The sequence below is a fragment of the Tissierella sp. P1 genome (genome assembly GCF_002266425.1).
GTDB classification, from domain to species: domain Bacteria; phylum Bacillota; class Clostridia; order Tissierellales; family Tissierellaceae; genus Tissierella; species Tissierella carlieri.
In genome coordinates, this window is sequence record NZ_NPMN01000012.1 from 1 (window position 1) to 57671 (window position 57671).

Annotated in this window: 48 protein-coding genes, 1 pseudogene and 2 riboswitches (1 of these 51 running past the window's edge); of the genes and pseudogenes, 41 read left to right on the plus strand and 8 right to left on the minus strand. The window is 30.6% G+C overall.

Annotated elements, in window-relative coordinates; translation table 11 throughout:
- The 15 genes and pseudogenes from CIW83_RS10120 to CIW83_RS10180 all read left to right on the plus strand — a co-directional run.
- Nucleotides 1-936 (plus strand): alanine--glyoxylate aminotransferase family protein (locus CIW83_RS10120; RefSeq protein ID WP_143598546.1); only part of this gene is annotated, 936 nt, incomplete at its 5' end.
- 185 nt (nucleotides 937-1121) lie between these two features.
- Nucleotides 1122-1907 carry an IclR family transcriptional regulator gene (locus CIW83_RS10125; protein WP_158220086.1) on the plus strand — a complete coding sequence of 262 codons (786 nt, stop codon included), beginning with the start codon at nucleotides 1122-1124 and terminating at the stop codon, nucleotides 1905-1907.
- 152 nt (nucleotides 1908-2059) lie between these two features.
- Complete coding sequence (locus tag CIW83_RS10130) at nucleotides 2060-2941, plus strand: YitT family protein (RefSeq protein WP_094900822.1); 882 nt, start codon at nucleotides 2060-2062, stop codon at nucleotides 2939-2941.
- Between the two features lie 88 nt (nucleotides 2942-3029).
- Complete coding sequence (tpx, locus tag CIW83_RS10135; protein ID WP_094900824.1) at nucleotides 3030-3542, plus strand: thiol peroxidase; 513 nt, start codon at nucleotides 3030-3032, stop codon at nucleotides 3540-3542.
- A gap of 156 nt (nucleotides 3543-3698) precedes the next feature.
- Complete coding sequence (locus CIW83_RS22245) at nucleotides 3699-3836, plus strand: hypothetical protein (protein WP_158220087.1); 138 nt, start codon at nucleotides 3699-3701, stop codon at nucleotides 3834-3836.
- A 135-nt stretch (nucleotides 3837-3971) separates the two neighbouring features.
- Nucleotides 3972-4655 (plus strand): response regulator transcription factor, encoded by a 684-nt coding sequence (locus tag CIW83_RS10140; protein ID WP_094900826.1) that lies wholly within the window; start codon nucleotides 3972-3974, stop codon nucleotides 4653-4655.
- Between the two features lie 17 nt (nucleotides 4656-4672).
- Complete coding sequence (locus tag CIW83_RS10145) at nucleotides 4673-6088, plus strand: cell wall metabolism sensor histidine kinase WalK (protein ID WP_094900828.1); 1416 nt, start codon at nucleotides 4673-4675, stop codon at nucleotides 6086-6088.
- Between the two features lie 251 nt (nucleotides 6089-6339).
- The gene (locus CIW83_RS10150; protein WP_094900830.1) at nucleotides 6340-7026 is read left to right on the plus strand and encodes a polyphosphate polymerase domain-containing protein; all 687 of its coding nucleotides are present in this window, start codon (nucleotides 6340-6342) and stop codon (nucleotides 7024-7026) included.
- A 26-nt stretch (nucleotides 7027-7052) separates the two neighbouring features.
- Nucleotides 7053-7253 (plus strand): hypothetical protein, encoded by a 201-nt coding sequence (locus CIW83_RS22865; protein ID WP_201259787.1) that lies wholly within the window; start codon nucleotides 7053-7055, stop codon nucleotides 7251-7253.
- A complete protein-coding gene (locus CIW83_RS10155) occupies nucleotides 7244-7744 on the plus strand; it encodes a DUF4956 domain-containing protein (RefSeq protein ID WP_201259788.1) in 501 nt (166 codons plus the stop codon). Before CIW83_RS22865 ends, CIW83_RS10155 begins: the two co-directional genes overlap by 10 nt.
- A 15-nt stretch (nucleotides 7745-7759) precedes the next feature.
- Entirely contained in the window at nucleotides 7760-9703 is a 1944-nt protein-coding gene (locus CIW83_RS10160) for a CotH kinase family protein (protein WP_094900832.1), read from the plus strand.
- A 146-nt stretch (nucleotides 9704-9849) separates the two neighbouring features.
- Nucleotides 9850-11537: pseudogene (locus tag CIW83_RS10165) on the plus strand (phospho-sugar mutase).
- 161 nt (nucleotides 11538-11698) lie between these two features.
- A complete protein-coding gene (locus CIW83_RS24855; protein ID WP_094900834.1) occupies nucleotides 11699-12565 on the plus strand; it encodes a sulfide/dihydroorotate dehydrogenase-like FAD/NAD-binding protein in 867 nt (288 codons plus the stop codon).
- On the plus strand, nucleotides 12565-13950 hold the full coding sequence (gltA, locus tag CIW83_RS24860) for an NADPH-dependent glutamate synthase (RefSeq protein ID WP_094900836.1): 1386 nt from the start codon (nucleotides 12565-12567) through the stop codon (nucleotides 13948-13950). Before CIW83_RS24855 ends, gltA begins: the two co-directional genes overlap by 1 nt.
- A 110-nt stretch (nucleotides 13951-14060) precedes the next feature.
- Complete coding sequence (locus tag CIW83_RS10180) at nucleotides 14061-15428, plus strand: MATE family efflux transporter (RefSeq protein WP_094900838.1); 1368 nt, start codon at nucleotides 14061-14063, stop codon at nucleotides 15426-15428.
- A 6-nt stretch (nucleotides 15429-15434) separates the two neighbouring features.
- Here the strand turns inward: CIW83_RS10180 and CIW83_RS10185 are convergent, their stop codons facing one another.
- From CIW83_RS10185 to CIW83_RS10210, 6 genes are all read right to left on the minus strand, one after another.
- Nucleotides 15435-16484, minus strand: a complete 1050-nt coding sequence (locus tag CIW83_RS10185) for an NAD(P)H-dependent oxidoreductase (RefSeq protein WP_094900840.1) — start codon at nucleotides 16482-16484, stop codon at nucleotides 15435-15437.
- The gene (locus CIW83_RS10190) at nucleotides 16481-17731 is read right to left on the minus strand and encodes a lactate dehydrogenase (RefSeq protein WP_094900842.1); all 1251 of its coding nucleotides are present in this window, start codon (nucleotides 17729-17731) and stop codon (nucleotides 16481-16483) included. The genes CIW83_RS10185 and CIW83_RS10190 overlap by 4 nt, the downstream gene beginning before the upstream one ends.
- Before the next feature lie 14 nt (nucleotides 17732-17745).
- Nucleotides 17746-22560: a cytidyltransferase gene (locus CIW83_RS10195; protein ID WP_094900844.1), complete on the minus strand. Its 4815-nt coding sequence runs from the start codon at nucleotides 22558-22560 to the stop codon at nucleotides 17746-17748.
- Complete coding sequence (gene sdaAA, locus CIW83_RS10200; RefSeq protein WP_094900846.1) at nucleotides 22560-23429, minus strand: L-serine ammonia-lyase, iron-sulfur-dependent, subunit alpha; 870 nt, start codon at nucleotides 23427-23429, stop codon at nucleotides 22560-22562. Before sdaAA ends, CIW83_RS10195 begins: the two co-directional genes overlap by 1 nt.
- 4 nt (nucleotides 23430-23433) lie before the next feature.
- Nucleotides 23434-24102 carry an L-serine ammonia-lyase, iron-sulfur-dependent subunit beta gene (gene sdaAB / locus CIW83_RS10205; protein ID WP_094900848.1) on the minus strand — a complete coding sequence of 223 codons (669 nt, stop codon included), beginning with the start codon at nucleotides 24100-24102 and terminating at the stop codon, nucleotides 23434-23436.
- Between the two features lie 64 nt (nucleotides 24103-24166).
- Entirely contained in the window at nucleotides 24167-24811 is a 645-nt protein-coding gene (locus tag CIW83_RS10210; RefSeq protein ID WP_094900850.1) for an undecaprenyl diphosphate synthase family protein, read from the minus strand.
- Nucleotides 24812-25051: 240 nt separating this feature from the next.
- On the opposite strand from CIW83_RS10210, the gene CIW83_RS10215 reads away from it, so the two are divergent.
- The 3 genes from CIW83_RS10215 (at nucleotide 25052) to CIW83_RS10225 (ending at nucleotide 28588) form a co-directional block, all read left to right on the plus strand.
- The gene (locus CIW83_RS10215) at nucleotides 25052-26350 is read left to right on the plus strand and encodes a hypothetical protein (protein WP_094900852.1); all 1299 of its coding nucleotides are present in this window, start codon (nucleotides 25052-25054) and stop codon (nucleotides 26348-26350) included.
- A 126-nt stretch (nucleotides 26351-26476) separates the two neighbouring features.
- Complete coding sequence (locus CIW83_RS10220) at nucleotides 26477-27151, plus strand: response regulator transcription factor (RefSeq protein ID WP_201259789.1); 675 nt, start codon at nucleotides 26477-26479, stop codon at nucleotides 27149-27151.
- A gap of 3 nt (nucleotides 27152-27154) precedes the next feature.
- Nucleotides 27155-28588 (plus strand): HAMP domain-containing sensor histidine kinase, encoded by a 1434-nt coding sequence (locus tag CIW83_RS10225; RefSeq protein WP_094900854.1) that lies wholly within the window; start codon nucleotides 27155-27157, stop codon nucleotides 28586-28588.
- Between the two features lie 50 nt (nucleotides 28589-28638).
- On the opposite strand, the gene CIW83_RS10230 is transcribed toward CIW83_RS10225, so the two are convergent.
- On the minus strand, nucleotides 28639-30585 hold the full coding sequence (locus tag CIW83_RS10230) for an amidohydrolase family protein (RefSeq protein WP_235601289.1): 1947 nt from the start codon (nucleotides 30583-30585) through the stop codon (nucleotides 28639-28641).
- Nucleotides 30586-30773: 188 nt separating this feature from the next.
- Nucleotides 30774-30872: riboswitch (SAM riboswitch) on the plus strand.
- 173 nt (nucleotides 30873-31045) lie between these two features.
- Nucleotides 31046-31161: riboswitch (SAM riboswitch) on the plus strand.
- 117 nt (nucleotides 31162-31278) lie between these two features.
- Here CIW83_RS10230 and CIW83_RS10235 point away from each other — a divergent pair.
- The 19 genes from CIW83_RS10235 (at nucleotide 31279) to CIW83_RS10325 (ending at nucleotide 51830) form a co-directional block, all read left to right on the plus strand.
- Nucleotides 31279-32571 (plus strand): homocysteine synthase, encoded by a 1293-nt coding sequence (locus tag CIW83_RS10235; RefSeq protein ID WP_094900856.1) that lies wholly within the window; start codon nucleotides 31279-31281, stop codon nucleotides 32569-32571.
- 111 nt (nucleotides 32572-32682) lie between these two features.
- A complete protein-coding gene (metF, locus tag CIW83_RS10240) occupies nucleotides 32683-33567 on the plus strand; it encodes a methylenetetrahydrofolate reductase [NAD(P)H] (protein WP_094900858.1) in 885 nt (294 codons plus the stop codon).
- 90 nt (nucleotides 33568-33657) lie between these two features.
- Nucleotides 33658-34335, plus strand: coding sequence for a hypothetical protein (locus CIW83_RS10245; protein ID WP_094900860.1), 678 nt, complete (start codon nucleotides 33658-33660; stop codon nucleotides 34333-34335).
- Complete coding sequence (locus tag CIW83_RS10250; protein ID WP_094900862.1) at nucleotides 34325-36715, plus strand: homocysteine S-methyltransferase family protein; 2391 nt, start codon at nucleotides 34325-34327, stop codon at nucleotides 36713-36715. Before CIW83_RS10245 ends, CIW83_RS10250 begins: the two co-directional genes overlap by 11 nt.
- 753 nt (nucleotides 36716-37468) lie before the next feature.
- Nucleotides 37469-38440 carry an MBL fold metallo-hydrolase gene (locus CIW83_RS10255; protein ID WP_094900864.1) on the plus strand — a complete coding sequence of 324 codons (972 nt, stop codon included), beginning with the start codon at nucleotides 37469-37471 and terminating at the stop codon, nucleotides 38438-38440.
- Nucleotides 38441-38490: 50 nt separating this feature from the next.
- A complete protein-coding gene (locus CIW83_RS10260; RefSeq protein WP_094901008.1) occupies nucleotides 38491-39660 on the plus strand; it encodes an iron-containing alcohol dehydrogenase in 1170 nt (389 codons plus the stop codon).
- Nucleotides 39661-39765: 105 nt separating this feature from the next.
- Entirely contained in the window at nucleotides 39766-40698 is a 933-nt protein-coding gene (locus CIW83_RS10265; RefSeq protein WP_094900866.1) for a 1-phosphofructokinase family hexose kinase, read from the plus strand.
- Nucleotides 40699-40714: 16 nt separating this feature from the next.
- The gene (locus tag CIW83_RS10270; protein ID WP_094900868.1) at nucleotides 40715-41263 is read left to right on the plus strand and encodes a hydrolase; all 549 of its coding nucleotides are present in this window, start codon (nucleotides 40715-40717) and stop codon (nucleotides 41261-41263) included.
- A gap of 67 nt (nucleotides 41264-41330) precedes the next feature.
- Nucleotides 41331-42266 (plus strand): DUF5700 domain-containing putative Zn-dependent protease, encoded by a 936-nt coding sequence (locus CIW83_RS10275; RefSeq protein ID WP_094900870.1) that lies wholly within the window; start codon nucleotides 41331-41333, stop codon nucleotides 42264-42266.
- Nucleotides 42267-42331: 65 nt separating this feature from the next.
- Nucleotides 42332-42940, plus strand: a complete 609-nt coding sequence (locus CIW83_RS10280) for a DUF3298 and DUF4163 domain-containing protein (RefSeq protein WP_094900872.1) — start codon at nucleotides 42332-42334, stop codon at nucleotides 42938-42940.
- A 100-nt stretch (nucleotides 42941-43040) separates the two neighbouring features.
- Nucleotides 43041-44129 carry a DNA repair exonuclease gene (locus CIW83_RS10285; protein WP_094900874.1) on the plus strand — a complete coding sequence of 363 codons (1089 nt, stop codon included), beginning with the start codon at nucleotides 43041-43043 and terminating at the stop codon, nucleotides 44127-44129.
- A gap of 2 nt (nucleotides 44130-44131) precedes the next feature.
- Nucleotides 44132-45568: an ATP-binding protein gene (locus CIW83_RS10290; RefSeq protein ID WP_094900876.1), complete on the plus strand. Its 1437-nt coding sequence runs from the start codon at nucleotides 44132-44134 to the stop codon at nucleotides 45566-45568.
- Entirely contained in the window at nucleotides 45540-46583 is a 1044-nt protein-coding gene (locus tag CIW83_RS10295; protein WP_143598547.1) for an ATP-binding protein, read from the plus strand. The genes CIW83_RS10290 and CIW83_RS10295 overlap by 29 nt, the downstream gene beginning before the upstream one ends.
- Before the next feature lie 81 nt (nucleotides 46584-46664).
- On the plus strand, nucleotides 46665-47348 hold the full coding sequence (locus tag CIW83_RS10300) for a metallophosphoesterase (RefSeq protein ID WP_094900880.1): 684 nt from the start codon (nucleotides 46665-46667) through the stop codon (nucleotides 47346-47348).
- A gap of 11 nt (nucleotides 47349-47359) precedes the next feature.
- A complete protein-coding gene (gene nagB / locus CIW83_RS10305; RefSeq protein ID WP_369819390.1) occupies nucleotides 47360-47977 on the plus strand; it encodes a glucosamine-6-phosphate deaminase in 618 nt (205 codons plus the stop codon).
- Between the two features lie 121 nt (nucleotides 47978-48098).
- Nucleotides 48099-48641 carry a class IV adenylate cyclase gene (locus CIW83_RS10310; RefSeq protein ID WP_094900882.1) on the plus strand — a complete coding sequence of 181 codons (543 nt, stop codon included), beginning with the start codon at nucleotides 48099-48101 and terminating at the stop codon, nucleotides 48639-48641.
- A gap of 56 nt (nucleotides 48642-48697) precedes the next feature.
- The gene (locus tag CIW83_RS10315) at nucleotides 48698-48883 is read left to right on the plus strand and encodes a hypothetical protein (protein WP_094900884.1); all 186 of its coding nucleotides are present in this window, start codon (nucleotides 48698-48700) and stop codon (nucleotides 48881-48883) included.
- Nucleotides 48884-49132: 249 nt separating this feature from the next.
- Nucleotides 49133-50482, plus strand: a complete 1350-nt coding sequence (locus CIW83_RS10320) for a TldD/PmbA family protein (RefSeq protein WP_235601290.1) — start codon at nucleotides 49133-49135, stop codon at nucleotides 50480-50482.
- Between the two features lies 1 nt (nucleotide 50483).
- Nucleotides 50484-51830, plus strand: a complete 1347-nt coding sequence (locus CIW83_RS10325; protein WP_094900888.1) for a TldD/PmbA family protein — start codon at nucleotides 50484-50486, stop codon at nucleotides 51828-51830.
- A gap of 18 nt (nucleotides 51831-51848) precedes the next feature.
- On the opposite strand, the gene CIW83_RS10330 is transcribed toward CIW83_RS10325, so the two are convergent.
- Nucleotides 51849-52052 (minus strand): DUF378 domain-containing protein, encoded by a 204-nt coding sequence (locus CIW83_RS10330; RefSeq protein ID WP_094900890.1) that lies wholly within the window; start codon nucleotides 52050-52052, stop codon nucleotides 51849-51851.
- A gap of 138 nt (nucleotides 52053-52190) precedes the next feature.
- Between CIW83_RS10330 and CIW83_RS10335 the strand changes: the two genes are divergently transcribed.
- The 4 genes from CIW83_RS10335 to nikB all read left to right on the plus strand — a co-directional run.
- Entirely contained in the window at nucleotides 52191-52397 is a 207-nt protein-coding gene (locus CIW83_RS10335; protein WP_094900892.1) for a hypothetical protein, read from the plus strand.
- Between the two features lie 179 nt (nucleotides 52398-52576).
- Nucleotides 52577-54928, plus strand: a complete 2352-nt coding sequence (ppsA, locus tag CIW83_RS10340) for a phosphoenolpyruvate synthase (protein ID WP_094900894.1) — start codon at nucleotides 52577-52579, stop codon at nucleotides 54926-54928.
- 264 nt (nucleotides 54929-55192) lie between these two features.
- Nucleotides 55193-56743 (plus strand): glutathione ABC transporter substrate-binding protein, encoded by a 1551-nt coding sequence (locus CIW83_RS10345; RefSeq protein WP_094900896.1) that lies wholly within the window; start codon nucleotides 55193-55195, stop codon nucleotides 56741-56743.
- A gap of 107 nt (nucleotides 56744-56850) precedes the next feature.
- Nucleotides 56851-57671 carry the 5' portion of a nickel ABC transporter permease gene (gene nikB / locus CIW83_RS10350; protein WP_094900898.1) on the plus strand. The gene runs 106 nt beyond the window's last position, so 821 of the gene's 927 nt are visible here — the first part of the coding sequence; the start codon lies at nucleotides 56851-56853; the stop codon falls past the right edge of the window.

Genomic DNA, 57671 nt, shown 5'->3' on the forward strand with positions numbered 1-57671 from the left:
GTAGCAAATACTTTAAAATCAGGCGATAATTTACTTATTGTATCAAACGGATTCTTTGGAGATAGATTTATTGATCTTGCAGGGAGAAAAGGTATAAATGTAGATGTAATAAGCAGTGAGTGGGGAAAAATTGTACCTGTAAAAGATATTGAGGCAAAATTGAGTGAAAAGAAATATGATGCTATGACAGTAACTCATGTTGATACATCAACAGGAGTTTGTGCTCCAATAAAAGAAATTGGTGAAATGATGAAAAAGTTCCCTGAGACAATGTATATAGTTGATGGCGTGTGTGCTACTGCGGCTGAACCAGAATATGTAGATGATATGAATATAGATATTTTAATCACTGGGTCACAGAAAGCATTTGGAGTAGCACCAGGACTTGCAATAGTGTGGGCAGGACAGAAAGCAATGGAAAGAAGAAAAGAACTTGGAAGAATTCCAGAGTATTATATAGACTTTGATAAATGGCTTCCAATTATGAATGATCCCTCAAAATACTTTGCTACACCAGCAGTAAATATGATTTGGGCACTTAAAGAATCAGTAAGAATAATTAAAGAAGAAGGAATAGAAAATAGATACGAAAGACATAGAAAAAATGCTAGAGCAATGCAAGCTGCTTTAGAGGCTATGGGCTTTACATTATTAGCAGATAAAGAACATAGAGCAGTTACATTATCAAATGCAATATATCCAGAAGGAATAGATGATGTTGAGTTCAGAAAAATATTAGCAGAAGAAGGTGCAGTGGTAGCTGGAGGTTTAGCTGCATATGCTGGAAAAATGTTTAGAATTGGACATATGGGTAATATAGATACACATGATATGGTAAGCGCAATTTCTGCAATCGAAAGAACGCTATATAGAATGGGCAAAAACATTGAACTTGGTGCTGGGATAACTACATTATTAAAAGAATTAATGGCTTAAATTAAAAACTAGAAATACATCAGATATATCATCAATCAGGAGGCTGTTTTAAAATTATAATTTTAAAACAGCCTCCTTTAATTAGTATAAAGATAAATATGGCAAAAGAGTATATTAAATGGTATAATAATTTACCGATAGTAAATAAATATCATAAGATAAATGTTGAATATCAGGAGGACAATATGACTAATGAAATAGAAGAAAAACAAAAGAAAACCATAAGATCAGTTATTAAGGCTTTTGATGTTATAGATTACATGGCATTATCTGAAAAAGAATTAGGAGTAACGGAGATAAGTGAGGCATTGAATTATGGGGTTAGTGCCACATATCATTTATTAAATACTTTAAAAGAATGTAATATAATTGAACAAAATGAAACGACTAAAAAGTTTAAATTAGGGTTGAAGCTATGGCAAATAGGAATGCGAGCTTATGAACAAAATGATATTTCTATTATTTTAAAACCATATCTAAGAAAGTTAAAGGAATTAACTGGAGAAACTTCTAACTTAACTATTTTAGACAATAATCAAATTGTATATATTGCCCAAGAAGAAAGTAATAGATTGTTAAAGATGTTTACTAAAATAGGCGTATCAGCTCCGTTACATTGTACTGGTGCAGGAAAAATCCTACTAGCCTATCAACCCGAATCTAAACAAGAGCATATAATAGATAGTATTGAATTAACAAAATATACTAATAAAACAATTACAGACAAGGATAAATTAATGGAAGAGATAGATATTATAAAAAAGCAAGGATATGGTTTAGATGATGAAGAAAGAGAAATAGGAGTTAGTTGTATTGGAGCTCCAATATTTGGAGTTAATAATGAGATTATTTCTTGTATTTCAATTTCAGGTCCAAAATCAAGATTTACGAAAGAAAATAAAGATAGATGGATAAAGATGATCTTAGATGTTTCCAAGGAGGCCACTGATTATATCAGAACTATAAGTTAAAATATAAAATAAAAGATCTCCTTATTTATATGAGTTGATCTTTTATTTTATTACGATTAAGCTATAAGCAACAATTGATATTTGTATGATAAAGTAGTATTATTTGGGTATACATTTACCACCAATATATTATAAAAATGAGGAGTTTATAAATGAAAACAATTGATGTAGCACAATCAAAACTAGGAGGAATTAGGGAGATATTTACAAAAATATTATTCATAGTAATTGGAAACTTACTATGCTCTCTAGCATTTAATTTATTCTTTGTTCCAAATGGACTTTTAAGTGGTGGAGTTGGAGGCGTTGCTATAATGACTCAGTATTTGACAGAGATGCCAGCAGGAATATCAGTATTTTTAATAAATCTTCCTATATTTGTAGTAGGTGTCAGAATGATAGATAAGAAGTTTATTACCTATGCATTTATATCTATGCTTGTTTTTTCATCATGGCTTACAATAACCAAAGACATTTCCAAATACTTTATAGTTGAAGATATTCTTCTAGGGTCAATTTTTGGAGCAGTATTAAATGGACTTGGTATGGGATTAATGTTTAGAAATGGTACTTGCCAAGGAGGGCTAGATGTTATAGCTGCAATTCTAAAAAGAAAGCTTAATGTAAATATTGGGACAGGCTTGATGATGGTAAACACTGTTATAATAACTCTATCATCCTTGCTATTTGGATATAAAGCCGCTATGTATACTTTGATTTCTATGTATATAGGATATCAAATATTAGATAAGGTTCAAACTGGATTTAATGTACAGAAGAATGTAGTAATAGTATCAGAGAAATCCAAAGAACTATCAACTGCAATTATAGAACAGTTGCATAGGGGGGTTACATTTCTAAAGGGTCAAGGTGGATATACTCATGAAGATAAGAACATTGTATACTGTATTCTTACATCTCGTGAGATTGCTAAATTAAAAGAAATAGTCAATGAAGTAGATCCGAAAGCCTTTTTCACTATAACGGATGTAGTAGAAGTAAAGGGTAAAGGTTTTAAATCTGCGGAAATATAATAATATCAAATGATTAGTTCCGACTATTTCAGGGTAAATTCATTGGGAAATCAATTATTTTAGATATCAATGAAAGGAGAAATAGATTATGGAAAAAAGAAAAGATCTTGTGACTATGGGAGGAAATCCAGTTACATTATTAGGAAAAGAAATAAAGGTTGGAGATAAGGCACCAGAATTTACTGTATTAAAAAGTGACTTATCCCTATTTACTTTAGAAGATGCAGGGAATGAAGTAAAGATAATATCAGTAGTACCTTCTTTAGATACTGGTGTATGTGAGCTTCAAACAATAAACTTTAATGAAACAGCAACTGAGCTTGGAGATGTGACTGTACTAACTATTTCTGTAGATTTACCTTTTGCACAGAAAAGATTTTGTTCCGCTAATAATATAGATAAAGTAATCACTTTATCTGATCATAAGGATTTATCATTTGGCATGAATTATGGATTTGTAATAGAAGAATTTAGACTTCTAAGTAGAGGGATAGTAATACTTGATAAAGATAATGTAGTTAGATATGTAGAATATGTAAAGGAAGTAACAAATCATCCAGATTATGATAAAGCTATAGAGGAAGTAAAGAAGTTGATATAGTTTAAAAGGAGTTATAAGGACTAGTTAAAAAGACTAGTCCTTTATATATTTAATAAAAAACTTAGTGACTTTTTTGTCAAAGTTTGATACAATATAAACAAACATAAATGTTTTATTTAATAATAAATTTAATATGTTCAAATGGGAGGTGGGAATATGACTACATCCGTAAATTTAGTTAAATTTATATGTAAGGACTGTGGACATATCTGGGATGAGAACTATGAAGAAGGGGTAAACTGTCCAAAGTGTCATTCTGACAACACCGAAGAGATGAGTAGAACGAGATATTGAGTAAGAGGATAGATAATACTATCCTCTTTTTTTACACTTGAATTCTTAAAACTTATCACATAATTAACACATTGAACATTTATAATATAGCTGAGGGGAAGCTTTAATTCCTAGAAATATTATAGGAGGAATTATATGTTTAGGATATTAGTTGTAGATGATGAGGAGAAAATTCGCCAAGTCATTAGAGAGTATGGAGAATTTGAAGGGCATGAAGTATTAGAAGCCAAAGATGGAATGGAAGCTGTGAATATATGTAAAGAAGAAAATTTTGATGTTATAGTAATGGATATAATGATGCCAAAACTAGATGGTTTTTCTGCCTATAAGGAAATTAAAAAGATAAAGGATATACCTGTACTTATGCTCTCAGCCCGAGGGGAAGAATATGATAAGCTATTTGGATTTGAGATAGGCATCGATGATTATGTAGTAAAACCTTTTTCTCCTAAGGAGGTTATGGCTAGATTAAATGTAATTGTTAGCCGTAATAAAAAAACGCAAAAAGATATTAATTCTAATGAAATATATAAATTTGACGGTCTTGAGATTGATATACTAGGAAGAAATGTATTTGTTGATGAAGTAAAAGTAGATATGACCCCAAAGGAGTATGATTTATTATTTTATTTAGTTAAAAATAAGAATGTTGCTTTAACTAGGGATAAATTATTGAATGAGGTATGGGGCTATGACTTCTTTGGTGATGATAGAACTGTTGATACCCATATAAAAATGCTTAGAAATAGTATGGGACAATATAGAGATTTTATTGTAACTTTAAGGGGACTAGGATATAAATTTGAATATATAAAATAATAGAAGTGGTGGTAATTTTGAAGAATAAATTAGATATGAAAAGCCTAAAAGTTAAATTGTGGACATATTTTATCCTATTTGCGGCAACAATCATGACCATATTATGGCTTCTTCAAATTGTATTTTTAAATACCTATTATAAATCAATGAAGACTAATGAGATTAAGAAAATCGGAGACAGCCTGGTAGTTGAATATGGAAAGGATGATTTTGAAGATATTATTTATACAATATCCTTTAGTAGGGGAGTAATTATTCAGATTTTAAATGAAGACGGTATTCCTATATTTCCTATGAATACATCATTTAACCCTAGACCACCTAAATTTAATTCCATGGATTCAAGCAAATTCATAGATAAACTGGAGAATGATAATCAAGGAAAGATTCTATATACTATAGAAGATCCTAGGTTAGGAAGACCAACTATAGTCTATGGAGCTGTATTGCAAGGTGAAGATGGGGAGAATCTATATTTATATATTAATGGATTATTAGACCCTATAGACTCTACTACTTTTGTTTTAAAAAACCAGCTTATTATAGTGACTATAATATCTTTGCTCTTAGCATTGGGATTATCATTTATTATTGCATCTAAAATATCTAAGCCTATTACTCAAGTAACTAATGCAGTCTCAGTTCTAGCTAAAGGTAATTATGATGTTGTATTTGAAAAAGGTGATTATACAGAAATAGATGATTTGGTAGCTACCTTAAATTATACTACTACAGAATTATCTAAAATTGAAGGACTAAGAAGAGACTTAATTGCAAATGTTTCCCATGATTTAAGAACACCGCTTACATTGATCAAATCCTATGCGGAAATGATAAGAGATATATCTGGCAATAATCCAGAAAAACGACAATCTCATGTTGATGTAATTATAGATGAATCAGATAGACTTACTAGACTTGTCAATGATATTTTAGATTTATCTAAGATTGAGGCAGACCTTAATCAAATTGATTATAAAGAGTTTGATATAGTTAGAACTACAAAGGAAATCCTAAAGAGATTTTTAATCCTTGAAGAAAAAGATGGATTTATTTTTCGCTTAAATTGTAACGATGAAATAAAAGTATATGGTGATGAGAAAAAAATAGAGCAGGTAATTTATAATCTAATTGGTAATGCTGTGAATTTTACTGGAGATAATAAATTAGTATTTATAAATATTAAAAATGTTGGCGATTTTGTTAAATATGAGGTCAAAGATACTGGGAAAGGTATTCCCGAAGAAGAATTAAATCACATATGGGATAGATACTATATGGTAGGTAAAACCCATAAGCGAGCAGTAATAGGGACTGGACTAGGACTTTCCATTGTTAAAAATATATTAACTGCTCATAATTCAGACTTTGGAGTAGAAAGTCATGTTAATCAAGGAACTACATTTTGGTTTCAATTAAAGACTAACAAATAGATATAATTTATGAAAGACAAGATTTATTCTTGTCTTTTTTATGGCCTAACCCAATGAACATCAGATTTATATGAGAGTAACGAGCCCTAAAAGATTACTGAATTATACTGTGGGGCAAATTAAGATAGCAAATAGATTTGGGTTGCAAAGCTGCGGAAAATGATTTTCACAAATATTTCGATTAGTTATCATCTAGATTTCACAAAAGAAATATATCCTTAATATAAATCTAAAGCTTGGAGGTGAAAAATGTGCATAGTATTAAATATAGACATGAGCATAAACTGTATATAAATTTAGGAGATTATTATATACTTAGATCTAGACTCAAAAATATAATGAGATTAGATGAAAATTCTAAGGGAGATAGTGGTTATTTTATAAGAAGCATATACTTTGATGATATAAATGATAAGGCTTTATTTGAAAAGATATCTGGTGTTAATCATAGGGAGAAATTTAGGATTAGACTTTATAATAATGATGCCTCTTTTATTAAATTAGAAAAAAAGGTGAAAGATAATGGTCTTACAGCAAAGTTTAGTACTAAAATCTCCATAGAAGAATGTAATAGAATTTTGAGTGGAGATATTGATTGGATCAAATTTATTGATAATAGTTTATTAAAAGAACTCTATATTAAAATGAAAAGTGAGTTATTTAAGCCAAAGACAATAGTGGATTATAATCGTGAGGCGTATATTTATCCAATAGGTAATGTTAGAATAACTTTTGATAGAACCATAAAATCAGGGGTGTTTTCGAGAAATATATTCAATGAGAATCTTCCCGCTGTAAATGTATTGGATTCAAAGATAATTATTCTAGAGGTAAAATATGATGAGTTCCTTCCCGATGTTATAGCTGATATTATCCAAGTTGGAGATAGGAGATTTACCGCGGTTTCAAAATACGCCCTTTGCAGAGTATTTGGCTAAATTTAATAAAATCAGGAGATGAAAAAATGAATACAACAAATACAATAAACTTTAGTGATATTTTCAAATCAAGTTTTTTAAATAAAGTGGGATCCATATCAGCAGTCGATATGATTATAGCATTAGGACTTGCTTTTGTCTTAGGTTTATTTATTATGACAGTCTATAAAAAAACTTTTAAAGGAGTTATGTATTCCCCAAGTTTTGGTGTAGCCTTATGTCTTTAACACTTATTACAACTTTAATTATATTGGCTGTTACTTCCAACGTTGTACTATCTCTTGGTATGGTTGGTGCATTGTCAATAGTTCGTTTTAGATCTGCAATAAAAGAACCAATTGATATAGCATTTTTATTCTGGTCAATTTCTGGAGGGATAGTGTTAGGTGCTGGTTTAATTCCATTAGCTATATTCGGTTCAATATTCATAGGTATTGTAATGGTATTATTTGTAAATAAAAAGTCAAATGAAACTCCATATATAATGGTAGTTAATTATGAAGATAATGAATGCGAGAAAGATATCTTAGACATCATAAATAATAAGGTACAAAAATATTTAATAAAATCTAAGACTGCCTCAAAATATAGCGGGATAGAGCTTACTGTTGAGATTAGATTAAAAGAAATCACCACTGATTTTATAAATGAGTTATCTAGTCTTAAAGGAGTTTCTAATGTAGTTATGGTTAGTTATAATGGGGATTATATGGGATAAAAAGAAGGTGATGTAATGATAAAAGAAAAGTTTGCCACAATTATATCTCTAGCTTCTATCTTTCTAGTGGCTTTAGCATTAGTAGTTTTTGTTGGATTTATACAGAAAGATAATGACTTAGTTAATATTAGTATTAAACAACCAGATTATGTTAACAAGATATTTAATAAGGATATGGTATCAGAAATAAATATTATTATAGATGAAAATTCATGGAATGATCTATTAGAAAATTCCATAAAGGAAGAGTATTATAATTGTGATATTATAATAAACGGAGAGACCTTTACAAATGTAGGAATTAGAGCTAAAGGTAATTCTAGTCTAAGTATGATAGCTAATGATAGCACCACAGATAGATATAGTTTTAAGATCAAATTTAGTGAATATATTAAGGGGCAGAACTATTATGGCTTAGATAAGTTAGCACTTAATAATAATATTTCTGATGCTACAAATATGAAGGAATATTTATCCTATGAGATATTTGAAGAAATGGGAATTGCTACACCTGGATTTGCATACACTAGTATTAAGGTAAATGGAGAAATATGGGGATTATATTTAGCTGTTGAGGTGATGGAAGAAAGCTTTATTGAAAGATATTTTGGAAGTATGGATGGAAACTTATATAAACCTGAAGGTATGGAAATGGGTGCTAGAGGTATGAATATGGGGAGTCCAAATATAAAGAATGATGATAATGCTATGAGAGTATATCCCAAAAACATAAGAATAGAGAATGAGGAATCTGTAAATCTAAGAAATTTTGGGGTCCCTAGTAGAGGTAGTAGCGGAACAAACTTAGTATATACTGGAGATGATATTTCCAACTATTCAGGGATTTTTGATAATGCTATATTCAAGACAACAGATAAAAAAGACTATAATACTGTAATTGATATGATGAAGAATTTAAGCACAGGTACAAATCTAGATGAATTCCTTGATGTAGATGAAATATTAAGATATTTTGCTGTAAATACATTTCTTGTAAATTTAGATAGCTATGCTGGTAGTTTGAAACATAATTACTATTTATATGAAAGAGATGGCAAGTTCCAAATACTTCCTTGGGATTTTAATCTATCCTTTGCAGGGCATGAAGTAAATAATGCTTCATCTGCTATAAACTTTCCTATAGATAATCCAGTTAGCGATACTATGGAAAATAGTCCTCTTATATCTAAGTTACTTGAAAAAGAAGAATATAAGAAGATTTATCATCAATATCTAGAAGATTTAGTCATAAATTATATTAAATCTGGAAAATATAAAGCATCTATTAGTAAAGTTAATGAGCTAATAAAGGAATATGTTAGAAATGACCCTACAGCGTTTTTTACTTATGAACAGTATGAAAATACCTTACCTATATTACTTCAATTTGGAAAGGATAGAGCTGAAAGTATTATAGCACAACTTAATGGAGAGCAGCCAACTACAACTTATGGAAATATTAATACTAATATAGACTTGGCAGCCCTAGGATCTATGGGTAGAGGCTTTGGGAACAATATGCCAGATATGAATCGAGAGGGAATGGTATCACCTGATAATTTTGGAAATAATGATAATAGAAATACTATGGTGAAAGCAATGGAGATTATCCGAGATTCTTCCAGTGAAGAATTGACAGATGAACAAAGGACAAAGTTAAAGGAATTGGGCTTGAATGATAATCAGATAGAAGAAATGATAGATATGAGAAGTCGAATGCCTGTTGATAGGGAAGGAAGGTCCCAAGAAAATAATAATTTTCGATCTAATGATGAGAGAAATTTTCCTCCACAACAAGGAGATATGATTCATGATAACAGAATTCAGCAAAACAATATAGATATAGAGAGATTAGTTATACCGATTACATCTATATTAGCACTATTATTAGCATTAATCCCTATAAGTAAATTAAAACGAAGAAAGTATATTACTTCTAGTCCGACCTCTTTAAAATAAGTAAAAGCATTCCAAGGAATCAATAGCATCCAAGGGATGCTTTTGCAATTAATTTTAATATTCCCTCTGATGTATAGACAAATTAGTAAATAACAAATAGAATATAATAAAGTAATAAAAAGCAAATCAGATATTGGGGTGATATTATGAATTATAGGGATAAATATAACCATTGGCTAGAAAATGATTATTTTGATGAAGAAACAAAAATAGAGCTTATGGGTATAATTGATGATAAGGAAATAGAGGATAGATTTTATGCCGATTTATCTTTTGGTACTGCTGGACTTAGGGGTAAGATGGGAGCTGGAACTAATAGAATGAACAGATATACTGTATCATTAGCTACTCAAGGATTAGCTCAGACCATAGTAAAGAAAGGTAAAGAAGCAATGAGTAGGGGAGTTGCTATTGCCTATGATGTTAGGCATTATTCAGATAAATTTGCTGAAATAGCTGCTAGAGTATTAGCAGCAAATGGGATTAAAGTTTATCTTTTTGAAGGAATTAGACCAACACCGGTATTATCATATACTATTAGGAAATTAAAGACTATATCTGGCATAGTGGTTACAGCTAGTCATAATCCGAGAGATTATAATGGATATAAGGTGTACTGGGAAGAAGGATCCCAAATATTAGATGATATTGCAGATGAAATATTATCCGAAATAAACAATATCAAAGATTTTTCTGAAATAAAACTTATGGACTTAGATGAAGCTATTCAAAAAGGACTTATTCAATATATAGGAAAAGAAATTGATCAAGCATATGATGGAGACCTGCTTAACTAAGGTTAAATGATGAGATAGATAAAGATATAAAGATTATTTATACACCATTGAATGGTACTGGAAATATTCCTGTAAGAAGAATATTAAAACAAAGAGGGTTTACTAATATAATAGTAGTACCGGAGCAAGAAAAACCAGATCCAAATTTTACTACTGTAGGATATCCGAATCCAGAAGATGTAAAGGCTTTTGATTTTGCAAAAAAATTAGGGAAAGAAGAAAATGCAGATATAATCATAGCCACCGACCCTGATTGTGATAGAGTAGCTATGATGGTAAAAGATAAGGATGGAGAATTTAGATTCATTAGCGGGAATCAAACAGGAGTTTTACTAGTTAATTATATATTGTCACAGAGACAAAAAAGAGGAGATATTCCTGCTGATGGAGCAATTGTAAAATCTATAGTTACAGGTGATCTAAGCAAAGCCATAGCGAAAAGATATAATGTAGAGACTATTGAAACATTGACAGGATTTAAACATATATGCGGTAAGGCAAATGAATTTGATAGAACTGGTGAGCATACATTCATTTTTGGATATGAAGAAAGCATTGGATATGTTTATGATACCATAGTTAGAGATAAGGATGGAGTAAATACTTCTATGTTCATCGCAGAAATGGCTGGATACTATAAAATGCAAGGAAAGTCATTATTAGATGTATTAGAAGAATTATATCAAGAGTATGGATATTATAAAGAGAAACTTGTATCCATAGTATTAGAGGGACTGGAAGGTAGTAAGAGAATAGGCAGAATGATGGAGGAGTTTAGGAAAGAACCTATCAACTCATTTGAAGATATGAAACTTATTAAAGTTGTAGATTATTTATTGGATGAAACAGGCAGCCCTAAATCAAATGTTTTAAAATATTATTTAGATGATGGTTCTTGGTATGCCATAAGACCATCTGGAACTGAGCCAAAGATAAAATTATATATTTATTCTAAAGACAAAAATAGTGAAGTTTCAGCAAGAAAAATAGAACTAATAGAATCCACTGTAACCGGTAGAATGAATTCAATCAAATAAATGATATATATTTGACAAAGAAAGGTAATTGTATTATAGTCTTAATAGGTTGAATTAAATAAACTATTGTGTTAAAATTTTAGTGACTAAATTTAATAAAGATTTGGAACACAGCACCAAAAAATAACTTAAATAAATTATATTATAAGGGGGAAATGCAATTGTATAAAATTGTCGAAAAAGAAATTCTTGCTCCAAATATTTTCTCAATGGATATTTTGGCACCAAGAGTAGCAAATTCAGCTAATCCAGGACAATTTGTTATCGTAATTGCCAATGAAACAGGTGAAAGAGTACCTCTAACAATCTGTGATTACGATAAAGAAAAAGGAACAGTACAAATAGTTGTTCAATCTATGGGTAGTTCCACTAAAAAACTTGCTATATTAGAAAAAGGTGACTACGTAAAGGATTTTGTCGGACCATTAGGAATCCCATCAGAGTTTGTAAATGAAGACATCGAAGAATTAAAGAAGAAAAGAATACTATTTGTAGCTGGTGGAGTTGGTACTGCACCTGTATATCCTCAAGTAAAATGGTTACATGAGCACGGAGTAGAAGCTGATGTTATAATGGGAGCAAAGACTAAGGATTTAGTTATCTTAGAGGACAAGCTAAAATCAGTTGCTGGTAATCTATATGTTGCAACAGATGATGGTTCCTATGGATTCCATGGTTTAGTTACTAATTACATAGAAGAATTAGTAAATAATCAAGGTAAAGAATACGATGTATGTATTGCAATTGGACCTATGATAATGATGAAATTTGTTGCACTAACAACTAAGAAATTAGATATTCCTACAGTAGTATCACTTAACCCTATAATGGTAGATGGTACAGGTATGTGTGGTGCTTGTAGAGTTACAGTAGGCAATGAAACTAAATTTGCATGCGTTCATGGACCTGAGTTTGATGGTCATCTTGTTGATTTTGATGAAGCTTTAAAAAGACAAGGACAATATAAGACTGAAGAAATAAAGAAAGATGAAGCAACTACATGCAAAATAGAGGAGGGCAGAAAATAATGGATAGATTTACGAGAACTCCCATTGCGGAACAAGATCCCCAGGTAAGAAATCATAATTTTGAAGAAGTATGTTTAGGATATACTGAAGAAGAAGCTGTTCGTGAAGCGAAGAGATGTTTACAATGTAAAAAGCCTCTATGTAGAGGAAATTGTCCAGTATCTATAGATATACCAGGATTTATTAAACATATTGCAGAGGGTAATTTTGGTGAAGCTGCTCAAGTTTTAGCAGAGTATTCAGCTCTTCCAGCAGTTTGTGGCAGAGTCTGTCCACAGGAAACTCAATGTGAGCAAAAATGTGTCTTAGGAAATAAGGGAGATGCAGTTGCAATAGGTAAATTAGAGAGATTTGCTGCTGACTGGGCTAGAGAAAATAATATTGAAGTTGGTAAGGCTAAGCCAAGTAATGGACATAAAGTAGCCGTTATAGGTTCAGGTCCTGCAGGAGTTACATGTGCGGGTGAATTAGCAAAGGAAGGATATGAAGTAACTATTTTCGAAGCTCTTCATGAACCAGGTGGAGTATTGGTATATGGTATTCCAGAGTTTAGACTTCCAAAGGAAACTGTAGTTAAAAATGAAATAAATAACTTGAAAAAATTAGGCGTTAAAATTGAGACTAATGTCATAGTTGGTAGAACTATTACTATAGATCAAATATTTGAAGAAGGTTATGAAGCTGTATTTATAGGTTCAGGAGCAGGACTTCCTAAGTTTATGAATATTCCAGGAGAAAACCTTAATGGAGTGTTCTCTGCTAATGAGTTTTTAACTAGAAATAACCTAATGAAAGCATTTAGAGAAGATTTTGATACACCTATTAAGGTTGGGAAGAAAGTAGCGGTAGTTGGTGGTGGAAACGTTGCTATGGATGCTGCTAGAACAGCTAAGAGACTAGGAGCAGAAGTATATGTAGTATATAGAAGAACAGAGGCAGAATTGCCTGCAAGAGTTGAAGAGGTTCATCATGCTAAGGAAGAAGGAATTATATTTGAACTTCTTACAAACCCAATCGAAGTAATTGGAAATGAAAATGGCTGGGTAAAGGCTCTTAAATGTGTGAGAATGGAATTAGGTGAACCAGATGCATCAGGTAGAAGAAGACCTAGAGAGATTGCAGGTTCAGAGTTTGAATTTGAAGTAGACACTGTTATTATGTCATTAGGTACATCACCAAATCCACTAATTTCTTCAACTACTGAAGGCTTGGAAGTAAATAACCATCTATGTATAGTAGCTGATGAAAGCGGTCAAACATCAAGAGAAGGTGTATTTGCAGGTGGGGATGCTGTAACAGGTGCAGCTACTGTAATCTTAGCTATGGGTGCAGGCAAAGATGCAGCTAAGGCTATGGATGAATATATAAAATCAAAGAATAAATAGTAATTAAGTATGAAAATAAACTCTCCTTTAGAGAGTTTATTTTTTTAATTCTTTATGTTATAATATTTAGAGTATCGAATTAAATAAGGGAAAGTAAAGGTGATTTGTGAATGGAGTCTAGTCTGGATAAAAAACATCTAAGAGAGGAAATAGTGAAAATAGCAGGGCCTGTATTTATAGAATTACTAATGGGTACTCTATTTGGTATGGTGGATATGATGATGCTAGGCAGATCAGGGGATGCTGCTACTACTGCTGCATCTATTGCTGCAGTTGGTGTTACTAATCAGCTAGTGTTTTTAGGATTAGCTTTAGTACAATCTTTAAATATTGGAGCTACAACTATGGTAGCTCGTTATATAGGAGCAAAGCGAGAAGATAGGATTGAATCTGTTGTAAAGCATGTCATGATATTAACTCAGATACTTTTAGTTATTCCTATATTGTTTATAGGTCTAGGTATGACAGATACCGCCATGAAGTTCTTTGGTGCACATGAAGATACTCTTCTAATAGGCAGGGGTTATTTTAGAGTAATTGCCTTGGGATTTATATTTCAAGCTTTTAATTTTTCTATTTTTGCTTCTTTAAGAGGGTCAGGGGACACGAAGACACCTATGAAAATAAATATTATATCTAATTTATTAAATGTTGTTGGTAATGCTATTTTGATTTACGGTTTATTTGGATTTCCAAGGTTAGGTGTGTTAGGAGCAGGTATATCAACATCTCTATCACAGGTGGTAGCAAGTATATTGCTAACTAGAGTTGTATTAAATGAAAAGAATATAGTTCATATAAAGTTAAAGAAGAAATTTAAGTTCGATAAAGACATAATATACAACTTAATTAAAATTGGATTACCAGCTTCAGGGGAGCAACTTGCTATGAGAGCAGGAATGTTGGTTTTTACAAAGATTATAGCTTCTCTAGGTACAGTAGCCTATGCAACCCATCAAATTTGTATTAGTATACTTAATCTATCATTTACTCCAGGGCAGGCATTTGGTATATCAGCATCAACTTTGGCAGGGCGAAGCTTAGGAGAAGAAGAGCCAGATAAGGCGGAGGCATACATAAAGATGTGTATGAGAATAGGTGCTGTAATAGCAGCAGGTATGGGTATTGTATTCTTTCTATTTGGATCATTTATAGCAGGGCTGTATACTGATAATCAGGAAGTAGTTGTGCAAGCAGGCAAGGTATTGAAACTTGTGGCATTTATTCAGCCTTTTCAGTGTTCGCAGCTAATTATTGCTGGTGGACTTAGAGGCGCAGGTGATACAGTATGGACCCTTATATCTACCTTTCTAGGAATCTTAGTAATCAGGTTAATTTTTGCTTATATATTTGTTATTAAAATGGGAATGGGACTTCAAGGAGCTTGGTTATCAGTGTTAGTTGATCAGGGAATAAGATGGGCCTTTATTTCAATTAGATTTAGAACTAATAAATGGAAATATATTACTATAAGATAAATAGCCTCAATTGAGGCTATTTATCTTATGTGCAAATTCTTTTGCTAAATTTTCTATATTTGGTACTTCTTTTATAGCTCCTTTATCATTAGCTGTTGTCATAAGTGAAAAATAAGGAGGGAGTCTAAAAGTCTTATTCATATTTAAGCTAGATATTAATTGTTTTGCTATAGCATCTCCTCCAGAATAGCCAGACACTATAATAGAGAATATAGTTTTATCATAGAATTTAGTTTGTCTATAGAGAGCTGTAAGTCTATTTATGGTGGCCACAAGATTTGCAGTTACCATATCATTGTAGTTAGGACATATGAATAATATGGAGTTTGACCTAAGTATGGCTGGATACACCTCTTCTACCACTATTCCTCCATAGAAACACCTAGTCTGCTTACCTAAATACTTACAAGTCTTATAGGGGCATCCTTTACAATCTAGTACATTTCCATTGCCGACATTTATCTCAGATATTTCAATTTCATGTAAGTAGGACTTTACCATATCCCAGAGCATAAGAGTATTTGATATCTCTCTATTACTTGAATGTAATACTAATATTTTTTTCTCCCTTTCATTATTAGTGGTATGATCTTTTAAAAACCTACTGCCTAAATCCTTGCATTGTTGTAAGCATATATCTTCTAAAGACATATTGTATACTTTTTCCATAGATATAAAATTTTCCAGCTTAGCTGTGGCCTCTACAAGAGGTCTTCCCATAAAGCTGCATCCTAAGTTATTCGCAAGAAGTATAATAGATTGAGCCGTAGTTTTTGTAAATAATATATTATAATTATTATGGATTAATAATGCGCCTTCGGAGTTAAGCAAAGAATCTCTTCCCCTATTATAGAGCTCCAAAAAAATATTATTTAATGTATTAGATGCGCCAATTTCATTTAATTCCAATACAAATAATATCTTTTTATTTTGTAAATTTTCCAATTCATTAGCTGAGGTTATTATGGAAAATTCTTCATTGCCTAATACCTCAGTCATCATATTAAATAATAGGGTGCTAGGTTTTTCAGGCATTATAACCAAAATTTTTTTCATATTATCGCCGCCAATTTGCTATAAGTTTCTTCCAATCGATTTACTAATGATTCAGGTAAGTTCAGTTGTTCCACTTCAATGCCAGAAGGTAATAGTCTACATTTGGCTCCCATATATACTTCTCTCATATAAGTGGAGCCATAAAACCAATCTCCTTTAATTGTAGCTATAAGGGATAGTGCACCAGAAGAAATGGACGGAGCAACAAAAGGCTTATACCCAAATTCCCTTACTTCTTTGTTTGCATGTATAGTTTTATTAGTTAAATAATTTGAAATTTCTTCATTATAGTTTTCTATACTATCTGCTACAATTAGTCCTTCACCGTGAGGACCAAAGACTCTTCCTTCTTTAAGATAATGAATCATTTCAAGAGATTTTTCTGCATAGAAGCAAGCTCTGCCATTCATAACTCCAAGGCCATATCCTATTATCTGGTCTGCAGATAATCCATAGAAATCCATATTTCCAGATTCGTCCTTATTACTTTCAAGGAAAGCTACTTTGCAAAGTAAATCTACAGGATCAGATACTACTGCAAATATGCCTTGGAATCTAGCATCTCTTGCCATTCTAGCATATTTCTTTATGATTTCAGAATTTGATTCAAACTGTGCCATTCTAACGTCAGTTACATTGCTTCCTACAGGAGGTATTCCTTTTGAAGCACAGAAAACAAAGATATCACAATTGAATAAATCTTTCTCATCAATAATTTCTACTGCAGGAAATGCAAGTTCATCAAAGGGACGCCTTATTTGATTAAGTTCATATTCCCATCGTTTTAATCTATTGATGTCTCTATCATATATGCCTATTTTACTAATGCAGTCTCCTCCAAGGAGTCGAAGACCCAAGGTTAAGGTACTGCCTACATCTCCCAATGCTATAAGGTTTAATCTCCATTTTTTCTTTATAGATTTATTTAATACATCTTTCCAGTTTGGATAATTTGTATTTACTGCTACTAGCTTTTTATTTTCAATTTTCTTTAGAATCCAATCTGGAATATTATCTACTGAATTCCTATTTTCCAATTTCAATATATTTAATCCTTCATCCTTTAAATTTAATAGGGAGGGATGAGATATAGAAAAATATTTTCTAGAATTCATTTGAGGTAATTGATTAAGAAAATATATTAATCCATCAGTATTTTTCATTTCTTTTTCAGATGATTTTGCTAGATTATTATAATCAAATTTAGAAAATAGATATTTATCTTCAAGTTTATAGTACTTAAACATATAATCCCCCTTATTTATCGTCTTATGATATTTTCTAATCTTCTTAAATATTGTAAGTCCATTTCTATATAAGTAGAAGGCTTAATATTTTTATTTAAGTCCATATTTTTATTTATATCTGGATGTCTTGGTGATACGAGAACTTCTCCTAAGCCTTTAATGCTAAGGTTCTTTTCATTGACTGATTGATAGACTTCTTCTATTGCTTTAAAAATACTAAGACTATTTTCTAGGCAAATTTCTGATAGATTATATATTGCATCGTTTTTAGTATTTTTTATGAATCTAGGCGATACATAGGGTAAAATCATGTTGATACTAGGGATTGAAAATGATTCTAAGATACTATCTCCTACCATATCCCCACCTATATAGGGATATTGACTACTTTCATTAAACCACAGCTTTAGATTAGGTATAAAGTAGGCATAATCTAATTCTATACCTTTTATTTCACCTATTTCTTTTCCTTTTCCAGAAAGTATACCTACTATAATTTTTTTTATTTCTACACCTGCATTTCTTAAAATTGGTTCTATGACATTTATTCTATAGCCTTTACTAAGTAAATCGTCAACTAATATGACGGGCTTATTAAAAGATTTTAATACCTTAGCCTGTTCTTCTAGGGATAAATAGTAAGGAGATGAGCCTACTGTAAAATTAACAATATCGGGTTCGAATATTTTTTCTGTGTGCATAGTTTTAGTAACTGTATTTGGTATTATACTGCTGTTTAATATTGAGCCAAATGGTACACACATATTAGGACCAAATTCTTTAATTGGTGATGGAATTATACTTACTTCATTTGCATCACAAATTTTTTGAATCAATTTACTATAAGTCATATCCCTATTATAGGTAAGTAAGAGCTCACCTGGATAAAGAGCAGATAAGGCTTCTTTAAGTTTGTTTCTAGTATTTCTTATGGTTTCCAGTATTTTTGTATCAGTACTATATGGAGGCTTCAACATATTTTCTAAGTCTAGATTCAAAGTCATTGGATTATTCATATCCACTATAAACAGAGAGTTTTCATTATATACAAAATCTGTCATTAGGAAGCCTTGCAATAATAACTGTCTTTCAACCTCAGAATTTTTATTCTTCAGTAAGGAGTTATTATATAAAGCATAATTGTAATCTCTAGTTATAGCTAAAGATAATGTTTCATTTAGAACTATCTCTACGAGATATTCATCATCGTTTTGAACACATATTCCTGATATTAAGATAATCCTTCCCTTTGCATTTTTCCTTATATAGTCTGTGATATTTGAATCATGGAATTCATCATATAGCATATTTTGGCGAACCCAATAAAAACTAGAAAAGCCTAATAGATTATTAGTTACAGAATCCCTTACTAATAGAATTCTATAATTTAGTTTTTTTCTAAGAGAATTAAAATGATTTATGTCTATTGCATCTCCAAACTGTTCTTTTATTTCTTCTAAAATATTTTGATTCAGGTTCCTTATAGTTTCTATTTCAATTATTTTAGATTGAATCAATGTTTTGTATTGTGGTTCCCTTAGATATAGTCCATAGTTATAGATATAAGATTCTGCTAGGGGATCTATAAATTTTGATATATCTCTATTTAAATCTATATTTTGTCTTATTTGCGTTGAGCTAATATCTTCATATCTAGGAGGTAGAGAGAGTCTAATGACTTTAGATCTTATATTTTTAATACTTTTCTCTAGAGTCTTCTCGTCATCATCTTTAGAAATACTAGATTTCCTATCAAAAATTATGTGAGGAAAATCCAAAATAATACTCTCTTTTTTATATGCAGCTGCATTGATTAAGACATCAGAGCCAACTACAATATATACTTCCTTTTTAGGAAATAATTTTCTTAAGCTGTCTAAATCTATTGGATTACTGATATTTATTGGTGTGTTTTTTGGAAATAAATAAATATCCTTTTCATTTGCAATACTCATATTTACAATATTTCTTCTAAAGTTATGAGGTTCAGTTCGTTTGGACCATGAGAATTCATCTACTGCCAAATATACTTGGAATCCTTGATCTCTTATTTCAATAGCTATTTCCTTATGGCCTAGGGAGAATGGATCAAAGCTACCTGGGAAAAATGCTATATTTTGATCATCAACTGGTTCTAAAGAACCGTGGAAAAACTCGTAGTCTGATATAAATCTGTATATATGATTTAGTGAAGCTGCATTATTATAGAATAAGAAATCATCTTCTCTATTATCATCTAAAAGAGTTAAGATTTTTTTTCCGATCTTATTGAATATATTATATTTTTCATCCAAGCTTAAGATATTCGATTTAAATAGAGTAGAGCTTAAAACCCTTAGAGATTCATTTTTAATATCATTATTATAGGAAGCCATAGCTATGGAGAATAAGCCTAGAAGTCTGTCTATTCTATGGTTATGAATTTGTGATTCTTCTTCAAATTTAGTTATATAAGATTTATAGTTTTCTATACATATGGCTATAGTATTTAGAAGCAAGAAGACAACACTTATACTAGATATTTTAATTTTATCTTCAAAATCATCTATGATTTCATCTAATTCTTTAGGAGGCAAGTATAATAGCAATTGACCTAAATAAAGAGGAATAAATTTTGCAAATTGATAAGAATCCATTTCCAAGGCTCTTAAAAGCTCTATAGCCACATCATTTCTCTCTTCTAATGATAATAGATGAAATATATTTAATAGGGTAATGCCACTATAATTTCTAACCCTCTCTATAGCACTTACCTTAAGTATATTACATAGGTGCATTGCAGTATGAAGCCCTTTAGCAGAAGGGTTCTTAACTACTTGGTCATAAAGCATATCTATATTTATTTTCTTTTTTACCCACTCAGTTGCAGTTTTTAAATTTTGAAGAAAAATTTCTGAGGTTTCATTTTCACTATGATTTTTACTTAATATTACTTGATAATTAGGAGAGATATTTATCTTTTTCCCTATTATATATTTTAAATAGTTTTCTCCTAAGATAGGAGACTTGTTTAAATTTGCTATAAGCCAATTCCTAATAGAAGCTATAAATATAACATTATCTGTATTTATTAACATCTGTGATATACTATCTAAAGTAGTTAGTCTTATTTCCATATTATCTGAATCTAATTGTTTTAATGTATAGGTGAATAATTTAAATAGTCTTTTCTCATCTAGACTGGGAATGGGTATATAGTCAATTGTTTGTGATAAATAGAACTGTCCTATGATAGATAAATTAGCATAGTCATCATAGTATTTAGCTAAGATATCAAAATATTTTCTATGATTGGACTTGTGAGATTCCTCAAATAAAGATTTTATTGTATTTTTTAGATTATAAAGCCATTCTCGTTGAGAATCTGCAATTTTATGGTCAGGAAACAATAAATTATTTAGAAATTCATCTAGCAAGTCTTCTGAAGGCTTTGATCGAGCGTTAAATTTTATTGACTTTGGCAATTCCTTTCGATATTCTTCATCAAATAGTGCAATTAACTTACCAATCAGCTCAGCGGCTTCTTTTCTAATATCATCTCCAGTATGAAGAAGCAAATCTGATAGAAAATGTAATGTAGTGATTTTCTGACTTTGCGTTAAATAAGTTGAGTATTCTTTGAAGATTTGGAGATAGAGTCGAAGTTTCCTCCAATTATTTTCTCCCCTTGCCATTTCTATAATAGTATTAAAAGAAACACTATCTGTTAGTCTAGACATTAAATTGATATTGTGTTCTATAGACATATATTTTATATTACTGATTACCTCTTGCTTATTCATTAACTCAAATGGTTTTTTAAATGGTTCTGTTAAAGAACCATTTAATGTAGTATCTATTCCCAAGGATATAATATAATCTTCAAAATCTTTTAATTTTTTATATACTTTTTTATATCTATTTTCTTTGGTTTCGTCTACATTGTCTAATTTTTGGAGTATTACATCAAAGGATTCTTCTAAGGAGAATATATGCATATTATAATCATTGTTTTCAACTTTGTTTTTAACTCTAAAATCCGAATATATAAGTATTAGAGATTCAATAGGCAATGTCTCTAATTCTAAATCCCAAGTTGAATGATTAGTTGCAATATGTCCAATTTTATCCATTTTAAATCTTTTAAACCATTCTTCAGTATAATAATAGTGAAGGTAAGGAACTCTTTTACTATCTTCATCTAATACTCCATATTTACCTATATCATGTCCTAGGCTGGCTCCTGCCACAACCCCTAAATCTACAGGAAGACCAATAGCATAAAGTTGTCTTGCTATATACATACTAAGATTATTTACTCCTATTACATGGTCTAGAGTGTTATGACCAGTGATTGCCATATCTAAATGCATTAGCTCATTAATATAACAATTATTAAATATATTTTTAAATATAAAATATTCTTTAGATATATTCTTATTCAGCTCTTCTTCACCAGTTAAAAAAGAAATAGGATATTTTTCAATAAAATTATTATCAAAAAGTTTTAGTTCTACTATAAAATAATTCATAGATCTTACGAAAAATTCATATAAGGAAGTTAAATTAGGGTTAAAATCCTTTATGCCCTTATGGGGAAATGATTTATTAATAACCCAATTAAATATGGATTTTAACCAATTTTCCTGTGTATCTGGATTATATTCATTAAAATAATCTAAAAATAGATCTAATAAAGAAAAGACAGAAAAGTTTCTGTCTTCAAATTTAAAGTCTAATTGATTTTGAAACTTTTCGTTACTAATATATTTGAGAAGAGTTTCTTTATATTTTACTAAATAACCTTTATCTATTTCCTTATTAAAAAAATTATTAATAATTTCTTTCATTAGTGTTGAATCTCCCTTCTAAGTCTCTCGCCTGTCGGGGTAGTAGCAACACCTCCTAATGCAGTTTCTCTCAATGATTCTGGCAATAGTTTACCCACTTTATACATAGCTTCAACTACTTCATCAAAGGGAACTAATGATTTTACACCAGCCAATGCTAAATCAGCAGAAGTAAGTGCATTTACAACACCAGATGCATTTCGAAGAGCACAGGGATATTCTACTAATCCACCTATAGGATCACATACAAGACCCATTATATTAACTAATGCAAAGGATGCGGCATTAAAAGAAGCTTCAGGTGTTCCGCCAGCCATTTCTACAATAGCAGCTGCCGCCATAGCAGCGGCAGTCCCACATTCCGCTTGACAACCACCTTCAGCCCCAGAAACTGTTGCATTTTTGGCTACGATTTCTCCAATACCCGCGGCTGTGAAAAGACCCATAATAAGTTGAGCATCTGTTAGATTTAACTTTTCTTTAGCGGATAATAATGCGCTAGGCACAATTCCTGAAGCACCAGCTGTTGGAGCTGCAACTATTCTACCCATAGAAGCATTTATCTCCGATGTAGATAGTGCCTTAGCCATAGCAGATACTATCAAACTACCAGATAAAGTATTTCCAGAATTCTTATATTCTTCAACTTTTTTAGAGTCGCCACCAGTTAGTCCACTAACGGATTTCACTTCTTTATCTAAGGCAGATGTGGCAGAACTTTTCATTACAAATAAGGTGTCTCTCATTCTATTCATCAATTCATCGTATGAAATATCAGCGTTTTTAATTTCCTTTTCAATTACTATTTCAGATATTCTCTTGTTACTTTCGTTACATAATTTTATTAGCTCTTCAGCTTTATTAAACATAAAATCACCTCTTGATTGGATTTATCCCTTTAATGTATATTATTTCGTTTAATTGATCGATTTCATCTACAACTCTTTTATTAATATCAGAGTCTGTTTCTACCACCATGGTAGCAATATCATTTTCCCTTGTTACTTTCATTGTAGCAATATTGATTTCACTAGCTGAAAGGATTGAGCTAATACGAGATATGACACCTTTTTGATCTATATATTTAATAATGATAGTTGGATAATCTCCACTAAATTCTACTTTATTTCCATTGATATCTGTAATTAATATGCTTCCGCCGCCAATAGATGAACCTATAATATAAATGTCCTCTTTATCCTCAAACTTAAAAACTATTTTTACAGTATTTGGATGTTGATAACCTAGATCAGCTTCTATAAACTCAAAATCTATGCCTTTAGACTTTGCAATCTCAAAAGAATCTCTGAGTTCTTCGTCAGAGGGGTCCATTCCAAGAATACCTGCTACTAAGGCTTTGTCAGTACCATGGCCTTCAAAGGTTTTACCAAATGAACCATGTAAATAGAAAACTACCTTATGAAACTCAGTACCAACAATATCTTTAGCAATTTTACCTAATCTAGCAGCACCAGCAGTATGTGAGCTTGATGGACCAATCATAACTGGACCAAGTATATCAAACACTCCATAATCTTTCATTGCATTACCCCCTAATTTGATAGTCTACTAATTCTATCATTTTATACCCAATTTCGCAATAAGTTTAACCCCCAAGAGTAATATCTTGATTATTATACCATTCTAATGCTCCATAAAAATGTCCAGGTTTAAAATCTGGCCAGTATTCATCAATTATATAAAAATCTGAATAGACTGATTGCAGCGGTAAAAAACCGCTAAGTCTTCTTCGACCACCCCATCTAATTATCATATCAACTCTAGATATATCCCGAGATTTTATTGTACTTAATAAATCAGATTTGTTTTCTCCTTCTAAAAAATAGTCTTTTAGATCCCATTGCCAACCATAGTTAACTAAAAAATTCACTTTAATTCCACCAGTTCCAAATCGTTGCCTTTTGAGTGCAAAGGGTAAAAGAGCCTTGGGAAACATATCTGATTCCGTATTTCCTAAGACTAAGAGATCAGCATTTTCTTTAGATAGCATATTGACTGCATCAATACAAGCTTTTGTAAATGCAAGTCTTTGAAATTTAGGTCTCTTAGTATTATCTACTGTAAAACCGTAGTAGGTAATTTCTTTTATCCCAATTTCTTTGCAAAGTTTAAACAATTCTAGACCAGGATTTAAACCTTTATTATATCCTTTCTCCTTAGTCATTCCTTGATCTACAGCCCACCGTCTATTTCCATCTGGAATCACACCTATATGATTCGGAATTCTCATAACTAATATTACCTCCTAAATTTTGTTAAACTTAGTATTCCATAAAAAAATAAAAGAATTCATAAAAGGTTTCGAAATAGTTTAACACTATTTATTAAGTCAGTCGCGTATGATACATAAATTAAAGACTATGAGTAATTGCCCACAGCTATATAAGTACAAAAAGTTAATAATCTGGTAACATCTTCAACCTAGTTTGTAATAATTTTATGATAAGATACGGATTAGGAGGGATAAGAGATGAATAAAAAGATAGTATTAATAGCCATAATCTTAGGTTTAACTATTGGATTAACTGGTTGTAAAGAAAAGAAACAATATAATGCAAAAAGAGTTGTAATCGAAGATGATGTAAGTGTGAATGATAAAGAAGATGGTAGCTCTAAGAATTATAAAAATAGTAAGGCTGTGAATTCTAACTCTATAGAGCATGTAACTTCAAAAACAGTAGAATTTCAATTAGAGGAAGGATACTATTTTTATCCATCTTTCTATTATCAAGGGGAAGTATATGGATATTTTTGGGAAGGACATGGATATTCAAACCATTCGGATTTGGAACGAGAGGCTCAAATGGAATATCTATATAAAATAGATAAAGATAATAATTTAGTAAGAACTTCTAAGATGTATCATAATTACCTCCAAGGACGTCATTCAAAGGTTTATCCGCAGGATACAAAATTTATTAATTTTGTGGAGGATGTGGTATTTACTGTAGATTACAAGGTTGAGGATATTCCTAAACCTTGGCCAGAATTAACGGATGTAGTAAATAAGTTAAAAGGTGATAGTCGTCATAAGCTTTACTTTATACGGCCAGTTTCAGAAAATGAAAATTACTTAATTATTAGTGAGGGAATAATTAATGATGGAAGTGATTGGAAAAGATATATATATGATATAGAAAATAATAAAATATATAAAATGAAAAATGAGGAAAGAGAGGGAGCAATTTATTATGTGAATGCCTTGCAATCATTAGTCTGGGTAGATGATAAAGATTTTAAAATATATAAGATAGTTTTTAAGGATGAATATTATGATTTAGAAGAATATATTGACTTAAACAGATATGGTAAGGCAGACAAGATAGAGGCTGTAATGAAAGATAATGACGAGATGATATTGTTTATGGATAAAAACGTAGAGGGATATTTATTTAAAACTATTTATATTGGTAAATTAAATTTTAAGACTAATCAATATAATTTATTACTTGAAGCGCCTAAGGAAATAAATATATATGCTGAGTATGTGGGACATAATATATTGCTGATAGAAGAGTTTAAGATAAATGATAGAGTTGTAATACCTGTAAAGAGGTATCTAAAACAGGTATTACATGATGAAATGAATGCCATACTCGAGGAGGAGCCTAAAGAAGAATCAGAGCAGTGGTATTTAAATAAGTGGATTGTAATTAGTGAAGATGGAAAAGAGATGTTTGATGCTATGGAAATAAATAAGATGAAAGGTGTATTAACAACGGAAAAGATGATATATCAAAAATACTATATTAAATATAGTGATGATTGATTTAATATATGTATAGACATTGATGGTGGGATAAATTTAAGATACAATTAAAATGAGTATAATAAAATATAGTTATACTCATTTTAAAGTGCTTATATAATCATTACGAAGATTAGGGTGAGTATAATGAGTAAAAAAATATTGGTAGTTGAAGATGAATATTCAATCAATGATATCTTAACTATAGCATTAATAGATGAAGGATATGAGGTCAAAAGTGTATTTAATGGTAGATCTGCATTAGATGCAATAAAAAGTTTTAATCCAGAGTTGGTCTTATTAGACCTTATGCTACCAGATATAGATGGTTTTGAAATATGCAGAGAGATATCAAATAATTATTTGGTGATTATGATTACAGCTAGAGATAATATCTTTGATAGGATTGTTGGATTAGAATTAGGAGCAGATGACTATATTGTAAAGCCATTTGAAATAAGGGAAGTTATAGTTAGAATAAAAGCATTGTTTAGAAGCTTAGAAAAAGATAAATCCTCATTTACTGAACAGATAATGAGATTAAAAGGAGATATAGAGGTAGATATAATGGGGGAAAGGGTATTTAAGAATGGAAAAGAGATAGAGCTAAAGAGGCAAGAGTCTAAACTATTTTTCTATTTACTTAATCATAGAAATCAAGTATTTTCACGACCAGAACTTCTAGATAGAGTATGGGGATATGATTATTATGGAGATGCTAGGACAGTGGATGTACATATTAGAAGGATCAGAGCTAAATTAAAAATGCCTGGAGATACCATCATAGAAACTGTATTTGGTACAGGCTATGTTATGAGGTAGAAGATGTTAAGAACTATTAAAGGTAAAATTACAGTAGGTATTGTATTTATTAGTATAATTGTGCTTATTCTAATTAATTTGATTATATGGGGAATATTTGAAAATAATTTACAAACCTTCATTATAAATGATATGGAGAAGATAAGGGACATTGTTTTTTCTGAAATAAAGAGACAATATCCTATTAGCAGTGAAAAAAATAGTTTAAATAATAAAAATGAGATATGGTCTGTCTTAAATACTGTCAGTAAACAATATGATATATATTTGTCTATGAATTATTTTGAAGATAATTTCAGACAATTCGCTGGGGAATTGCTAGATGAGGAAAGTGTAGAAAATATAGTTCTAGATAGCGATAAAAAATCATCATTATTATATATTCACAACCAAAAAACAAAATTATATGCTACTTATTCTTACCCTATTTATATTGAGGATGATTACATAGGGATTTTTGCATTTCAAAAAAATTATTTAAATGAATACAATAATAATGTTAATTTGATGATAAGGATTACATTTATTCAACTCATCCTATTTATAGTGATGATTCTAGTCAATTATATTTGGCTGAAGAAAACAACAGATCCTTTAAACGATTTAGCAACGGCCATGACTTTTATAGGGCAAGGTAAGTTTTCTAATGGATTAAAAACTAGGAATAATGATGAGATAGGCATACTGATCGATCATTTTAATAAAATGGAAGATCAAATAATGGAACAGGTGAGATATCTACAGTTAGAAAAGAAAAAGATAGAAGAATTGGAGAAAGAATCTAGGGATTTCTTCAATTATGCAACTCATGAAATGAAAACTCCTATTACTTCAATTTTAGGATATACTCAATTATTGCAAAAAGGAAACCTAGACAAGGAAGTAACGGAAAGAGCTTACAGCAGGATTATAGCTGAATCTGAAAGAATGTATAAGCTTATTCAAAATATGTTAGTTGTTGCTAGATGTGAACAATTAGAGGAATATGAACCAGAAAGTTTTAACATTAAAGAATTATTAGCTAAAATAATCTATGAGTTTGAGCTAACTTTTAATAAGCAAAAAATTAATATCTGCTTTGATTGTGATGATACTATAATTTTTGCTATAAAGGAAGAGGTACGGACTATAATTAAGAATTTGATTGACAATGGAATTAAGTATAGTCAAGATGGAAAGATAAGCATTAAATGTAAATCTGAAGATTATGTCTGTATTATTGTAGAGAATAAAATTTTACCTATTCCAAAGGAAATAAGAGAAAAACTTTTAGAGCCATTTATTAAATATAATTATGGAGAGCATACTCAGATGAGCTCAGGGTTAGGATTATTCATTTGTAAAGAATTAGCTGAAAAGAACAAAGCATATATTGACTATAAAATTTACGAAGATAGAATTTGTTTTAGAGTTAAGTTTATCAATATAGAACAATAAATAATAGGGAAAATCTATAGATTTTCCCTATTATTTTAATGATTATATCGTTATTTTTTTCGTTTAAGTCCTAATAATACTAAAACTATTATTAGAGCTGAAACACCGTATACAATAAATATAGTTTTATTATTTTTTGATTCTGTTGGCTTTTCATCATCACTATGTTGAAAAGCTTCTCTAGCATCGTCTTTTGTCGCAATTAGTTTTAAATCCAATAAGTTTTCAGATTGATTTATTTCATAATCCTCATTTAACAATATATTGAGATCTTCAAGAGAAATATAGGTGTTTTCTTTATAGATAATTGGTTCACCTATTAATTGCAATTCTTTTTCTCTTAAATTAGCCTTTCTACTTCCAATTTCTAAATTTAATATATTTCCGATATTTATACTACCATCTATTGAGTTTTCAACTGGAATATTTAGTGTTTCAAAGGTTTCTCTTATAGGAAGATATATTTTATCATCAATTTTATATATTTTTTCCATAGACACTTCTTCTTTATCATCTACTTTGATTTTGAAGTCAATAGGTTCATTATCAGGAGTTTTGTCTACAAAGTAGGATTTCACAGGTTTTCCAGGTTTTACTCCTTTAACTATACCATCTTTATTTTTTACGATAACCCCATTGACGAGTACATATTCGATTCCAACTGAAGGAGCACCAGAATCTTTTACAGTAGATTTGTCTATTATTGTATCTGGATTGAATATAGTAATATCTGCATCTCCTCCAACTTCTATTCTACCCTTATATTTCATAGAAGGAGCGGAACTCTCCATTCTTTTAGCAGGGAGGTAAGATACTTTCTTTATTGCATCCATTATAGATAATACTTTTTCTTCTCTAACATATTTACCAAATATACGACTATAAGTTCCAGCGCCTCTAGGATGATTATTATAGCTTGGCTCTATGATAGTATCACTTCCTATCATAGTGTCAGGGTCTTTTAAGAGCATTATAAGTTCTGATTCAGGCATAGAACCATGGGCGGCAACTAATAGATGTTGCTGACGATACCTGTCGAATGTATCTTTTGTAATTCTAATATCTGTACCGCCTATCTGTAAATCTTCATAAGTGATTTTGAACCTATCTTGCCAGCCTGGACGGAAACGAGCTGAATCTATATAGGTTGCCCAATAGTCATATGGATAAAAACAAGTTGTAATATCCAAGCCTTCCTCCTTAGCCTTTTTTACCATATCCAAAGCCTTGTCCATAACAAAAGTACCGCCTGTACTGTTGATATGCATAATATGGATTATAGCGCCAGTTTCTTTTCCATAATCTATCACTTCTTGAATACCATCTAAGCCTTTTTCTTCATCTGAATGTCTTAAATGATAGAAGGTAGGTAGATTATATTCCTTAGCTAAATTTAATAGTGGAATAACTTCATTTTTTACTCCAGGTACATATTCAAAGCTAAAAGAAATGCCTAATGCACCGGCTTCAACATTTTTTCTTACAACATCTACTAATTTTTGTATATCCTCTTCCTTAGTTACTTCAGTATCTACGCCATATCCTACAATAGGCCATCTATGTCTTGTAACAAAAGATGAAGCCCCAAAGTTAGCCAATACTCCATTTTTTTCCCAAGCTCTATACCAAGAGACTGCATCCTCGGTACCACCATGCATAGCTAGATTGCTAGTTACACCATCCAATACCTTTAACTCTATACCCACAGAGTTTGGATCATATGATATAAGGTCTACAAATCCAGGAGAAATAACAAGACCATCTGCATCAATTACTTTTTCTCCTTTCAATTCTTCCTTGGTTATTTTTTCTACCTTAGAACCAATTATTCCAATATTATAATCCTTAAGTTCGTGATCTGTAGATGGATTATAAATGGTTCCACCTTTTATGACTATGTCATATGTAATAGGTCCATCAGCTAATGATATAGTCGGTATTATATTTAACAACATAATAATTGATAATGATAAAAAAATTATTTTTTTGAGATTCACTTACACACTTCCTCTCTTTTTTAAATAGCTTGTCTCATAATGTAATATTTTATCATAAAGAAAAGAAGAAGTCTTTACAAAACAAAGACAATTAATGGAATTGAATTATCAAAAAATAAAATTAAATATATAAAACAACTATTGACATCTATTTCATTATCTAATATAATTAGCTTAATTTAAAATTAGACTTATCAAGAGAGGTGGAGGGAAAGGCCCTATGAAACCCAGCAACCAGTATTAATTACACGGTGCTAAATCCTACAGCATTAGCTGAGAGATAAGATTTCGATTATTTTACCTCTTTTAGCTAAAGAGGTTTTTTTATGACCTAACACAACGAACGATAGTGAGTTGATGTAGGTGAAACGCAACATTCGCTACGTTCATTTGAATCTGTGCAGTTAGGCTGCGAAAAAATTATGGATAAGTATAATTTTAAAAATTCAATAATTTAATATTCTTATCAAGAGAGGTGGAGGGAAAGGCCCTGTGAAACTTCGGCAACCTTCAGATTAATCTGAAAAGGTGCCAAATCCTACCCTAAGTTCAATCGAACTTAGAGAAAGATGAGAAGGTGTTTGCATACTGTTATGAGTGTAATCTCCTTTCATCTAATATTAAAAAATTAGGAAAGGAGGTTTTTTATTATCTAGTAGCAAATAAATTTTATTGAATAAAGGAGAGATTATAATGAGTGAAAGAAAATTAAAATTTGATACATTACAAGTACATGCAGGACAGGAAGTTGATAAAACTACTGGATCTAGGGCAGTGCCTATATACCAAACTACATCCTATGTTTTTGACAGTGTTGAACATGGATCAAATCTATTTGCATTAAAAGAAGAAGGATATATTTATACAAGAATAATGAACCCAACAACTGATGCCTTTGAAAAGAGAATAGCAGCATTAGAAGTGGGAGTTGGAGCATTAGCCGTTGGTTCTGGTTCAGCTGCCATTACTTATGCAATTTTGAATATTGCTGGTGTTGGAGATGAGATAGTATCAGCAAGTACATTATATGGAGGCACTCATACTTTGTTTTCTACAACTTTACCAAAGTTAGGTATAAATACAGTTTTTGTTGATCCAGATGATCCAGAAAACTTTAGAAAGGCTATAAATGAGAATACTAAGGCAGTTTATATAGAAAGTATAGGAAATCCTGGAATAAATCTTATTGATATTGAGGCTGTGGCTAAGATTGCACATGAAAACAATATACCTTTAATTATAGATAATACATTTGGTACACCGTATCTCATAAGGCCTATAGAATTTGGAGCAGATATTGTAGTTCACTCTGCAACAAAATTCATTGGAGGTCATGGGACCTCAATAGGAGGAGTAATAGTTGATTCTGGAAAATTTAATTGGCTAAATAACCCTAAGTTTCTAGGATTCAATACACCTGATCCAAGCTATCATGGTTTAGTATATGCAAGAGATATTGGAGAAGCGGCTTATATTGTAAAAGCTAGGGTACAGCTTTTAAGAGATACTGGTGCAGCCCTAAGTCCATTCAATTCGTTCTTATTCTTACAAGGACTTGAAACTTTATCATTGAGAGTTGAAAGGCATGTGGCTAATGCAAAAAGAATAGCTGAGTTTCTATACAAACATCCTTTAGTTTCTTGGGTAAATTATCCTAGCTTAGAAGGAAATAAATACAACTATCTTGCTAAGAAGTATTTTCCTAAAGGAGCAGGGTCTATATTTACGTTTGGAATAAAGGGTGGAGTTGAAGAAGGAAAGAGATTTATAGAATCACTAGAGATATTTTCACACCTTGCAAATGTGGCTGATGCAAAATCTCTTGTCATTCATCCGGCTAGTACTACACATTCACAGCTAAATGAGGAAGACCAAATAAAAGCAGGTGTTGCTCCAGACTTAATAAGATTATCAATAGGAATAGAAGATGTAGAGGATTTAATAGAAGACATTGAGCAAGCACTTGAGAGAGCAGTAAGATCTTAAAGCAGCACATATTATAGACAAATTGCTAGAACTTCAAGAGTTTTAGCAATTTGCCTAATAATTATCTATATAAAATTGAAATATTATAATGAGATATTAAAGGAGGCAAATATGAATATAAAACAATTATTTGATAAGAAAAACTTAGTTTTTTCCTTTGAGATATTCCCCCCTAAGCCTGACTATCCAATAGAGACAGTATATGATACCATAGAAGAATTAAGTGTTTTAAATCCTGATTATATAAGCGTTACATATGGAGCAGGGGGTAGTGTTAACAACAACAGAACCTGTCAGTTATCACATTTAATCAAGGATAGATATAATATTGAATCTTTAGCACATTTAACTTGTATAGGTTCTAGTAAAGAGTATATGGATTGTGTACTAGAAGAACTAGAAGAGAAAGGTATAAATAACATATTAGCCCTAAGAGGTGATATTGGAAGCATAGGAGTAGGAGAGTTCAATAACTCTCAAGAACTTATACAATATATAAAACAAAATGGAGATTTTGGAGTAGCTGCCGCTTGCTATCCTGAGGGACATATAGAAAGCAAAAAAGATATTGATAAAGATATTAGAATACTTAAATTAAAGGAAGAGGCTGGTGCAGATTATTTTATTTCTCAACTTTTCTTTGATAACTCCCATTTCTATAATCTCTTAGATAAGGCAGAACAAAAAGGAATTAAAGCTCCAATACAGGCAGGAATTATGCCAGTAATAAATAAAAAGCAAATAGAAAGAGTAATCTCCCTTTGCGGAGCTTCACTTCCAAATAAGTTCCTTAGAATTATGAATAAATATGAATATGATAAGCTTGCTTTAAGGGATGCTGGAATAGCCTTCGCACTGGAACAAATAGTAGATTTAGCATCATCTGGGATTAAGGGAATTCATTTATATACTATGAATAATCCTTATATAGCTAAAAGTATAACTAATAATATTGAATTTATAGTAAGCTCCATAAATAGAAAAAAGGTGATTTAATAATCAATGAGTAGTTACAGCATCATTAAAGAGAACTGAAAGTCTGTAAATTTCATTTAATATAAAGATATAAAGAGGTTGTGATAATTCATGGATAGAATTGAAAGAAATAAGACTGAAATTTTAAGATATTTAGGATATAAGAATCAAGAAATAGACAGTGTTACTAATATGATAATCGAAGAATCTATAGATGAAATAAATTATTTAAAGAAAGAGAAATATATTTATAGATTTTTTTGTATTTCAAAGAGGAAGGGTAAGCTATTGTTAGATAATAGCAGTCTAAAACTAATAGGAAATGATATTAAGAAACATTTAAACAAATCAGAGTCTTGTGTACTAATGGCTGCAACTTTAGGTCATGATGTGGATACTAAAATAAGGTACTATGAAAAAACTAATATGACAAAGGCATTGATATTGGATGCTTGTGCTACTGCTGCTATTGAAGAAATATGTAATAGATTATGTAAAGATATAAGTGATATTATAGCCCAAGATAATAAAAAATTAACTTCTAGATATAGTCCTGGCTATGGAGACTTCCCATTGAATATCCAAAGTGATTTTTTGGAAGTATTGGGAGCAAAAAAATCCATGGGACTTATGGCTTCATCTGAAAGTATATTAATACCTAGAAAATCAGTTACAGCAATAGCAGGAATCATAGACATAGATAGTAAGGCAGAAGAAATTAGCTGTTTAAACTGTAATAAATATGCTACATGTAATTTTAGTAAGGGAGATGCTAGATGTGGGACTTAGAGATTTTTTAAATGAAGGAATTATAATATTTGATGGAGCTATGGGTACTATGCTTCAAAGCAGAGGACTAAAGATAGGTGAATTACCAGAAAAATTAAATATTGAATCACCTGAAATAATAGTTGAAATCCATAAGAAATATATAGAGGCAGGCTCAAAGATTATAACTACTAATACATTTGGTGCCAATGAACTTAAACTTAAAAATAGCGGTTATACTGTTGAAGAAATAATTCATAGGGCAGTTAAAAATGCAAAAGAAGCTATTGACGGAAAAAATGTATATATAGCTTTAGATATAGGACCTATTGGAGAGTTATTAGAGCCTATGGGAACATTGGGATTTGAAGATGCTTATAATATCTTTAAAGATCAAGTGATTCAGGGGGTAAAAAACGGAGTAGATCTAATACTGATAGAAACTATGACAGATTTATATGAAGCAAAGGCAGCTATATTAGCAGCTAAGGAAAATTCAGATTTACCAGTGTTTTGCACCATGAGCTTTGAAAAAGATAAAAGAACTTTTACAGGTTGTAATATTATATCTATGGTCATGGTACTGCAAGGATTAGGAGTAGATGCATTGGGAGTTAATTGCTCGTTAGGTCCTAAAGAAATAGAACCTATAGTAGATGAAATATTAAAGATTTCTAAAGTGCCAGTTATGGTTCAAGCAAATGCAGGACTGCCATCTATAGTTGATGGAAATACAGTTTTTAATATCTCTCCAGAGGAGTTTGCATTATATGGAAGGCGATTTGGAGAAAAGGGTGTAAAGGTTATAGGGGGATGTTGTGGAACAACGGATAAGCATATAGAGGCTTTAGTTAGTGCTTTAAATAATATTGTAGTACAAGATAGAGAATATTATCCTATAAATAGTATATGTACTCCTACAAATGCAGTAGTTATTGATGAAGTAAAGGTAATCGGTGAAAGGATAAACCCTACAGGAAAAAAACTTTTCAAAGAAGCCTTAGTCAGGGGAGATATAGATTATATATTAAGAGAAGCCATAGCTCAAGTTGAAGCAGGAGCAGATATCTTAGATGTAAATGTAGGGTTGCCAGAGATAAATGAAGAAGAAACCATGGTTAAGGTTATTAAAGAAATACAATCTATACTGGATGTTCCTCTCCAAATTGATTCTACTAATCCTAGAGTTATTGAAAAAGGATTAAGAATTTATAATGGTAAAGCTATAGTTAATTCAGTAAATGGAGAGGATGAAAGCTTAGATAAGATTCTTCCTATAGTAAAAAAATATGGTGCTTCTGTAGTAGGTCTTACATTAGATGAAAGAGGAATACCAAAAACTGCTTTAGAAAGATTTAAGATTGCAGAAAAAATTGTAAAAAGAGCAGAGGAATATAATATAGATAAAGAGGATATCTATATAGATTGCCTGACATTAACAGCTGCAGCACAGCAAGAAGGTGTAAAGGAAACATTAAAGGCTATTGAATTAGTAAAGGAGAAATTAAAAGTAAAGACTGTCCTTGGAGTATCCAATGTGTCCTTTGGACTACCAAATAGAGAATTGTTAAATAGAACATTCTTGGCATCAAGTATATATGCAGGTTTGGATTTACCTATAATAAATCCATTGAACAAGGAAATGATGGATACAATAATATCATCTAAAGTATTATGGAATGATGACAAAGGAGCTAAGGAATATATTAACTCCTACGAAAATATAAGGAATGAAAGTGATTCCAAAGAGATTTATAAAACCAATGGAGAAGATTTGTTTAATATAATATTAAAAGGAATTAAAGAAGAAGCTAAAGATGCAACTGAAAAGTTACTATTATATAAGGAGCCCCTAGATATAGTTAATGGATATATAGTCCCTGCATTGGATCTGATGGGGGAGAAATATGAAAAGGGAGAGATATTCCTTCCTCAGCTAATACGGTCAGCTGAAACTGTAAAGAACTCCTTTGAAATCATAAAGGAAGGTTTAATAGGAGAATCGAAACTTCAAATTTCTAAGGGCAAGATAATATTAGCTACGGTAAAAGGAGATATCCATGATATAGGTAAAAATATAGTGAAAGTTCTATTGGAGAATTATAACTATGAAATTATAGATTTAGGAAAAGATGTACCCAAGGAAAAGATAGTAGAAGAAGCAATTAAAAATGATGTTAAGCTCATAGGACTTAGCGCTTTAATGACTACAACAGTAAAGAATATGGAGGATACAATAAAGACTTTAAAAAAAGAAAATTCCAATTTTGTAGTTATGGTTGGAGGAGCAGTGCTAAATGAGGAGTATGCTAATATGATAAAGGCAGATTTCTATGCTAAAGATGCAAGGGATGCTGTAACCATAGCAAGGAAGGTATTAGGGCAGAATAAAATAAACTGAGTGAGAAATGAGTGCTCAGTTTATTTCAAAAAAGCAATGACTATGGAAAACAATAAAACTAATAAGAACAATATATAACACATACGAATAAATACTTTCTAGCAATAGATAGTCTGTAAATTAACTAGAAAAATATTAATTGCTTATCTATGTTTTTTTGTTTTTTAGTGAGCTTATAAAAAAGATAATCATTTTAACAAGCTTTTCCCCAATAAAATTTGAAACTTTCATCCAAAAATTTATTAACACTATGAAAATAATAAGCATAACTAATATCCCCCAAATAAACTCAATATAATCCATAATATCCTCCTCAATATTTTATATGTTTCTTCATATTCTACAGGTTATTTCCAAGTTTGTTTTTTGCCTATCAGACGTAGGTGATTCTTGGGAATCTAATAATTTTTCTGAACTGCTGGCTCACTTAATTTTGTGTCCATAACTATATACTAACACAAGTTATATTTTGGGTGTATTATAAAATTCATACGGAAAGATTTTCTAGGTTCAATAGGCTAGGAATTGGAAAATTTATCGATATAAATAGCTCATCTATATAAGGGTTAGAGATAGTATGATTTTTAGTCATTGAATTTTGAATAAAATGGAATTTTAAGATAGAATTATGTAGTTAATAAATAAGTGTGGTAGGATAATGGGGGCATATTAGTGTCCCTATTTTAAATTCATTTGACAATACATAAATAAAAAAATATCATATAGTTAATATACTAAGGTGGGGTGAAAAAATTGATTACAAAGGTATATGAGGATATATATATGATAGAAGTGATACTACCTAACAATCCTTTAAAGGCATTAAATTCTTATGTAATAAAAGGTAACGATAAATCTCTGATAATAGACACTGGATTTAACAGGGAGGAATGTATTGATGCTCTTTTCAATGGGTTAGAAGAACTGAATATAGATATAAAAGATACAGAACTGTTTATAACTCATCTACATGCAGATCATTCAGGAATGGCCTCCATATTTAAAGAAGCAGGAGTAAAAATCTATGCAGGTGAAATAGATGGAAGATTAATCAATGAAATGACAGGAAATGATTATTGGGAAAGGTTTGAAGAATTTAAGATTTTGCTTGATTTAGAAAGAGATAAGGTGACCTTTTCTGAGCATCCAGGATATAGATATTGTTTAAAAGAGCCTGTGGAATTTACCTACTTGAAAGAAGGAAAAGGCATACAGGTAGGAATATATTTTTTTGAAGTAATCGATATTCCAGGACATACTCCAGGACATATTGGACTGTATGAAAGAAATCATAAGCTATTTTTCTGTGGTGATCATATATTAGATAAGATTACACCTAATATAGGGTTTTGGGGATTTGAAGAGAATATATTAGCAACATATTTTAATAGTTTAGCAAAAGTATATTCCTATGATATAGATTATTTATTTTCTGCCCATAGAAATATAATCAGAGATCATACTAGACGAATAAATGAATTAATATTCCATCATAAAGAAAGACTTGGTGAAATTGTTCATATATTAAAGGATGGAGAATTATCTGTAAGAGATGTAGCTGCACAGATGCATTGGAGTATTAGAGCTAGGGATTGGGAGGATTTTCCTATTCCACAGAAATGGTTTGCGGCAGGTGAAGCTATGTCACATCTAGAACATTTATATTGTACAGGCAAGCTAAATAAAGAATTAAGAGAAGGAAAGCTGTTTTTTAAGTTAAAATAGATTTCTTTGGGTATTAATAGTAAGATAAATATTATATGGGAGATGATGATATGCTTAATTTTAACTATAATATTCCTACTAAAATTTTCTTTGGTGAAGGGAAAATAGAAGTTCTAGGAAAACAGATAAAGAAATATGGCTCTAGGGTGCTTTTAGCTTATGGTGGAGGAAGTATTAAAAAGATTGGACTATATGACAAGGTGGTTGAGATTTTAAGAGAGAATAATATACCCTATTATGAGCTTTCTGGAATAGAGCCAAATCCAAGAGTAGAATCTGTAGCTGAAGGCGTAAGGATATGTAGAGATAATAATATTGATTTTATCTTAGCTGTAGGTGGAGGAAGTACTATAGATTGCTGTAAGGTTATAGCTGCTGCATATTATTATGATGGTAATCCGTGGGATTTAGTAATTCGTAAAGCAAAAATTGAAAAAGTATTACCTATTGGAACTATACTTACATTAGCAGCTACTGGCTCAGAAATGGATGCTGGTGCTGTTATAAGTAATATGGAAACTAATCAAAAATATGGAATTGGCCACTCTGGAATGTTTCCTAAGTTTTCAATTTTAGATCCAACATATACCTATACTGTATCAAAATATCAGACAGCATCTGGTGTAGCTGACATTATGAGCCATACTTTTGAAGAATATTTTAGCAATGAAAAAGGAGCATATTTACAGGATAGATTGGCAGAATCGATTCTGAAGACTTGTATGAGATATGGTAGAATTGCTATAGATGAGCCAGAAAACTATGAGGCAAGAGCAAACCTTATGTGGGCCTCTTCATTAGCTATAAATGGATTATTAGGATATGGAAAAGACTCTGCTTGGGCAGTTCATCCATTAGAACACGAACTATCTGCATACTATGATATTACACATGGTATAGGATTAGCAATACTAACACCTCATTGGATGGAACATGTATTAGATGAAAATACTATATGGAAATTTGTAGAGTATGGTGTAAATGTATGGAATATAGATTCAAGTCTTGATGATATGGAAATAGCTAAGATGTCTATTGAAAAGACTAGTGAGTTTTTCAAATCCTTGGATATTCCAATGACCCTCAGAGAAGTAGGCATAGATGAACACAAACTTGAGATCATGGCTAGAGATGTAATAGATTACGTCGGAGGAACTGTTGGCAACTTCAAGGCCTTAGACTATGAAGATGTGTTGAGTATCTATAAGAAAGCACTGTAAAAGCAAAAAGGTTATTACTTCTACTTAGTAGTTGTTTAAGTAGAAACTAAGATTTTGGTTTTAATTGTGAATTATCAATTGTGCATTGTATAAAGGGGGGAGAATGTGATTTTAAACATAGATTTGAATCCTAATTTGGATAGAAATTATACATTAGACAAGGTATATCTAGGCAAGAACAATAACACTAAATCCTTTAGTTGTAACCCTAGTGGAAAAGCTTTCATCTCTTCAATTTTATTAGATGCCTTTAATGAAGATTCTTTCATTACTGGATTTCTTGGTGGTATAAATGGAGAATATTTTCATAAAAGATTAACAGAGATGAAGATGGCACATGAATTTATACCTATAAAAGAGGAAACTAGAACAATAATTAGATTAAAAGATAATGAGAATGATACCACTATATTAGAAGAAGGACCTAGGATTACTCGAGAGGAAGTAGTGAGTTTTTATGAGCTATATTCTCGGCTAATTGAAAGAGCTAATATTATCTGTGGATTAGGTTCTCTTCTTCCCCAAGGTGTACCAAAGGATATTTACTTTGACTTAATAACCTTAGCTAATAAAAGGGGAAAAAAATTTATCCTAGATATAGGAGAAGATGGATTATCCTATGGAATTGATGCTACTCCTTATATGGTAATACTTAATCAAAGAGAACTTGAAGATATTCTTAAAGTAAGTTTACATTTCGAAAATGAAATAATTAAATCCGGTAGATATATCCTTGACAGAGGTGTAGAGTTTATAGTTATAGATTTACAAAATAGAGGAAGTTTAGTACTTGGACAAGATAGAGGTTATAGGGTGGAGATTCCTTATCTAGGCAATACAATAGCTAATATAGACTATAATGGTATGTCAGCGGGATTTGCCTTAGGGATCAATAGAAATTATGACATTGAAATGACCATAAGATTAGGACAAGCATTTAATATTGTATCTAATTTAGAATCAGATATAATGAAGATTGAAGCAAGTGATATTAAAAGACTTATGAGTCAAATAGAAATTTATCCTATTAATTATTAAGTAGAGGAGTGATATAATGGATAGATATACATTAAACAGAGATAACACAGCATTACTTATTATTGATATTCAAGAGAAATTAGCTTCTATAATGAAATATAAGGAACAAGTAATCGATAACACAAAGATATTGATTACTGCGGCTAAAGAAATGAACGTGCCTATTATTGTTACAGAACAATATCCGAAGGGAATAGGTCCTACAGTAGCTGAGATAAAGGAAGCTGTAGATAATATGGAGGCATTTGAAAAAACTAATTTTTCTGCATATATAGGTAAAATCAAAGAAACATTAGATGCTACCGGTAGAAAAAAAGTAATTATAACAGGGATGGAAACTCATATATGTGTCTTTCAAACGGCTAGAGATTTAATAGATAATGGATATGAGGTATTTATTGCGAGAGATGCTGTATGTTCAAGAACTAAAGAAAACTTTTTAAATGGATTAGAACTTATGAAAGATGTTGGAGCAGTTATATCAAATACTGAAGCAATTGTATTTGATCTTCTTAAAATTGCTGGTACTCCAGAATTTAAAGTATTATCTAAATTAATTAAATAATAATAAAGAATACTCCTCTTTTAAAGCCATATATATTTAGTATAACGCTTTAGGAGAGGAGTTTCTTGTGAAAATTAATATTGAGGGAATTAAATTATTAGAAAAAATATTTGAAGATTATTACCTAAATTATGATACTTTAATAAAGTTTACAAAATCAAAGGGTACAAAGGGATTTATAGATCATGAAAAGAGCTTCAATAGAGATATAAGTAAATCAAAGATAATAGCAGAATTAATAAAATTAGAAGAAGACAATGAGTATAAGGATATATATGATTTTTATATATTAAGAGAAGATGTATCTAGACTAAAGAAATCACTACTATATATAGATAAGAATGGAGAGACGATTATAAATGAATCATTATCTAAGGTATATAATTTTATTCCTAAAAATATAAAAATTCAACCTAATATTTATCTTTATGCAGGAGGTATAGATGGAGGTTTTACAGTATATAGAAAAGATATTTTTATTAATTACATAAAATATTTTAATGACTTAGATGAATTTACTAAGGTGATTAGCCATGAATTATTTCATTGTAGATTAGTTTCTTTAAATAATAAATTTAAAAATTTATTCATTGATAATATTAATAATAGATATACTTATGAAATTTTAGGAAAAATATTAGAAGAAGGGACTGCATGTCTAATACAGCATGGTAGCATTTTAGAAAAAGATGATCCTATAGGAACCATTACCAAGGAAAAGATGAAGCTAATAGGTAAAAAGTTTTCACAGCTAAACTATATTTTGTTAGGGATAAGAGAAGGTAATATAAATTACCTAGAAATGGAAAAGCTAGATATTTATTCTTTGGGTTATTATATAGCAAGTTCACTATATGATTTTTATGGTAAGGAAATATTGTTACCTTGGATAGAAAAGTACGATTATAAAAAACCAATAAAATCATATATTCAAGCTATGAGACAAACAGGAAATAATTCAGGATTCACTAAAGAAATTGAAGGCTGGTTATTACAGTTATAAAAAATCAGCACTAACTCCTTAATAATGCATATTTTATATTAACGAATAAAAAAGGAGTGAAAATCATGAATGAAAATATTTTTCCCGTTGAAATAAAAACCTTAAAATTAGATATGCGTAGGCTTGAAATATATTATCCTCAAGTATATGGGCTGGAAAATATATATGTGGAGGACAAGATTAATGATGTAATATTAGAAGTAATGTATAATCAAATAAATCAACAAGGGTATTATGATAACCCAGAAACGCAGATAACAGGCACATGGGAACTTAAAAATAATCAAAAAGGTATACTCTCCTTAACTTTAATAAACTATGCTTTTTCTGGTGGAGCCCATGGCTTAACAATAGTCAAAGGATTGACATTTGATATAGAAACTGGGAAACTATATGAATTACCAGAGCTTTTTAAGCCGGGTTCAGATTATATTAAAGTTTTGTCTGAAGAAGTTAAGGAACAAATTGAGGATAGAGATATCCAGACCTTAGGAGAATTTGAACATATAAAGCCAAATCAAGATTTTTATATAGCTGATTTGTCCTTAACTATATTCTTTCAAGAGTATGAAATAGCACCATATGTATATGGAATACTTTACTTTCCTATTTCCATATATGAAATAGAAGATATTATAGATGAAAATGGACCATTAGGGAGAATGATATCTTAAATAATGAAGTCAGCTTTTTAAGCTGGCTTTTCTTTTTAATTAGTATCTATCTGTAATTATATGATATAATTTTAGTACCATAATTTGGAGGAGGGATATTTTGGTTAAGTTTATACATACAGGAGATTTACACCTAGGTCTAAAGTTTAAAAATGTTTCTTTCCAACAAGAAAAAGCAATAGAAAGAAGAAACGAATTATGGTCTACATTTGAAAGAATAGTGAAATATGCTAAGGATAATAAAGTTGATTTTTTATTAATTGCTGGAGATTTATTCGAAGAAGCCTATTTTACTATAGGGGATATTACTAGGGTAAGAGATACTTTTAAAACTGCAGAGAATGTTAATATAATCATATCAGCTGGAAATCATGATTTTAAGGGGAGAAAATCCCTATATACTAGAGTTGAATGGACCAGTAATGTTACTATTTTTGATGGAGAAGGAATCAATAAAAAAGAGTTTGGGGACTTAAACACAGTAATATATGGATACAGCTGGGATACTGTTGAAATTCGTACAAACAATTTATTTAATGGATTAGAAAATAAATTAGATAATACAAAGAATAATATATTAGTATTACATGGTGATATATCCAACAATTCATCTTATCTTCCTTTAAATCTTCAGGAGCTAAATAATTTAAATATGGATTATATAGCATTGGGGCATATTCATAAACCTCAGATTATATCTGAAAAAATTGCATATTCAGGTTGCCCAGAGCCATTGGACTTTGGAGAACTAGGAGAAAGAGGTATAATTAAAGGGATGATAAATAATAAAAAAATAGAATTTGAATTTGTTCCTTTTAGTAAAAGAAGATTTATTGAAACTGAAGTAATAATAGATGAAAATATGGGTTATCCTGATATAATTAATGAGATAAGAAATGCTAGTATAGGAAATAAAAAGATAGATTTCTACAGAATAAATCTTAAGGGATTTATTCAAAAAGATATTGTAGTTGAAAATTTAAATAAAGATTTGAACAATGATTTTTATCATATAGAATTAGTCAACAACACTATATTAGACTATGATTTAGAACAGTTAGAAAAGGAGAATCAAGGAAATATAATTGGAAGATTTATAGATTCTATGAAAAAGAAGAATTTGGACAACCCTATAGTAAAGGATGCTTTATATATGGGATTAGAAGTACTCTTAAAGGAGAGAAATTAGACATGCTTCTTAAAGAACTTAATTTAATTGGATTTGGAAAATTTAAAAATAAAAATATAGTTTTGAAAGATGGTATCAATCTTATATATGGAGAAAATGAAGCAGGCAAATCAACTTTGCATAGTTTTATTGATGGCATGTTTTATGGTTTTTTGAAGCTCAATATAAAGAGAACAGATTATTTGCCAGAATACGAGAAGTATAATCCTTGGACTAACAATAGATATGCAGGTATTATACGCTTTAAATATAATGGGAAGTTCTATAGAATCGAAAGAAATTTTACTAAAGGAGAAGAGAATACAAAGGTTTTAGATGAAACTACTGGAGTAGATATCACTAAAAATATAGAGGCTGGTTCAGGGAGAGTACTGCAGCCAGGTATTCATTTCTTTGGTTTTAATACTAGAGTTTTTTCTAATACGATATTTATTAAACAATTAGGTACAAAGACAGATGATAAATTAGCTGCTGAAGTGACGGAAAAGTTAATTAATGTTACCACAACTCTAGATGATAATATATCAGTTGATAAGGCTATATCTGAGTTGAAAGTAAGAATGGGGGAAATTGGAACTGATAGAGCATCAACAAAACCCTATGCTAAAAATCTTAGAGATATAGAAAGACTCCAAGAGGAAAAAAGCAATATACTTTCAGAAAAGGATGCTTACCAATATTATCTAGAAGAGAAAATAAGATTAAATAATAATTTGGAAATAGAAATGAGAAATTTATCTAGATTAAGAGAAAAGTTATCAAAGGTTGAAATATTAGAAAAGGCAAGGACATTAGAAGAGGCTAAGATACTGTCAGATGAGATTGCAAATTTAAATTCAAAAATAGACAAATTATCAAGTTATGCCAATATATCTATGGATCAATACAAGGAAAGTATTAACCTAAGTAATGCCATTGATTTTATAGACAAGAATATTGTTCAATCTAAATTTGAATTAGAAAATATAGAAAATAGATTACAATCTATGGATAACGAAGGATATAATGATATTTATGGGAAGAAAATTGAAGAAATAAGTAAGGACTATAACTATTATGAGGAATTAGAGGAAGAAAAAAATACAATTTTCTATAATAAAGAAGATAATAAAATAGAATTTTTAAAAAGAGATTATAAAGAACTTAAGGGTAAATCTTCAAAGTATAAAGTTATTCAAATTTTTTCCATTATATTAGCTATAATTGCATTTGGTGCTACAATTATAGCCATAATTACTAAAAAGTATTTACCAATTGGTATCTTATTTATAGTCTTCGGTTCCATTGGAGGCTATTATACTAATAAAGTTAATAATCTCAAATATATTATAGAAGATATAAGTAGAAAAATAGAAGATATATATAATAGAGAGAAAGAAAAACAATCTAGAATTGAAGAAAATAGAAAAATTGAAAAAAAGTTTATTGGAAAAATATAATACTACGGGCAAAATGGAATTTAAGAAATTATTAGATAGATTACAAATTGAGTATTATAGACAAAAGGAACAGATTGAATTATACAATGAACTAAAAACTAAGAGAGGGTTATTACTAGATAGAATTTATGAAGATGAATTTAATAGAAAACAGAATTTAATTACACTTGAAGCAATATTTACTGAAAATAATGTTAAGGATATCCAGGAGTTTAATTATAGCTTAGATAAAAGAAATATGTATGAACAATATATTAGAGAATCAGAAGGGAAAAAGGAAATTCTTAGGAAGGTATTGGGACAACATACAATAGAGAATCTAACTGCTGAACTTGGTAATTTTTATTTAGATATAAATAATAGCATTGAAGATATGGATAAAAATCAAATAAAATATCAAATTGATAGAATTAATGAGAATATCTCGGATATAAAAATTGCACTAAGGGGAGCAGAGGAGAATCTTAATATCCTAGGTAAAGATATGGAAAGGTTGGTTGTAATAGAGGAAGAAATTGAGAGAAAGATAAAATATAAGGAAGAATTAGAAAATAAATATAAATCTCTTGAAATTGCGGCCCAGGCTATTGAAGAATTATCAAGGGATATTCATAGTCAGTTTACTCCAGAAATAAATAAAAAGGTTAGTAAAATAGTTGAAAAAATTACAGAAGGAAAATACAATAATATTAAGATTAGTGAATCCTTAAACATTAGTGTTGAAAATCCCATTACCAGGGAAATAATAGATATAAATAGTTTAAGTGGTGGAACAATAGATCAATTGTATTTCTCTCTTAGATTTGGGATAATTAATTCTATGGTAGATAATAAATTACCTTTAATTTTAGACGATTGTTTTATTCAATATGATGATAGCAGACTTAAAAATATCATAGAGTTTTTAACTGATATTGGAAACGAAAGGCAGGTTATTTTATTTACTTGTCATAATCGTGAGAAAAAGGCATTAGAAGACTTGGGAGCTAAGTTTAATTTAATTAACTTAAGGTAAAGTATTACATTAACTAAGAATATGTTGAAAACACTAGGTTATAACTTAATGTTCATCAACAACATTAACTGAGGTGGTATATTGATATTTGCTATTGGAGACTTACATTTTGATAATACTGGTGATAAACCCATGGGGATATTTGGTGATAACTGGTTAAATCACGAAGAAAAAATAATAGATAATTGGAAGGCTAATATAAAGGAAGACGATCTAGTGTTGTTAGCTGGAGATATATCTTGGGCATTGAAACTTGAAGAAGCTTATGAAGATCTATTGAAAATAGATGAATTACCTGGAAAAAAGATAATTATAAAAGGAAATCATGACTATTGGTGGAATAGCTTAAGAAAGTTAAATAATCTTGGACTTAAAACAATTAACTTTCTTCAGAATAACAGCTATATATATAATAACATTGGAATTGTAGGCACTAGGGGATGGTCATCTATAGATGCGGATACAGTTGAAGACCAAGATTATAAGGTATTTAATAGAGAATTAAATAGATTGAAACTATCTTTAGATTCTTTAAGGGAAAGTGTGGAAAAAATTATAGTAGTTTTACATTATCCACCATTTAATATTGATTGTAGTCCGAATGGATTTATTGATATAGTAAAAGAATATAATGGTGATATTTGTGTATATGGACATTTACATTCTGAAGGACATAAATATGCTGTTGAAGGAGTAGTTGAAGGAATTGAAATTCACTGTATATCTAGTGATTATATTGATTTTGTTCCAAAAAAAATATTGTAGGGAGTGAAAATATGAAAATATTAGTTGAAAAAAATTATGAGGCAATAAGTAAGACAGCTGGAAGGATATTTATAGAATCCATAGCAAGTAAGCCAGATATTGTATTAGGGTTAGCTACTGGAAGTACACCAATCGGTATGTACAAAGAGATGATAAGAGCGTATGAAGAAGAAGGATTAGATTTTTCTAAAGTTAAAACCTTTAATTTAGATGAATATGTTGGACTTTCTCAGGAACATCCGAGTAGTTATGCATATTTCATGGATAACGAACTTTTTAAGTATATTAATATAAATAAGGAAAATACTCATGTCCCAGATGGAAAGGCAGAGAATATTGAGGAATATTGTAAGAGATACGACGAAATGATAAATGAGGCTGGTGGAATAGATATTCAAGTACTTGGGATAGGTGAAAATGGACATATAGCTTTTAATGAGCCAGATGAAGCTCTATCTGCAGGTACATCTGTTGTTAAACTAACAGAGAATACTATAGAGGTAAATTCTAGATTTTTTGATTCACTGGAGGAAGTACCAAAGACTGCTATAACAATGGGGATGGGGAGTATATTAAGAGCAAGAAAAATAATACTTTTAGCCAGTGGAGAAAAAAAGCGCCGGTTATAAAAAGATTATTAAATGATAATAAGGTTACTACTATGTTTCCAGTATCTTTTTTACTTCTTCATCCAGATGTAACTATTATAGTTGATGAAGAAGCTTATAATGGCTAATGGAGGAAATGAAGATGAAGGAACTTGAAGTAAAAGTTTTAAACATAGATTTAAAAGAGATGGAATCAAAGTTGATGTCTTTAGGTGCTACATTAATAGATAAAGAACTTCAAGTAAATACATTAATTGATTCTAAAGAAAGTTTTATTCAAAGCAAGCTAGATAGTTATTTAAGAATAAGAGAAACTAAATCAATTTTAACTGAAGATACTAAGCTAACATTAACTATGAAGAAGAACATTAATAGAGAAGGTATTCGAGAGAATATTGAAATTAATACAGATATATGCGATAAAAATGCTATGTTGGAAATCCTAGAATCCTTAGGATATTATGTTATTCAAGAAGGCTTTAAGGAAAGAACTTCTTATATTTTAAATAATGCAAGATTTGATTTAGATAAATGGGATGATTTAACTTACCCTTATCCTTATATGGAGATTGAAGTTAATGATGAAGATGAACTTGAAGATATAGTTAAGTTACTCAATATTCCAAAGGAAAATATTTCTACCAAATCCATAGTAGAGCTTGGAAAGGAAAAGAACCTATTGTAACCAAAACCTCCCTATAAGAATAATATGTATTAGTCTAATATAGGGAGGTTGTTTTTATGTTAAATGGCTTGTTTGGTGGCGAAGATAACAGTATGATACTAATCATTATATTTATATTCCTATTACTATTTAATGATGACTGTGATAGAGATCGCTGCGACGGAGGATTTGGGGGAATATTTGGAAATGGCGGCATAATATGGATACTTATACTATTATTCTTCCTAGGTGATTTCTTTTAAGAAGGGCAGAATATCTAATGTTTTTCATGACATATAGGAAAGTTATATTCAATCTTAATCTAACATTGACATAACTGAGTTTCATAAAAGGCTTCCTTAACGTACCAGTGTTTACATGGAAGCCTTTTTTATTTTCAAAAAACTATTTCCAGTCCCGAAATAATATTATATAATAATGATAAATACAAATAAAGGGAGGGATTTTTTTGTTAGAAAAAAAATGTAATAGAGAATGTACTTTATGCAGCTTTGTCTAAAGGTGGAGATTTTTCGGAAATTTTTGTTGAAGATAAGTACAATTCTAGTATTAAATTAGTTGGTGGACTTATTGAAAATAATATTTCTGGTAGGGACTATGGAGTAGGCATTAGAATATTCGATAAATTAAATTGTATTTATGCTTTTACGAATGATTCTACAGAGGAAAATTTAATAAAAGTTGCTAAAGAAGCAGCATCTGCTTTACAGGGGACAGCAGTTGATTTAAGGTTGAATTTTATAAAATCTAATGTAAGTAATTATAACCCAATTAAAATAATGCCATCAACTGTTAAAAAGAAAGAAAAGATAGATTTAATGAAAAGGGGCTATGAAGCTGCAAAAAATTACGATTCTGTTATATCACAGGCAATGGTAAGTTATCTTGATGAAGAGCAGAATGTACTGATAGCTAATACTGATGGATTAATAGCCGAAGACAAAAGAGTTAGAACTAGATTTATTGTTTCATCAGTTGCATCTAAGGATGGAGAAATGCAGGAAGGATATTATGGTCCAGGTGCATCTATGGGATTTGAATTTTTTGATAAGGTTAATGTAGAGGAAATAGGTAGAGAAGCTTCAAGAATTGCTAAAACTATGGTACATGCAGAGCATTGTCCATCAGGTGTTATGCCAGTTATTATGGACAATGAATTTGGTGGAGTTCTATTCCATGAGGCATGTGGTCATGCACTAGAGGCAGCTTTTGTATCTAAGGGTACATCGGTATTTGCTAATAAATTAGAACAGTTAGTAGCATCACCCTTATTAACTGCAATAGACGATGGAACTATGATTAATGAATGGGGCACTACTAATATAGATGATGAAGGTACTCCAACACAAAAGAATATACTTATAGAAAATGGAATTTTGAAATCCTATTTAATTGATAAGCTAAATGGTAGAAGAATGAATATGGACTCCACTGGCTCAGGCAGAAGACAGTCCTATAAATTTGCTCCTACTTCTAGAATGAATAATACTTATATAGCTGCTGGCACTTCAAGTCTAGAAGAGATAATATCAAATACTGAAAAAGGTCTATATGCTAAAAAATTAGGTGGAGGATCTGTGAATCCTGCTACAGGAGATTTTAATTTTGCAGTTATGGAAGGTTATTTAATTCAAAATGGGAAGATTTTAAAACCTGTAAGAGGTGCCACATTAATAGGTAATGGTATTAAGGTATTAGAGCTTATTGATATGGTAGGCAATGATCTATCTTTAGGACAGGGTATGTGTGGTGCAGATAGCGGTTCTATACCAGCAGGCTTAGGTCAGCCGCCTCTTAGGATAAAGTCCATAACAGTTGGCGGAAGAAGGGGGGATGAATAATATGGATTATAGAGCATTAGCAGATAAATTGTTTAACAAAGGTAAAGAAAAGATGGAGGATCTAGAAGTCTTCATAGAAAGGTCAAAGGAAATTGAAATTGGTGTGTTTGGTGGAGAATTAGATAAATATAGCATTTCAGAATCAGGAGGTTTATCTTTAAGAGGAGTGCATGAAGGAAAAATGGGATATTCATATACAGAAAAAATAGATGAATCTTCCATAGATATGCTGATTGATGAAGCCTTTGAAAATAGTAAATATATTGATTCTTTAGATAAAGAGATAATTTTTGCTGGTTCAAATCAATATGAAGAAATAAATAATTATAATGACAGTCTAGAAAAAACTCCTATGGAAGATAAGATAGCTTTTATGAAAAACTTGGAAAAAGAAGCATTAGCTATAGATAGCAGAGTATCAGCTATACAAGTATGTGCCTATCAAGAATTCCAAAGGGATAGATATATAATAAATACCAAAGGAGTAAATTTATCTGATAAATTTAGTGGAGGATTTTGTTATATTTCCATAATTGTAAAAGATGGTGAAGATACAAAAACTGGTCTAAGTTATAGAATATTTAATGATCTTGAAAAGATCGACTATAGAGAAATTGCTAAAGAAGCGGTAGAAGAAGGTATATCTATGTTAGGGGCAACTACTATTAAATCAGATAATTACCCTGTTGTATTTAAGAATACTGTATTTGCAGATATCTTATCTGCTTTTACCCCAATATTATCAGCTGATAATGTGCAAAAAGGTTTATCACGATTAAAGGATAAAGTTGGATCTAAAATAGCAAATGAGATATTAACTATAGTTGATGATCCTTTCTTGAAAGATGGATTTGGTACTAGAACCTTTGATGATGAGGGATGCAAGACTTCATATAAGAAGATTATAGATCATGGAGTTTTAAATTCATATTTATATAATTTAAAATCAGCAAATAAGGACGGAGTAGAATCTACAGGAAATGGAAGCAGAAGATCATATAAATCATCAATATCTATATCACCTACTAATTTATATATAGAAAAGGGTAGTAAAACTCTAGAAGAATTAATAGAGAGTATTGATAAAGGTATATGTATCATAAATGTAGAAGGTCTACATGCTGGTTTAAATGAAGTATCTGGAGATTATTCATTATCTGCCTACGGATATGAAATAGAAGATGGTAAGATTAAGAGACCAGTTAATCAGATAACTATAGCAGCAAATTTCTTTGAAACATTGATGGATATTGAGGAAATAGGAAAAGACTTGGAATTTGGACCTTTTAGTGGGTATGTAGGTTCGCCTTCAATTAAGGTAAAAAATATATCAGTTTCAGGAGAATAGAACTAGAGAGAGAATAGATTAATCTATTCTCTCTCTAGTTCTATCGTTCAGTAAAAATTTAATTGAATAAATACCTGCTAAGCCGACCAATCCATATACTATTCTGCTTAATACAGAATTAGAACCACCAAATAGGCTAGCAACTAAATCAATATTAAATAATGCTATAAATCCCCAATTAAATGCGCCGATAATTACAAGTATTAATGCTAATTTATCCATACTATTCCTCCTAAATTTTTATATATTTAATATGTCCAAATTGACTATTTTTATACAATTAATATCTTAATTTTAGTAACCACTTATATCTCAATTTCATAAAATACATTGAGGAATAAATATAAGGAGGTTATTATAATGACTGAAGATTTGGGCGTAAGGAGAGAATGTGGAAGAGGTATATTTGAAAATTTTGGTTGTATGGATGACTCATTATTATTTTTCTTTCTAATATTAGTTATTATATTCTGCACTTCAGATTGCTTTAATGAAAGAGAAAATGATTCATTATTATTCTTCTTCCTTCTTTTAGTAATACTATTTTGTGGAGAAGGATGCTTTTAAATATACCTATAGAAAAATCCCGTTATATACGGGATTTTTTTCTTTTATAGAGAAAATGATTTTGGGTAAAATATTAAAAATAATTAATATAATTAATTCAAAAAAATAATATATAGTATGGCACATTTAAATATATATGCTATAATATATAATATAAAAGCAAATAGGAGGATATGCTAATGACTGAATATAAATACATTAAATGGTTTAATGAAATTAATAAAAATGATATTCCTGTTGTAGGAGGTAAAGGTGCAAACCTAGGAGAATTGACTCAAAAAGGGTTAGATGTACCACCAGGATTTTGTATAACAGCAGGAGCTTATACTCATTTTATTAACTATGCTGAGCTCGATGAAGTAATAAAAGAATTAATCAGAGGATTAGATGAAGAAAATTCCGATATGCTTCAAAATGTGAGTCGTGCTATTCAAGATAGAATAAATTGTGGAAAAATACCAGAAGATTTAAGAATAGAAATAATAGGTGCTTATAAAGAATTTAGTGAGAAAATCAATTTAACTACTCCAGAAGTAGCTGTAAGATCTTCAGCTACTGCAGAAGATTTACCAGAAGCATCTTTTGCTGGACAACAAGATACTTATTTACACATAAGTGGAGATGAAGAACTAATTAAGTATGTTAGAAAATGCTGGGCATCTCTTTGGACGGCTAGAGCTATATATTACAGAGTAAAACAAGATTTTGAGCATTTTGATGTATCTTTATCAGTTGTAATTCAAAAAATGGTCAACAGTGAAAAATCAGGAGTTATGTTTACTGCCAATCCTGTAAATAGTGACACTAATGAAATAATGATAAATGCAAGCTGGGGGTTAGGTGAAGCAGTAGTATCTGGAATAGTAACACCAGATGAGTATTTAGTGAATAAGAAATTAAAAGAAATCCAAGAGAAGCACATTGCAGAAAAAAATATTATGGTAGTAAAGAGGAAAGATGGAGTAGGTACAGAGGAAATCAAAATTGCAGACTATTTGGGCCAAGATAAAGTAAATGATCAATGTCTATCAGATGAAGAAATAATGACTTTAGTAAATTATGGGATTAAGATAGAGGGAATGTATGGAGCTCATCAGGATATAGAATGGGGATTTGATAGAGATACTAAAGAACTATATATATTACAATCAAGACCAATAACTACTTTAAAAGGAGATGTTAGTGTGAGTGAAGTAAAAGAACAAAAAGAATTAAAAATGCTTGTAAGGGGCTTACCTGCATCCCCTGGAATTGGCAGAGGAAATGTTAGAAATATTAAGGATATATCTGAAATTGGAAGAGTAGAAGATGGAGATATTTTAGTTACCGTAATGACAAATCCTGATATGGTTCCAGCTATGAGAAAGGCTGCAGCAGTAGTTACAGATGATGGAGGTAGAACTTGCCATGCTGCTATAGTATCTAGAGAGCTTGGTATACCTTGTATAGTAGGAGCAAAAAATGCTAGTGAAATTTTACCAGAAGGATTGGAAGTAACTGTTGATGCAAGTAGAGGAGTAGTTTATGAAGGTACTGTATTAGAAGAGAAGGAAGAAAAGAAAATCGAGGGAGGAGCTGTAGGAATAAGCGAAGAGATATTAGCAGGGTTAGCTCCAATAACAGCTACAAAGATATATATGAATCTTGGAGAACCCTCATTAATAGGAAGGTACAAAAACTTACCTTTAGATGGTATTGGTCTAATGAGAACAGAGTTCATATTTACAAATATGATTGGTGCACATCCAATGTATTTAGTAAAAACGGGTCAGGGACAATTATTAATAGATAAGATGGCTGAAGGAATTCAAATGGTTGCTGGGGAAGTTTATCCAAGACCAGTAGTTGTTAGAATGTCTGACTTTAGAACTAATGAATTTAGAGGATTAAAAGGTGGAGATGAAGTCGAACCAATAGAGGCAAATCCAATGATCGGTTGGAGAGGAGTATCCAGATACATTTCTTCAGAATATGAAGAAGGATTTAGATTAGAGTGCAGGGCGTTGAAAAAGGTTAGAGAAGAATTTGGATTGACAAATGTATATGCAATGTTACCTTTTGTAAGAACTACATGGGAATTAAAGAAGGTAAAAGAAATAATGGCGGAAGAAGGATTAGTTCAAGATAAGAACTTTAAGATTTGGATAATGGCAGAAGTACCATCAGTAGTCTTTGAAGCTGAAGAATTCGCTCAAATGGTAGATGGATTTAGCATAGGAAGCAATGATCTTACTCAGCTTGTAATGGGAGCAGACAGAGATTCAGGTATATTGAATAATATGGGATATTTTGATGAAAGAAACGAAGCTGTTAAGAGAGCTATATCAATTCTTATAAAGGCAGCACATAAATATGGAAAAACAATTTCTATTTGTGGTCAAGGACCCAGTCAATATCCAGAGTTTGCACAATTCCTTGTTGAAGAAGGAATTGATAGTATGAGTGTTAATCCAGATACAGTGGCTTATACAAGAAGATTAGTTGCTTCAGTAGAACAAAAAATGATATTAAAAAAATTAAGAGAAATCTAATTTTATAAGAAGTTCATATATTATAGAGAAAATCTATAGTACAAGGCACTGGTATATACCAGTGCCTTAATTTATATTTTTTTCTAGTTGTCAAATCTATGGAGGTATAGTATAATCTTCTTTGTCGGAAATTGTCGAACAAAGTCGAAAAATCGTATTTTTAGAATTTTTAGAATACATACAACAATGGATAATGTTGGTAAATTTATTAATGTAAAGATACTATTAATACGATTTAAGAAACAAAAAATAAGGAGTGATTCAATGTTTAAAAACAAAAAAGTCTTATCACTAGTAATCGTTACTCTTATTTTATCACTTGTTTTAACAGCTTGTGGTGGGAATAAAGAAATTGCTAGAAAGAACCCAGCTGATACTTTGGTAGTTGCCCAAGGTGCAGATGCTAAGACATTAGATCCACATGCAAGTAATGATCAACCATCATCAAGAGTTATAAAGCAAATTTATAACACTTTAATATTTGCTAATGAAGACATGGAATTGGTTCCAGCTTTAGCAGAATCATGGACAAGCATAGATGAATTAACTTGGGAATTTAAACTTGCTCAAGGTGTTAAATTCCATAATGGAGAAGAGTTTAAAGCGTCAGATGTTAAGTTTACATTTGAAAGAATGATAAATTCACCATCTGTTGCTCATATAATTGGACCTGTTAGTGAGGTAAAGGTTATTGACGACTATACAGTTCAGATAATTACTTCTGAGCCATTTGCTCCACTTTTATCCCATCTTACTCACACTGCTTCTTCAATATTAAATGAAAAAGCTGTTACAGATGCTGGAGCTGATTATGGACAAAACCCAGTAGGAACTGGACCTTTCAAATTTGTGGACTGGCAATCAGGAGATAAGATTACTCTTGAAAGATTTGATGAATATTTCCAAGGGGCTGCAAAGGTTAAGAATGTTGTGTTTAGAAGTATTACTGAAGGAACAAACAGAACTACAGGTCTTGAAACTGGAGAAATCGATATAGCTTATGATATTGAGCCAATTGACAAGAGAATAGTTACTGATAATAGTTCATTAGAATTAATTGAAGGACCATCATTTTCAAATGAATACTTAGGATTCAATACTAAGAAGGCTCCATTTGATGACATTAGAGTTAGACAAGCTATTAACTATGCAGTAGATGTAGATGAAATAATAGCTACAGTACTTGAAGGTGCAGGAGAACCAGCTAAATCACCTTTAACAGACTTAGTATTTGGAGCAAATAATAATATAGAAGGTTATAAATATGATCCAGAAAAAGCAAAAGAATTATTAAAAGAAGCTGGATATGAGAATGGATTCCAGACTACTATCTGGACAAATGATAAGCCTGAAAGAGTTAGAATAGCTGAAATAGTTCAAGCTAAACTTAAAGAAGTAGGTATAGAAGCTAAGATAGAACAAGTTGAATGGGGCGCTTATCTAGATAGAACATCGGCGGGAGAACATGATATGTATATCCTTGGATGGACTACAGTAACTGGTGATGCAGACTATGGTCTTTATGCACTATATCATAGTTCACAGCATGGAGATGCTGGAAATAGATTTTTCTATAGCAATCCAGAAGTAGATAAATTATTAGATATTGGTAAAACTGAAGTAGATCAAGAAAAGAGATTAGAAGCTTATAAAGAAGCTCAAGAATTAATTGTACAAGATGCTCCTCAATTATTCTTATTCTTCAAAAATCAAAATGCTGGTCAGCATAGAACGATAAAAGGTTTTAAATTACATCCTGCTGGACATCACTCATTATATAATGTAACTATCGAAGGTGCAACTGTCGAAGAATAAAATGTAAGTTTATGATGAAGCGGGACAATCATGTCTCGCTTCTAATTCTTTAGTGTAGTAACTAGAAACAATGATAGTGTATACCTATTAGATAAGGAGGGAGAAATGTGCATAAATATATTATTCGTAGATTATTACTTTTAATTCCAGTAATGCTAGGAGTTACGTTTTTGGTTTTTACAATTATGTACTTTACACCAGGAGATCCAGCGAAGCTTATACTCGGTGAAAGTGCACAACCTGAACAGGTGGAAGCCCTAAGAGAAGAGATGGGTTTAAATGATCCATTTATAGTTCAATACTTTAGATTTATTGCAAAGGCGTTAACAGGAGATTTTGGCAGATCCTATTCAACTAAAAAACCTGTTTTTGATGAGGTATTTGCAAGATTCCCAGCTACTTTAAAGCTTACTGTAGCTGCAATGATTATTGCAGTTATAATAGGAATACCAGTAGGGATTATTTCAGCGACTAAACAATATTCAGCACTAGATAGTATATCTATGATTGGAGCTTTAATCGGAGTTTCCATGCCCGTATTCTGGCTAGGTTTAATGCTGATACTAGTATTTTCTGTAAAATTTAGAATTTTACCATCAAGTGGTTCTGATACTTTATTACATTTGATCTTACCTGCATTTTCATTAGGAGTTGGATCTGCTGCAATTATTACTCGTATGACTAGATCATCTATGCTTGAGGTAATTAGACAAGATTATATAAGAACTGCTAGATCAAAAGGTGTAGCAGAGAAAAAGGTAATAAATAAACATGCTCTAAAGAACGCTTTAATACCTGTAGTTACAGTAATAGGTCTACAGTTTGGAGGATTGCTAGGTGGTGCTGTACTTACTGAATCTGTATTCTCATGGCCAGGATTAGGAAGATTAATGGTTGATGCTATTAAACAAAAAGATAGTCCTACAGT

Bases quoted from the DNA above. Each gene is read 5' to 3' on its own strand.
- CIW83_RS10125 (WP_158220086.1), top strand. From the start codon at position 1,122: ATGACTAATGAAATAGAAGAAAAACAAAAGAAAACCATAAGATCAGTT.
- CIW83_RS10130 (WP_094900822.1), top strand. From the start codon at position 2,060: ATGAAAACAATTGATGTAGCACAATCAAAACTAGGAGGAATTAGGGAG.
- tpx (WP_094900824.1), top strand. From the start codon at position 3,030: ATGGAAAAAAGAAAAGATCTTGTGACTATGGGAGGAAATCCAGTTACA.
- CIW83_RS22245 (WP_158220087.1), top strand. From the start codon at position 3,699: ATGACTACATCCGTAAATTTAGTTAAATTTATATGTAAGGACTGTGGA.
- CIW83_RS10140 (WP_094900826.1), top strand. From the start codon at position 3,972: ATGTTTAGGATATTAGTTGTAGATGATGAGGAGAAAATTCGCCAAGTC.
- CIW83_RS22865 (WP_201259787.1), top strand. From the start codon at position 7,053: ATGAATACAACAAATACAATAAACTTTAGTGATATTTTCAAATCAAGT.
- CIW83_RS10155 (WP_201259788.1), top strand. From the start codon at position 7,244: ATGTCTTTAACACTTATTACAACTTTAATTATATTGGCTGTTACTTCC.
- CIW83_RS10160 (WP_094900832.1), top strand. From the start codon at position 7,760: ATGATAAAAGAAAAGTTTGCCACAATTATATCTCTAGCTTCTATCTTT.
- gltA (WP_094900836.1), top strand. From the start codon at position 12,565: ATGGATAGATTTACGAGAACTCCCATTGCGGAACAAGATCCCCAGGTA.
- CIW83_RS10180 (WP_094900838.1), top strand. From the start codon at position 14,061: ATGGAGTCTAGTCTGGATAAAAAACATCTAAGAGAGGAAATAGTGAAA.
- CIW83_RS10185 (WP_094900840.1), bottom strand. From the start codon at position 16,484: ATGAAAAAAATTTTGGTTATAATGCCTGAAAAACCTAGCACCCTATTA.
- CIW83_RS10190 (WP_094900842.1), bottom strand. From the start codon at position 17,731: ATGTTTAAGTACTATAAACTTGAAGATAAATATCTATTTTCTAAATTT.
- CIW83_RS10195 (WP_094900844.1), bottom strand. From the start codon at position 22,560: ATGAAAGAAATTATTAATAATTTTTTTAATAAGGAAATAGATAAAGGT.
- sdaAA (WP_094900846.1), bottom strand. From the start codon at position 23,429: ATGTTTAATAAAGCTGAAGAGCTAATAAAATTATGTAACGAAAGTAAC.
- sdaAB (WP_094900848.1), bottom strand. From the start codon at position 24,102: ATGAAAGATTATGGAGTGTTTGATATACTTGGTCCAGTTATGATTGGT.
- CIW83_RS10210 (WP_094900850.1), bottom strand. From the start codon at position 24,811: ATGAGAATTCCGAATCATATAGGTGTGATTCCAGATGGAAATAGACGG.
- CIW83_RS10215 (WP_094900852.1), top strand. From the start codon at position 25,052: ATGAATAAAAAGATAGTATTAATAGCCATAATCTTAGGTTTAACTATT.
- CIW83_RS10220 (WP_201259789.1), top strand. From the start codon at position 26,477: ATGAGTAAAAAAATATTGGTAGTTGAAGATGAATATTCAATCAATGAT.
- CIW83_RS10225 (WP_094900854.1), top strand. From the start codon at position 27,155: ATGTTAAGAACTATTAAAGGTAAAATTACAGTAGGTATTGTATTTATT.
- CIW83_RS10235 (WP_094900856.1), top strand. From the start codon at position 31,279: ATGAGTGAAAGAAAATTAAAATTTGATACATTACAAGTACATGCAGGA.
- metF (WP_094900858.1), top strand. From the start codon at position 32,683: ATGAATATAAAACAATTATTTGATAAGAAAAACTTAGTTTTTTCCTTT.
- CIW83_RS10245 (WP_094900860.1), top strand. From the start codon at position 33,658: ATGGATAGAATTGAAAGAAATAAGACTGAAATTTTAAGATATTTAGGA.
- CIW83_RS10260 (WP_094901008.1), top strand. From the start codon at position 38,491: ATGCTTAATTTTAACTATAATATTCCTACTAAAATTTTCTTTGGTGAA.
- CIW83_RS10270 (WP_094900868.1), top strand. From the start codon at position 40,715: ATGGATAGATATACATTAAACAGAGATAACACAGCATTACTTATTATT.
- CIW83_RS10280 (WP_094900872.1), top strand. From the start codon at position 42,332: ATGAATGAAAATATTTTTCCCGTTGAAATAAAAACCTTAAAATTAGAT.
- CIW83_RS10290 (WP_094900876.1), top strand. From the start codon at position 44,132: ATGCTTCTTAAAGAACTTAATTTAATTGGATTTGGAAAATTTAAAAAT.
- nagB (WP_369819390.1), top strand. From the start codon at position 47,360: ATGAAAATATTAGTTGAAAAAAATTATGAGGCAATAAGTAAGACAGCT.
- CIW83_RS10310 (WP_094900882.1), top strand. From the start codon at position 48,099: ATGAAGGAACTTGAAGTAAAAGTTTTAAACATAGATTTAAAAGAGATG.
- CIW83_RS10315 (WP_094900884.1), top strand. From the start codon at position 48,698: ATGTTAAATGGCTTGTTTGGTGGCGAAGATAACAGTATGATACTAATC.
- CIW83_RS10325 (WP_094900888.1), top strand. From the start codon at position 50,484: ATGGATTATAGAGCATTAGCAGATAAATTGTTTAACAAAGGTAAAGAA.
- CIW83_RS10330 (WP_094900890.1), bottom strand. From the start codon at position 52,052: ATGGATAAATTAGCATTAATACTTGTAATTATCGGCGCATTTAATTGG.
- CIW83_RS10335 (WP_094900892.1), top strand. From the start codon at position 52,191: ATGACTGAAGATTTGGGCGTAAGGAGAGAATGTGGAAGAGGTATATTT.
- ppsA (WP_094900894.1), top strand. From the start codon at position 52,577: ATGACTGAATATAAATACATTAAATGGTTTAATGAAATTAATAAAAAT.
- CIW83_RS10345 (WP_094900896.1), top strand. From the start codon at position 55,193: ATGTTTAAAAACAAAAAAGTCTTATCACTAGTAATCGTTACTCTTATT.